This window comes from Zeimonas arvi (genome assembly GCF_008039575.1).
Classification (GTDB): domain Bacteria; phylum Pseudomonadota; class Gammaproteobacteria; order Burkholderiales; family Burkholderiaceae_E; genus Zeimonas; species Zeimonas arvi.
The window spans coordinates 112,958-169,125 of the sequence record NZ_VDUY01000001.1; the positions used below are offsets into that span (position 1 = coordinate 112,958).

A 56,168-nucleotide genomic window follows, 5' to 3' on the forward strand; every position below is an offset into this window, starting at 1 on the left:
CAGCACCTCGGACTCCACCGCGCTGCCCACGCCGTAGGACTTGCGAACGCCCTTCAGTTCGACGATGGACTCGCTCACATCCGGATCGCCTGAACGGGGTCCATCTTCGCCGCGCGGCGGGCCGGCAGCGCGGCCGAGGCAAGCCCGACCAGCATCGCGATGCCGCAGGCGCCCAGCATGATGGAGGGATCGAGATCCACGGTGAACAGCGCGCTGCCATCGGCGTTGCGATAGACCTTGGAGAAGAACTGCAGCAGGCCCGCCGACAGCAGCACGCCGAGCAGCGAGCCGATCAACCCGTAGAGCCCGCCCTGCACCAGGAAGACCGCCATGATGCGCAATGGGCTCGCCCCCATCGCGCGCAGGATGCCGATCTCGCGCTGCTTCTGCACCACCGACACCACCAGCACGCTGGCGATGCCCACCGCCACGATCACCACCACGAAACCGCGGATCAGTCCGTTGGACACGCTCTGGTTGCGCAACGCCGAGAGCAGCTGCGCGTTGGTGGTCATCCAGCTGTCGACCGAGAGTCCGGTCTGCGCGCGCAGCCGCCCGGCGATCTTTTCCGCGCCGAAGATGTCGGTCACCGCCAGGTCGATGTTCGAGATGCCGCCCGGCAGGTCGAGCAGGGTCTGCGCGAGCCGGATCGTCACGAAGACCCAGCGCCGGTTCAGGTCGCGATTGCCGATGTCGAAGAGTCCGGTGACGGTCACCAGCTCGTCGCGCCCCTCGGGCGTGAGGATGCGGATCCGGTCGCCCAGGCCCACGCCCAGGTCATTGGCCAGCTCGACACCGATCACCGCATTGGCGCCCGACACCTCGAAGGCGCCGCGCACCAGGTAGTCGTCGATCTTCACGATCCGGGCGTAGCGCTCGGGGTCCACGCCGGTCAGCGCGATTGCGCGGCTGGCCTCGCCGCGCAGCGCGAAGCCGGCGCCCGAGACCACCGGCGACACCGCCACCACGCCGGGCGTGGCCGCGGCGAGCCGAGCCACCGCCTCCCACTGGTCGACCGAGCGCAGGCGCTGCGCGCGCGGCTGCACGATCGCGGCAGTGTCCTCGGCGGGCAGCGACCGCAGCGCGACCTGGTCGGGCGGCCGGACCACGATGTGCGCCTGGCTGCCCAGCGTGCGCTCGATGATCGCGTCCTGGAGCTGCGAGATCAGGTGGGTCAGAAACACGATCACCGCCACGCCGGCGGTCACGCCGGCCAGGATCAGGATCGTCTGCGCCCTGCCCTCGCGCAGGTAGCGCAGGGCGACCAGCCACTCGAAGGGCAGGCGGGGCAGGCGAAGTCGGCGCATGGGCGGGCTCGTGCGCATCGCGCCGGGGTGTCGGCGAGCGGCCGCGCACGCTCAGCGCGTGCCCGGCGCCTCTCCCATGTTCAGCCGGGCGCGCGGCCCGGGCAGGCGCACGCGCTCGCCGGCCAGCGCGCCGGACTCAGGCGTGATCACCGGATCGCCCTCGGCCAGGCCCTCGACGATCTCGACGATGCCCACGCCGCGCAGGCCCAGCTTCACCGGCTGGCGCAGCGCCCGGCCGTCGCGCATCAGCAGCACGTGGGCGCCGGGGTTCGCGCCGGTTTCGGCGTCGCGGATCGCCCAGGCCGGCAGGACGAGCGCGCTGTCGCGCCGCGCCACCACCATCTCGACCGACACTGTCATGTCCGGCTTCAGGAACTCGGGGGGCCGGGCGACCGCGAGCCAGACCTCGACGGTGCCGCGCTGCAGGTCGACCGAGGGCGCGACCCAGGTCAGCGCGGCTTCGAAGGGCCGCCCCGGAAAGGCGTCGGCCAGCGCGGAAGCCTTCTGGCCGGGCGCGAGCCAGCGCAGGTTCTTCTCGTCCACCGTGGCCACGATCCGGGTGGCGCCGGCGCGCGCCATCGTGAGCAGCGCGCGGCCCACCTGGGCGGTGTCGCCGGGCTCGGCGGCGCGGGTCAGCACGATTCCATCGGCCGGAGCCACCAGCACCAGCGTGTCCAGACGAGCCTCGGCGCTGGCCAGGTTGGCGCGCGCCTGCGCGATCCGCGTCCGCGCCAGCTCGGCCTCGATGCCGCCCTCGCGCGCGCCTTCGGCCTGCGCCTGCGCCGACGCCAGGGCCGCGCGGGCGGTGTCGACTTGCCGCTGGGCCTCGTCGACCCGCGACTGCGACACGTAGCCCTGGGCGACCAGCTCGCGGGCGCGCTCGAGCTCGCGCCGGGCGGCCTCGAGGTTGGCGCGCGCCTGCGCGAGCTGCTGCTCGGCCACCGGCCGCTGCACCCGCTCGAGCTGGCGCTGCCGGCCCTCGGCCTCGCGCAGCGCCGCCCGCGCCGCATCGAGCGCGGCCTGCGCCTCGTCGCTGCGCAGCCGCACCAGCGGCTGGCCGGCACTCACCCGATCGCCCTCGCGCGCCAGCACTTCCTCGATCCGCGCGGCCGACTGGCTGGAGATCGTGATGCGCGCCGGCGTGTCCACCCGTCCCGTGGCGACGATGGACTGCACCACCGGCCCGCGGGTCACGGCGACCACCTCGACTTCGCGCGCGCGCTGCAGCCCCCACAGCGCCAGCCCCGCCAGGACCACGCCGAGCACCACCCACCAGGGCCAGCTGCGCCGCAGGAGCTTCAACGGCGGCGACCGAAGAACGGATACTGCGGGTCGTGGTAGCCAGGCGTGGAGGCATGCCCCGGCACCACCAGCTCGTCGACGATCGCCTCGTCCGCGTCGGTCCAGGCGTAGTCGACCGCGGCGAAGTAGTCGCGGAACTGGGCGAGCGTCTTGGGCCCCGCGATCACCGAGCTGATCGTGCGATTGGCCAGCAACCAGGCCACCGCGAACTGCAGCAGCGTGATGCCGCGGGCCTCGGCGTGCGCCTTGAGCTTCTGCGCGATGACCAGCGACTCCTCGCGCCACTCGGTCTCGAGAATGCGCTTGTCGCCGCGCGCCGCGCGCGTGCCCTCGGGGGGCGCGCTGCCCGGCTGGTACTTGCCGGTGAGCACGCCGCGCGCCACCGGGCTGTAGGGCGCCACGCCCAGTCCGTGGTGATCGCAGGCCGGCAGGACCTCGACCTCGGGCTGGCGGTTCAGCAGGTTGTAATAGGGCTGGCAGGCTGCGGGGGCCGGCATGCCGAGGTCACGCGCCAGGTGCACCAGCTCGGCGATGCGCCAGCCGCGGAAGTTCGAAACGCCCCAGTAGCGGACCTTGCCGGCGCGGATCGCGTCGTCGATCGCGCGCAGCGCCTCTTCGTCGTTCGTGCCGGGGAAGTCGCGGTGCAGGTACCAGACATCGAGGTAGTCGGTCTGCAGGCGGTCCAGGCTCGCGTCCAGCTCCTGGAGCATCCACTTGCGCGAGTAGCGGACCTGGTTCTTGCGGTCGCTCATCGCGTTGCCGACCTTGCTGGCCAGCACCCAGTCGTGCCGGTCGGCCTTCATCAGCCGGCCCAGGATGGCCTCCGAGGCACCCAGCGTGTAGACGTCGGCCGTGTCGACGAAGTTCACGCCATGCGCGCGACAGCAGTCGAGGATGGCCGCCGATTCCTTCTCGTCGGTCTGGTCGCCGAACATCATCGTGCCCAGGCACAGTTCGGAGACCTGGAGGTTGCTGCGGCCGAGTCTGCGGTATTTCATGTCGCGGGATCCGTGTTCTTGTCAGGGAGAACCGCAACATTAGCCGATCGCCGGGCGGATCGCCCGGGACCGGTCAGTCAAGCCACCTCAGGTGAGGTGCGCGCTCATCCGCTCGGAGAGCCGCTTGCGGGCCCGGTGCAGGCGCACCCAGCAGTTCGCCTCGGTGATCTCCAGCTCGCGGCAGACCTCGGCGGTATCGGCGCCCTCGAGCACCTGCATGACGAAGACGTCCTTCAGCGTGCGCGGCAAGGCCTCGATCTCGCTGTGCAGGGCCTCGCCGAGCCGGTTCCGGGCCACCTGGCGCAGCGGGTCGTGGTAGTCGTCGTCCTGCTCCCAGGCCAGCCGCTCGAGCTCGCGATCGGAGTCGTCGTCGCTGTCGGCGCCGCCGCCCAGCGACACGTAGCGCCCTTCTCGCCGGAAGGTATCCTGGATCTTGTGGTTCAGGATGCCGATCAGCCAGGTGCGCAAGGCCGACTGCCCCTGGAACGACTCACGGCTTGCGAGCGCCGCGGCCAGGGCATCCTGGACGGCGTCTTCGGCCAGATTCTCGTCGCGGATCTTCCGGCGGGCGAATCGCAGCATCGCGCCGCGGTGGTCTGCCAGTTCGATCGGGGTCGGGGGCATGTGTCTGTTCTCCTCTATGGAGCTTCGAAGTCTGCCCAGCGCCCCTTACCCCCCGATCACGGGAAGATCACGATTTGATAACGAATGCCGGCCACGGAGCGGCGCCGTGGCCGCCCCTGCCACCCGCCGTAAGCTGGCAAGCGCCCGGGATACGAAGCTCCCGGGGGTTTTGCTATGCTCGATTCGATGGAAAAGAAGATCCTGGTCGTTGAAGACCAGCGTGACATCGCCGACCTGATCGCGATGCACCTGCGCGATCTCGGCCACCGCGTGGACTGCGTCCACGACGGCCCGGGCGGCTACGACGCGGCCCGGTCGGGCCGGCACGACCTGATCGTGCTGGACGTCATGCTGCCGGGCCGCGACGGCCTGGACATCGTTCGCGCGCTGCGCATGGAGCGGGTCACCACCCCGGTGCTGATGCTGACCGCCCGTTCCACCGAGATCGATCGGGTGCTGGGCCTGGAGCTCGGAGCTGACGATTACCTGACGAAACCCTTCTCGATTCCCGAACTGCAGGCCCGGGTCAAGGCGATGCTTCGCCGAATCGAGATGCAGGCGCCGGCCGGCGCTGCGCCCGACATCGACGAACGGATCGACGTCGGCGAGCTGGTCATCGACTGCGTGAGCCGCGAGGTCCGGATCAACGGCCGGCCGGTGGCGCTGACCGCCCGCGAGTTCGACCTGCTCGCCCACTTCGCGCGCAACCCCGGGCGGGCCTTCACCCGGATGCAGCTGCTCGACGCGGTCTGGGGCACCTCCTTCGAGGGCTACGAGCACAACGTCAACACGCACATCAACCGGCTGCGCTCGAAGATCGAGATCGACCCGGCCAATCCGCGCTACGTGCTCACCGTGCGCGGCGTGGGCTACCGCTTCACCGACGAGCGCGCGCGATGAAATCGCTGCGCACCCGGGTGCTGCTGCTGATCGTGGGCTTCGGCCTGCTCATGGCCACCATGCTGGCCACGATCATGTACGCGTCGGTGCGCGAGTACTACAACGACTGGATCTACGACAAGTCGAGCAGCTTCGCCGAGCGCATCCTCGAGGCGCACCCCAACCTGTGGCGCGACTACGAGGCGGACCCGGCCTCGTTCGGCCAGCAGCTCAGGCAGTACACGCTCTACTCGCCCAACACGGGTCTGTACCTGATCGACCAGAACGGCCGGGTGCTGGCCAGCGCCGGCGAGCCGCGGCAGTTCTGGGGCGAGTTCCGGGTGGATCTCGATCCGGTGCGCGAGGCGCAGGGGGGCGATCCCCGCCAGCCGGTCCACACCACCGACCCCGACCGGCAGGGCGACGTGTGCATGGTGGCCGCCCGCCCGGTGGTGCAGGACGGCCGGACGATGGGCTGGCTCTTCGTGGTGCCGCGCCAGGCCAGCCTGGGCGAGCAGATGCCCGAGATGCTGCGCAGCTACGCGATCCGCACCACGGCCAAGGTGGCCCTGATGACGATCGCCATCGGCGTGCTGCTCACGATCGCGATGATCGCGCTGCTCACGCGGCCGCTCACCGCGCTCACCCGGGCCACCGAGCAGGTGCGCCGGGCGGGCTTCTGTGACGAGCTCTGCGAGAGCAGCTTCCCCGACCTGGATCGCGACGACGAGATCGGCCGGCTCAGCCGCACCTTCCGCGATGCCTTCGAACGGCTCAAGCTCGAGACGGAGCGGGTGCAGACCACCGACGCCCGACGCCGCGAGATGGTGGCCAGCGTGTCGCACGACCTGCGCACGCCGCTCACCGCGCTGATCGGCCAGCTGGAGACCATCCGGCTCAAGGGCGAGGCGCTGTCCGACCCCGCTCGCCGCGAGATGCTCGAGCGCGCGCTGCAAAACGCGCAGCACCTACGCCGCCTCACCGAGGCGCTGGCCGAACTGGCCCGCCTGGACAACCCCGACTTCAAGGCGCAGCCCGAACCGATCGCGATCGGCGAGCTGGCCGACGACGTGGTCCAGCGATTCGCCGCCAGCGCCCAGGGCGCCGGCGTGACGCTGTCGGTCGACTACCCCGACGGCCTGCCGCTCACGCGTGTCGACGCGGCGCTGGTCGAGCGTGCGCTCTCGAACCTGCTCGACAACGCGCTGCGGGTCACGCCGGCCGGCGGCCGGGTCACCGTCAAGGTGCGGCCGGAGAAGGCCGGGGTGCGGGTCGAGGTGGTGGACACCGGGCCCGGCGTGCTGCCGGAGGACCAGCCGAAGGTCTTCGACCGCTTCTTCCAGACCAGCCGCGCGCGCGACCAACGTGGCGCCAGCGGCCTGGGACTGGCGATCGTCAAGCGCGTGGCCGAGCTGCACGGCGGCCAGGCCGGCCTGAGAAGCGAGCCAGGCCGCGGCTCCACCTTCTTCATCGAGCTGCCCCTGTCCGCTTAGTGGAAACCCGCCCCTCGGCGCCGGCCTGGCGCCGGATCGCCCATCTGGACATGGACGCTTTCTACGCGTCGGTGGAGCTGTTGCGCCGTCCGGAGCTGCGCGGCCGCCCGGTGGCCATCGGCGGCCACGGCGACCCGAACAGCCGTGGGGTGGTCACCACCGCCACCTACGAGGCTCGTGCCTTCGGGATCCGCTCGGGCATGGCGCTGCGCCGCGCCGCCGAGCTGTGCCCGGCCTGCGTGTTCCTGCCGGTGGATTTCCCCGAGTACCGCCTCTGGTCGCGGCGATTCAAGGCCGCGATCGCCGAAGTGACCGTCCGGATCGAGGACCGCGGCATCGACGAGGTCTACATCGACTTCAGCGACCTGATCGGCGTACGGATCGACGGCGGTCTGTCGATCGCGCGCGACATCCAGCGCCGCGTCTTCGAGGCCACCGGCCTGACCTGCTCGATCGGCGTGGCGCCCAACAAGCTGCTGGCAAAGATCGCGTCGGAACTGGACAAGCCGAACGGCATCACCGTGCTCGACGAGCTCGACCTGCAGGAACGGATCTGGCCGCTGCCGGTCAAGCGGATCAACGGCATCGGTCCGAAGGCCGACGCCCGCCTCGAGGAACTGGGCATCCGCACGATCGGCCAGCTGGCGGCCGCGCCGCGCGATTTCCTGGTCGCCCGGTTCGGCAGGAGCTACGGCGCCTGGCTGCACGACGCGGCGCATGGCAACGACGACCGCGCGCTGATGCTCGAGAGCGAGCCCCGGTCCATGAGTCGCGAGACCACCTTCGAGCGCGACCTGCATCCGGCGCGCGACTTCCAGGCGCTGGCGGCGATGCTGGCGCGGCTGTGCCGCCAGGTGGCTGCCGACCTGCAGCGGCGCGGCTACGCCGGGCGCAGCGTGGGCGTGAAGGCGCGCTACGACGACTTCCGGATCGTGAGCCGCGAGCTGACGCTGGCCGAAGCGGTGGACGACGAGCGCGCGATCCGGCGGGCGGCCTTCGACTGCCTGAAGCGGGTGCCGCCCAGCCGGCGGCTGCGGCTGCTCGGGGTTCGGGTCGGCGCCCTTCAGTCTCGCGGGCCCGCGGCGACGCCGTGAACGTGACCTTCATCTGATCGCGGCCGATAATGGGTCCGACACCACCACAGGCGGCCCGACGGGGCCGTCGGGAGCCTGTGACCGGATGAGGACATCGAGCCCGCGCGCTTCGCCGGGCGCCAAGCTTCTGTGCGTTGCTCTCGCTGGCCTGCTCGTCTGCGTGGCCGCGGTCTTCTGGAGCACGCAGCAGCCCTGGCTCGGCCTGAGGCTCGTGCTCGGCTCCGGCGGCCCGGTCGTCGAGGCCGTGTCGCCGGATGGGCCGGCCGCGTCGCTGGCGCCCGGGGCGGCGCTGAGATCGGTGGGCCCGATCGCGCTCGAGGCAGACGACCTGATCGAGGAGCCCGATTTCTTCCGCTACTACGAGCGGATGCAGCGCTTCTTCGCCCGCCAGTCCGCGCTGCACCAGCAGTTGTCCGGCGCGCCCGTGGCGCTGACCGTCGCGGACGCCGGCGGGGCCACGTCGGAGGTTCTGCTCCCGCCTGCCGAGAGCAGGCCGATCGCCGACCTTCCGCCCTCCTTCTGGTTCCAGCTGGCTTGCGGACTGGCCAGCCTGCTGATCGGCGCCTGGGTGTGGGTGCTGCGACCCACCAACTGGGGGGCGCGGATGTTCGCGCTCACCGGCGCCCTGTTCCTCGTGTCGGTCGCCAGCGCCGCGGTCTACAGCAGCCGCGAGCTGGCGCTCGACGGCGGCGCCTTCCGGCTGCTGTCCGGGCTCAACCACACGGGCTCGCTGGGCTTCGGCATGGCGCTGATCGCGATGTTCCTCTGCTATCCGAAGCGCATCGTGGCGCCGCGCACGCTGCTGCTGATCCCGGCGGTGTTCGTGCCCTGGCTGGCCGCGGACCTGCTCCAGCTCGCCCCGGACCAGCACTGGGGCATCCGCGCGCCGATCCTGCTGATGGTCGTCATCGCCTTCGCCTGCGCCGCGACGCAGTGGCGGCTCACGCGCAGCGACCCGCGCGCGCGGGGCGCGCTGCGCTGGATGAGCCTTTCGGCCACGCTGGGCTGCTGGCTGTTCGTCATCACCATCGTGCTCTCCAAGCTGTTCGGCTGGTTGCCGCCGCTCGACCAGGCCTACGCCTTCGGCTTCTTCCTGATCATCTACGTCGGCACCGCGCTGGGCCTGCGCCGTTACCGACTGTTCGAGCTCGACCGGTGGGCCTTCCGCGTCCTGCTCTGGATAGGCGGCGCGCTGGCGCTGCTCGCGCTCGACGCGATGTTGGTGCTCAGCCTGCGTCTGGCGCCGGCCCCGTCGCTGGGCGTCGCCGTGCTGATCGTCGGCCTGCTCTACCTGCCCGTGCGCAACCACCTCTGGAAGCGGATGGTCGATCGCAGGCGCCTTGCCGACGACGAACTCTTCCAGGCGGTGATGCAGGTCGCGTTCACCTCGTCGCCCGACGAACGCGCGCAGGCCTGGCGAGCGCTGGTGCAACGGATGTTCGACCCGCTCGAGGTCGAGACGATCGGCCCGGGCCAGCCGGCTGGCCGCGCAAAGGCGGCTCAGGCCGACGCCGCGTCATCCGACGCGCCTGCCATCCTGAGCGATGGCCTCGCCATGCGCCTGCCGCCGGTGGCCGCGTCGCCGGCGCTGCTGGTACGCTACCCCTGGCAGGGGCGGCAGCTCTTCGGCGTCGAGCAGGCGAAGCTCGCCGGCCAGGTCGTTGCGCTGATGCGGCACGCCGACGCGAGCCGCGACGCCTACGAGCGCGGGGTCGCCGAGGAAAGGCTGCGCCTGGCGCGCGACCTGCACGACGACCTGGGCGCACGTCTGCTTGCCAGCCTGAAGCGGCCCGACCTCGAATCGACGCGTCGCACGATCCGCGAGGCGATCGCCGAGATGCGCACGGTCGTGGCCGGGCTCAGTTCCGAGAGCGAGGACCTGGGCGCCTGCATCGCCAGCCTGAGGCACGAGACCGCATCGCGGCTCGACACCTCGGGCATCGAGCTCGACTGGCCGCTCACCGACGGGGTCGACGGCCTGCGGGTGGACTACCGGATCTGCAAGAACCTGAGCTCGATGCACCGCGAACTCGTCTCGAACGTCCTCCGCCACTCGCAGGCCGACCGCCTCGCGGTGTCCATCGAACTGAAGGATGGCCGGCTGGTCAGCCGGATCCGCGACAACGGCGTCGGCGGCGTCGAAGCGCAAGGCGACGGCAGCTTCGGCCTGCGCAACCTGCGCCGCCGGATCGACGAACTGCAGGGCAGCGTGTCGGTGCGCGACGCCGCGCCCGGCACCCTCGTGGAGATCGAAGTGCCGATCGCGACCGCCGGAGGCCGGCCATGAGCAGCGCAAGCCCCCTCGCGCTCGTCGTCGAGGACCTGCCCGAAGTCCGAGACTGGCTCGCCGACGCCCTGCGCCACGCCTTCGGCGAGATCGAGGTCGGCTGCGCCGGCACGCTGGCCGAGGCACGCGAATGGCTGGGCGCGCTGGGCGAGGACACGCAGGCCGCGGCCCGGTTGCGGATGGCGCTGATCGACCTGGGCCTGCCCGATGGCTCTGGTGTCGACCTGGTCCGGGAGATCGCGGACCGGCTCCCGCAGGTGCAGACGATCGTGGCCACGATCTACGACGACGACGCACACCTGTTCCCCGCGATCGCCGCGGGCGCGCAGGGCTACCTGCTGAAGGAGCAGGAGCCCGAGGCGCTGGCCCGGCACTTGCGCCTGATCGGCGAAGGCATGCCGCCACTGTCGCCATCGATCTCGCGCAGGATGCTCGCCCACTTCCGCGAGCGGGGCGCCCTGCCCGGCGGCGAAGCGGCGGCACAGGCTGGCGCGGCGCCATTCCGCGCCAGTGGCGACCCGCCGCTCGCGCAGCAGGCAGCCGCCGGCAGCGACGCCGCGATGGAGGCCATCACGCTGAGCCCGCGCGAGACAGAGGTCCTGTCCTACATCGGACGCGGACTGCGGGTGGCCGAGGCGGCGCGGGTGCTGGGGCTCACCGAGCACACGGTGGCGGGGTACGTGAAGACGCTGTACCGGAAGCTGAACATCTCGTCGCGGGCGGAGGCGGCGCTGGAGGCAGCCAGGCGCGGGCTCGTGTGATGCGGTGCGCCGGGCGTTCGAGGTGGGGCCTACTTTCGGGCCCCGGCGCGCTGTCGCCTTCGGCGAAACGCTTGGTCGCGCGGACGCTCAGCCCCGGCCGCGGAACGCAACTCGCCCGCCTTCGGCGGGCTCAGACAGCGTTCCGCTCGCGCTTCGCGCGCCAGGTCTTCGCTGCGCTCCCGCGCCAGCGCACAGGGGCCCGAAAGTAGGCCCCACCTCGAGCGCCCTCGGGTCGCAACACTTTGGCACGGACCTGGCGCGCTCCGCGCGCCGTGCTGCGCACGGCCGGTTAGTTCAGCGCACGCGTCCCTTTAGCGCGCGTGCCCCCGCGACTGCGACGACTACCTTAACGACGGCACATCGAAGGCACCGGCCCCAACGGCCAGCCTCCACTCGTGCGGCCCCGGGGTCGGGCGAACGAAGCCAAGACAAGTTCAGCGGCGCGCCACGACCTTGCCGGCGCGGGAGGGCAGGCGGCGGTTTGCGCGGGCGTGTGCGCTGGCGCGGGAGCGCAGCGAAGACCCGGCGCGCGCAGCGCGAGCGGAACGCTGTCTGAGGACCGCCGCAGGCGGGCCGAGTTGCGTTCCGCGACGGGGCTGAGCGTCCGCGCGACCAAGCGTTTCCGCGAAGCGGACAGCGCGCCCGCCCGCGCAAACCGCCGCCTGCCCTCCCGCGCCCCGCGCCAACACGAGCGCGCCGTCTATAATTGAGGGTTTAGTTCGCCCGAACCCGGGCTCGTTCGCCCGACCCCGGGCCGCACTCCTTCACACATCATTAGGGCGCCAAATGAGCGACATCCGCAAAGTCGTGCTCGCCTACTCCGGCGGGCTGGATACCTCGGTCATCCTGAAGTGGCTTCAGGACACCTACGGCTGCGAGGTCATCACCTTCACCGCCGACATCGGCCAGGGCGAGGAGCTCGAGCCGGCGCGAGCGAAGGCGAAGATGTTCGGCGTCGAGAAGATCTACATCGAGGACCTGCGCGAAGAGTTCGTCCGCGACTTCGTGTTCCCGATGTTCCGCGCCAACACGGTCTACGAGGGCGAGTACCTGCTGGGCACCTCGATCGCGCGACCGCTGATCGCCAAGCGCCTGGTCGAGATCGCGCAGCGCGAGAAGGCCGACGCGATCTCGCACGGCGCCACCGGCAAGGGCAACGACCAGGTCCGCTTCGAGCTCGGCGCCTACGCGCTGATGCCCAACGTGAAGGTCATCGCTCCCTGGCGCGAGTGGGACCTGCTCTCGCGCGAGAAGCTGCTGGCCTATGCCGACAAGCACGGCATCCCGGTGGACTTCAAGAAGCGCAAGGGCGGCGCGCCCTTCTCGATGGACGCCAACCTGCTGCACATCTCCTACGAAGGCGGCATCCTCGAGGACCCGGCCGCCGAGCCGCCGGCCAAGGGCATGTGGCGCCTGACGGTGCCGGTCGAGAAGGCGCCGAACAAGCCCGAGGACGTCGAGCTCGAGTTCGTCCGCGGCGACCTGGTCGCGATCAACGGCCAGAAGATGAAGGCGCACGAGCTGCTCGCCGAGCTGAACCGCCTGGGCGGCAAGCACGGCGTCGGCCGTCTCGATCTGGTCGAGAACCGCTACGTCGGCATGAAGTCGCGCGGCTGCTACGAGACCCCCGGCGGCACGGTCCTGCTGCGCGCGCATCGCGCGATCGAGTCCCTCACGCTCGACCGCGAGGTCGCGCACCTGAAGGACGACCTGATGCCGCGCTACGCCAGCATGATCTACAACGGCTACTGGTGGTCGCCAGAGCGCCGCGCGCTGCAGGTGCTGATCGACCACACGCAGGAGCCGGTGAGCGGCACCGTGGTCGTGCGGCTGTACAAGGGCAACGTCATCGTCGTCTCGCGCAAGTCGGCCAATTCGCTGTTCGACATGCGGATCTCGACCTTCGAGGACGACGCGGGCGCCTACGACCAGGCCGACGCGGGCGGCTTCATCAAGCTGAATGCGCTGCGCATGCGCATCGCCGCCGGCAAGCGCGGCGCGGGCGCGTCCGCCAAGGCGCCGCGCGCCGCGGCCAAGCCGGCCGCGCGCAAGCGCGGCTGACGGGCGCGCGCCGCGACGATGCCGCTCGTCACCGTCGCCGGCGCGCACCTCGCCTTCGGCCATGTTGCCCTGCTCGATGGCGTCGATTTCTCGATCGATGCCGGCGAGCGGGTCGCGCTGATCGGCCGCAACGGCAGCGGCAAGTCTTCCCTGCTGCGCGCGATCGCCGGCGTCTCGCAGCTCGACGACGGCGAGATCGTCCGCCAGGCCGGCATCTCGGTGGCCTGGGTGCCGCAGGAACCGGCCTTCGAGCCCGGCCACTCCATCTACGAAGCGGTCGCCGGCGGCCTGGCGGCCGACGCGGCGAAGCTCGCCGAGTACCAGCGGCTCAGCGCCGCGCTGGCGCACGACGACGACACCGTGCTCGCGCGCATGTCGGCACTGCAGACCGAGCTCGACGCGGCCGATGCCTGGGCCCTGTCGCACCGGATCGACCGGGTCCTGAGCCGGCTCGGGCTCGACGGCGCGCTGGCCGTCGATGCGCTGTCGGGCGGCGTGCGCAAGCGGGTGGCGCTGGCCCGCGCGCTGGTCGCGGAGCCCGACCTGCTGCTGCTCGACGAGCCGACCAACCACCTCGACATCGAGTCGATCGCCTGGCTCGAGGACCTGCTGCTCGCGCACCCGGGCGCGGTCATGGTGATCACGCACGATCGCCGCTTCCTCGACCGCATCGCCACGCGGGTCGTCGAGCTCGATCGCGGCAAGCTTCGCTCCTACCCGGGCAACTACTCGGCCTGGCAGCAGCGCAAGGCCGACGAGCTCGCGCAGGAAGCGGTGATCGACGCGAAGTTCGACAAGTTCCTCGCGCAGGAGGAAGTCTGGATCCGCAAGGGCGTGCAGGCTCGCCGCACGCGCGACGAGGGCCGGGTGCGCAGGCTCGAGGCGCTGCGCCGCGAGCGGGCAGCGCGCCGTGATCGGCTGGGCCAGGTCACGCTCGCGCTCGACTCGGGCGAGCGCTCGGGCAAGCTGGTCGCGGAGCTGGCCGGAGTGTCCAAGGCCTGGGACGGCCGCACCGTGGTGCGCGACTTCTCCACGATCATCCAGCGCGGCGACCGGGTCGGCCTGATCGGCCCCAACGGCTCGGGCAAGACCACGCTGCTCAAGCTGATCCTGGGCGAGATCGCACCGGACTCGGGCACCGTGCGCCGCGGCACCAACCTGCAGCTCGCCTACTTCGACCAGCTGCGCGAGCGGCTCGACGACGAGGCCACGCTGGCCGACACGATCAGCCCCGGCTCCGAGTGGGTCGAGATCGAGGGCAAGCGGCTGCACGTGACCGGATACCTGGGGCGCTTCCTGTTCGCCCCGGAGCGCGCGCGCTCGCCGGTCAAGAGCCTGTCGGGCGGCGAGCGCAACCGGCTGCTGCTGGCGCGCCTGTTCGCGCGGCCGGCCAACCTGCTGGTGCTCGACGAGCCCACCAACGACCTGGACATCGAGACGCTCGAGCTGCTCGAGGAGCTGCTGGCCGACTATCCCGGCACGCTGCTCATCGTCAGCCACGACCGGGCCTTCCTCGACAACGTGGTCACGCAATCGATCGTCTCGCTCGGCGAGGGCCGCTGGCGCGAATACGCCGGCGGCTGGGCCGACGTGGAAGCGGCGCGCGGGCGCGAGGCGGCCGATGCCGCCCAGGCCGCAGCCCAGGCAGCCGCGAGCGCGGCGCGAGCCACCGGCACGGCGCGCGGCGCCGGCGCCCCGGACGGGGGCGAGGATGGACCGGCCGGCGCAGGCGCCGCCCCGCGGACCGCGCGCGCCGCCAAGCTCAGCTACCGCGAGCAGCGCGAGCTGGAGTCCCTGCCCGGCCGCATCGAGGCGCTCGAGGCCGAGCAGAAGGCGCTCGAAGCCCAGCTCGCCGATCCGGCCAGCTACCAGCGGGGCGGCGACGCGGTGCGCGCGATGCGCGAGCGCTTCGAGACCATCGAGGCCGAGCTGCTCGACGCGCTGGAGCGCTGGGAGGCGCTCGAGGCGCGGCGCTGACCAGGCCGCGCGGCGGCGCGGCGCGGCGGCCGGGTCGATTGCCACGCCCGGCTCTACAATGCCGGACATGCACGACGCCGCCCGCCTCGTCGAGGTCGATCTCGACAACCTGCTTCACCAGTCCGCCCTGCGCGTCCTGCTCGACGAGTACGCGCGCGGCCCCGAGGGCGGCAGCCAGGCGCTCGCGGCCGAGGTGCTCGCACGCCTGCCCGAGGTGCTGCAGGCCAGCCGCTGCTACGCCGGCTGGCTCGCCTTCGTCGACGACACCCCGGCGGGCTTGCTCAACGGATTCCTGGGCGTGTCGACCTTTCGCGGGCAGCCGCTGCTCAACATCCACGACATCGTCGTGTCCGCGCCGTTTCGCCGCCGCGGCATCGGCCGCGCCTTGCTCGCGGCCGCCGAGGCCGGCGCGCGCGCGCGCGGCTGCTGCAAACTCACCCTCGAGGTGCTCGAGGGCAACCGTGGCGCGATCGCCGCCTACCGCGAAGCGGGCTTCGCGCCCTACGCGCTCGACCCGGCGATGGGCCGCGCGATGTTCTTCGAGAAGAAATTCTGACCACGGAGGAAACCATCCATGCCCTCGTTCGACGTAGTCTCCGAAGCCGATGCCGTCGAGGTCCGCAACGCGATCGACCAGGCCAACAAGGAGATCTCCACCCGCTTCGACTTCAAGGGCTCCGACGCCCGCATCGAGCAGAAGGAGCGTGAGCTCACCGCCTTCGCCGACGACGAGTTCAAGCTCGGCCAGGTGCGCGAGGTGCTGCTCGGCAAGGCGGCCAAGCGCGGCGTCGACGTCCGCTTCCTGGACTTCGGCGATCCGCAGAAGATCGGCGGCGACAAGATGAAGCAGACGATCACCGTGCGCCACGGCGTGTCGTCCGAGCACGCCAAGAAGATCGTGCGTCTCATCAAGGACAGCAAGCTGAAGGTGCAGGCCAGCATCCAGGGCGACGCGGTGCGCGTCACCGGGGCAAAGCGCGACGACCTGCAGACGGCCATCGCCTTGCTGAAGAAGGACATCACCGACGTGCCGCTCGCCTTCCAGAACTTCCGCGACTAGATGCGGCGCCGACCGCCCCGCCCAGGGCCCCATCCCGTGACCGAGACGCGGCCGCGTCACATCCTGCCGGCGATCGCGGTCGCGCAGCTGGCCGGCTCCTCGCTCTGGTTCGCGACGAACGGGGTGATGGCCGACCTGCAGCGCGACTGGGGGCTGCCCGAGGTCGCGCTGGGCTGGCTCACCGCGGCGGTGCAGGCCGGCTTCGTGGCCGGCACGCTGGCCTTCGCCCTGCTCACCGTCGCCGATCGCTTCTCGCCGCGGCGAGTCTTCCTCCTCTGCGCGCTGGCCGGCGCGCTGTTCAACGCGGCCGCCCTGCTCGTGCCCGAGCGGCTGGCGCCGCTGCTGGCGATCCGCTTCGCCACCGGCTTCTTCCTGGCCGGCATCTATCCGGTGGGCATGAAGATCGCGGCGGGCTGGTACGAACGCGGGCTGGGCGGCGCACTGGGCTTCCTGGTCGGCGCACTGGTGCTCGGCACCGCCCTGCCCCATGGGCTGCGCGCGCTCGGCGCCGAGCTGCCCTGGCAGGGCGTTATCCTGGCAGTGTCGGCAATCGCCGCCGCAGGCGGCCTGCTGCTGAACGCCGCGGTGCCCGACGGCCCGCACCTGCGCCGCAGCCCGGCGATCAACCCGCGAACGCTGGCGCTGATCTGGCGCGACCCGGCGGTGCGCGCGCCGGCCTTCGGCTACTTCGGCCACATGTGGGAGCTGTACAGCTTCTGGACCCTGGTCCCCGCGATCGTCGCCACGCGGCTGGCCGGCGCCGCGGTGTCGGCCGCCGCCTTCGGGATCATCGCGGCCGGCTTCCTCGGCTGCGCGGTCGGCGGCCTGCTCGCGAACCGCCACGGCAGCGCACGCGTGGCCGCCATCCAGCTCGCGACCAGCGGCCTGTGCTGCCTGATCGCACCGGCGATGCTGCAGGCGCCGGACACGGTCTTCGTGGTCTGGCTCGCCGTCTGGGGCGTCGCGGTCGTCGGCGACTCGCCGCAGTTCAGCGCGCTGACCGCCAGCGCGGCGCCGCGCGAGCTGGTGGGCAGCGTGCTCACGCTGGTCAACAGCATCGGCTTCGCGCTGACCGCGCTGCTGATCCCGGTCTTCGCCGCGCTGGCCGCCGCCTGGCCGCTGGCCTGGGTGCTGCCCCTGCTCGCGCTCGGCCCGGTGGCGGGACTTGCGGCGATGCGCCCGCTGCTGAGATAGTCGCGCCTGCCGACCCGATCGCGCCCGCGAGGACGGCAGGCGACACCCCCGGGCGATCGACCGAAAAGGAAAACAAGATGAGCGGATCGCTGTTCCCGACCTGGCAGCTCAAGCGCGAGGGCATCGTCGCCCCCGACGAGCGCCTGCCCTGGCCCCAGACCGTCGCGCTCGGCCTGCAGCACGTGGTGGCGATGTTCGGGGCCACGGTGCTGGCGCCGCTGCTGATGGGCTTCGACCCGAACGTGGCAATCCTGATGTCGGGCATCGGCACGCTGCTCTTCTTCTTCGTGGTCGGCGGCCGGGTGCCGAGCTACCTGGGCTCGAGCTTCGCCTTCATCGGCGTGGTGATCGCGGCCACCGGCTACGCCGGCTCGGGCCCGAACGCCGGCATCGGCGTGGCGCTCGGCGGGATCATCGCCTGCGGCGCGCTCTACACGCTGATCGGCGCCATCGTGATGAGCGCCGGCACCGGATGGATCGAGCGCTTCATGCCGCCGGTGGTCACCGGGGCGGTGGTCGCGGTGATCGGCCTGAACCTCGCGCCGATCGCGGTCAAGGGCGCGAGCGCCACGCCCTTCGACGCCTGGATGGCGGTGGTCACCGTGCTGTGCGTGGGCGGCGTGGCCGTCTTCACCCGCGGCCTGCTGCAGAAGCTGCTGATCCTGGCGGGCCTGGTCCTGGCCTACCTGATCTACGCGGTGCTCACCAACGGCATGGGCCTGGGCAAGCCGGTGGACTTCTCCGGCGTGGCGGCCGCCGCGTGGTTCGGGCTGCCGAGATTCGCGGCGCCGGTGTTCGAGGCCAAGGCGATGCTGCTGATCGCGCCGGTGGCGATCGTGCTGGTGGCCGAGAACCTGGGCCACGTCAAGGCGGTGTCGGCGATGACCGGCCGCAACCTCGATCCGTACATGGGCCGCGCCTTCGTGGGCGACGGCCTGGCCACCATGCTCTCCGGGGGAGTGGGCGGCACCGGCGTGACCACCTATGCCGAGAACATCGGCGTGATGGCGGTGACCCGCGTGTACTCCACGCTGATCTTCGTGGTCGCCGCCGCGGTGGCGATCGTGCTGGGCTTCTCGCCGAAGTTCGGCGCGCTGATCGCGACCATTCCCGGGCCGGTGCTGGGCGGCGTGTCGATCGTGGTCTTCGGCCTGATCGCGGTGGCCGGCGCCAAGATCTGGGTCGACAACAAGGTCGACTTCACCGACAACCGAAACCTGATCGTGGCCGCGGTCACGCTGGTGCTCGGCGCCGGCGACTTCACCCTGAAGATCGGCGGTTTCGCGCTGGGCGGGATCGGTACCGCGACCTTCGGGGCCATCCTGCTGTATGCCTTGCTTGGAGGAAAAGGACGATGACGACTCCACCGCGTGTTGCGCTGGTGACCGGCGGCAGCCGGGGCATCGGGCGCGCGATCGTACGACGCCTGTCCGGCGACGGCGTGCGCGTGCTGAACCTGGACCTGCAGGCGCCCGGACAGCTCGAGAACGGCGAGCACTACGAGCAGCTCGACGTGGCGGACGCGCCGCGCGCCAGGGAGCGGCTCGCCACGCTGGCCCGCGAGTGGCCGGTGACCGACCTCGTCAACAATGCCGGGATCGTTCGACCCGCCACGATCGAGGATGCCAGCGAGGACGACCTCGACGCGGTCGTGGCGGTGAACCTCGCCGCCGCGATCCGCTGCGTGCAGGCGGTACTGCCCGGCATGAAGGCGCGCGGCTACGGGCGCATCGTCAACATCAGCAGCCGCGCGGCACTCGGCAAGCCGCTGCGCACCGTCTATTCGATCACCAAGGCCGGCCTGCACGGGCTGACCCGCACGCTGGCGCTGGAGATCGGCCATCACGGCATCACGGTCAACGCGATCGGCCCCGGACCGATCGCCACCGAACTGTTCGAGCGGGTCAACCCGCCCGACGCCCCGGCCACCCGGCGGATCGTCGAGTCGATCCCGGTGCGGCGGATGGGCACGCCCGACGATGTTGCCCACGGTGCCGCGATGCTGCTCGACCCGCGCTCCGGCTTCATCACCGGCCAGGTGCTCTATGTGTGCGGCGGCATGACGGTCGGACTCGGCCACGCTGCCTGAGGTCCGCGGGCTGCTCAGGCCCCGAATCGTTCGCGCACCGAGCGCTCGATCCCGGCGCCGTCCAGCCCCTCGAGCCGCAGCAATTGCGCCTGCTCGCCGTGGTCGATGAAGCGGTCGGGCAGGCCCAGCTGCAGCAGCGGAAGCACGAGGCGCCGCGCGGCCATCGCCTCGGCGACCGCGCTGCCGGCGCCGCCCATGACGACATGCTCTTCCACCGTCACGAAGGCCTCGTGCGCGGCAGCCAGCTCGCCCAGCAGGTCGGCATCGACCGGCTTCACGAAGCGCATGTTGACCACGGTGGCGTCGAGCGCCTCGCCGGCGGCCAGTGCCGGCGCGAGCATCGTGCCGAAGGCGAGGATCGCGATCCGCCGGCCCTGCCGGCGGACCTCGGCCTTGCCGAGCGGAATCTCGGTGAAGGCCTTCTCGACCGCCGCCCCGGCGCCCGCCCCGCGCGGGTAGCGCACCGCCGCCGGACCGTCGTGCCGGAACGCGCTGTAGAGCATCTGCCGGCACTCGTTCTCGTCGGACGGCGCGTAGACCACCAGGTTGGGCACGCAGCGCAGATAGGCGAAATCGTAGGCGCCCGCGTGGGTGGCGCCGTCGGCCCCCACCAGTCCGGCGCGGTCGAGCGCGAACATGACCGGCAGGTTCTGCAAGGCCACGTCGTGGATCAGCTGGTCGTAGCCGCGCTGCAGGAAGGTGCTGTAGATCGCGACCACCGGCTTGAGTCCCTCGCAGGCGATGCCGGCCGCAAAGGTCACCGCATGCTGCTCGGCGATGCCCACGTCGAAGTAGCGCCGCGGAAAGCGCTTCTCGAACTCCACCAGGCCCGAGCCCTCGCGCATGGCCGGCGTGATGGCCACCAGCCGCTCGTCGGCCTCGGCCATGTCGCAGACCCAGTCCGAGAACACTTGCGTGTAGGTGGGCCGCGAGGGCTTGGTCGACTTGACGATGCCCTGCCCCGGATCGAAACGGCCCGGGCCGTGATAGAGCACCGGGTCGGCCTCGGCCAGCTTGTAGCCCTGTCCCTTGCGGGTCACGACGTGCAGGAACTGGGGGCCGCGCAGCTCGCGCAGGTTCTGCAAGGTGGGGATCAGGCTGTCGAGATCGTGGCCGTCGATCGGGCCCACGTAGTTGAAGCCGAACTCCTCGAACAGCGTGCCCGGCACCACCATGCCCTTGGCATGCTCCTCGAGGCGCTTGGCGAGCTCGAAGAGCGGCGGCACGTTCTGCAGCACCGCGCGGCCCAGGTCGCGGGCCTTGGAGTAGAAGCGCCCCGAGAGAAGCCGGGCCAGGTAGCGGTTGAGCGCCCCCACTGGCGGCGAAATCGACATGTCGTTGTCGTTGAGGATCACGAGCAGGTCGATGTCCGGCGTGACGCCGGCGTTGTTGAGCGCCTCGAAGGCCATGCCGGCAGACATCGCGCCGTCGCCGATCACCGCCACGTGGCGGCGACGGTTCGGGCCTTCGTTCTCGCCCTTGTTGCGCGAGGCCACGGCCATGCCGAGCGCGGCCGAGATCGAGGTGGACGAATGCGCGGTGCCGAAGGCGTCGTGCTCGCTCTCGCTGCGCTTCGGGAAGCCCGAGATGCCGCCCAGCTGGCGCAGCGTGGCCATGCGCTCGCGCCGGCCGGTCAGGATCTTGTGCGGGTAGCTCTGGTGGCCCACGTCCCAGATCAGGCGGTCGCGCGGGGTGTCGAACACATAGTGCAGCGCGATCGTGAGTTCGACCGTGCCGAGATTCGACGACAGGTGGCCGCCGGTGCGCGAGACCGACTGCAGGACGAAGTCGCGCAGCTCGGCGGCGAGCTGGGGCAGCCGCGCGCGATCCATGGCGCGCAGGATGGAAGGATCGTCGACGGCGGCCAGCAGCGGCCAGGTCGTGCCGTGCGGCGCCGTCTCGCGGTTCGCGTCGGACATGTCGGTCATGAGCGCCTCAGAACGATCAGGTCGGCAAGCTCGCGCAGCCTGCGGCCAGCCTCGCCCAGCGGGGCGATCGCCGACAGCGCCGAGGCATGCAGGTCGGCGGCCATTCGCCTGGATTCGGCCAGCCCCAGCACCGACACGTAAGTCGGCTTGTTGCTGTCGGCATCCTTGCCTGCCGTCTTGCCCAGCGTGGCGGCGTCGCCCTCCACGTCGAGAATGTCGTCCACCACCTGGAAGGCCAGCCCGATCGCCTCGGCATACTGGTCGAGACGCGCGCGCGCGTCGTCGAGACGCGAATGCGTGTCGCCGGCGCCGGGGCGCGCCAAGGCCTCCGCCGGCGCGTCGCCGCACATCGCGCCCAGCCTCACCGAGGCGCGCAGCAGCGCGCCGGTCTTGCGGCGGTGCATGTCCTCGAGCGCGGCCTGGGTCATGGGCCCGCCGACCGCGGCCAGGTCGATCGCCTGGCCGCCGGCCATGCCGCGCGAACCGGCCGCGGCGGCCAGTTCGGCCACCATCCGGGCAGCCCCCGGGCGGTCGACGCCGGCCAGCACCTCGAAGGCCATCGCCTGCAGCGCGTCGCCGACCAGCATCGCCAGCGCCTCGCCCCAGACCACGTGCACCGTGGGGCGGCCCCGCCTGAGGATGTCGTCGTCCATGCAGGGCAGGTCGTCGTGGACCAGCGAGTAGGCGTGGATCAACTCGACCGCGCAGCCCGCCGCGACCAGCGCCGCCTGCGGCGCGCCGACCGCCTCGCCGGCCGCCAGGACCAGCAGCGGGCGGATCCGCTTGCCGCCGCCCAGCACCGCGTAACGCATCGCATCGTGCAGGGGCACCGGGTGCGCGTCCGCCGCGGGCAACGCGGTCTCGAGCGCGCGCTCGATGCAGGCGGCATGGCCGCTCATCCAGTCCGGGAAGGACATCGCTGAAGGCGCGCGAGGCGCCGCGGCGGCGCCGGCCTCGTCGGAAACCTCGCTCACGCTTCTTCGTCCTGACGGGCGTCAAAGGGCCTGAGGACGTCGGCTTCCAGAATACGAACCTGCTGCTCGACCTCCGCAAGCGCCTTGCGGGCAGTCCCCACGAGTTCCGCACCGCGACGGTAAGCCGCGAGCGACTGCTCGAGACTCAGGGATCCGCCTTCCATCTGCTGGACGATGCCCTCGAGCTCGCTCAACGCGGATTCGAAGCGATCTGGCGTGGCGGATGCATCGGGCAAGGCATCCGGGTTGCCGCCGGCAGCGTCGGCGGCGGTGCGTCCCGCATCGGGACTGTTGGAACGGGCCATCGGGGGACGATCCTGCGCGCGATTCGGCAAAGGCTTGATTTTACCCGGGTTCCCCAAACGGGGTATCCTTTCGCCTTTTGTCGGCCGTGGCCGGATCCCGTCTCCGGGTCCTGCGTCCAGCCTGCGGCCGGGCTTGGTTCCGTCCTTCGACTTTTTGAACTGGAGGGTCAGGATGTCGGATCTGGGTCGTCGTGAGTACCTCACCCCCTCGCGCACGCAGCTTCCCGTTTCTGCCTATTTCGACGAGGCGCTGTTCCAGCGCGAGATCGAAACGCTCTTCCGTAAGGGCCCCGGCTACATCGGCCACTCGCTGATGGTGCCCGAGGCCGGCGACTATCATGCGCTCGAGGCCGAACGCGGCGGGCGTGTGCTCGTTCGCAGCGAATCCGGAATCGAGCTGCTGTCCAACGTCTGCCGCCATCGCCAGGCGATCATGCTCAAGGGCCGCGGCAACACCGGCAACATCGTCTGCCCGCTGCACCGCTGGACCTACGACCTGAAGGGGGAGCTGCTCGGCGCGCCGCACTTCGAGGAGCAGCCCTGCCTGAACCTCGGCCGCACGCCCCTGCAGAACTGGCAGGGCCTGCTGTTCGAGGGCCCGCGCGACGTCGCGAAGGACCTGGCCAGGCTGGGCGTTCGCCAGGAGTTCGACTTCTCGGGCTACATGCTCGACCACGTCGAGGTCCACGATTGCGCCTACAACTGGAAGACCTTCATCGAGGTCTACCTTGAGGACTACCACGTGGCGCCCTTCCACCCGGGGCTGGGCCACTTCGTGACCTGCGAGGACCTGCGCTGGGAGTTCGGCGACTGGTACTCGGTGCAGACCGTCGGCATCGCCGACGCGCTGAAGCGGCCCGGATCGCCCGCCTACAAGCGCTGGCACGAGCAGTTGCTGAAGTTCAATCGCGGCGAGATGCCGAAGCACGGCGCGATCTGGATGACCTACTTCCCGAACGTGATGGTCGAGTGGTATCCACACGTGCTGGTCGTGTCCACGCTGATCCCGCGCGGCGTGCAGCACACGACCAACATCGTGGAGTTCTACTATCCGGAAGAGATCGTCCTGTTCGAGCGCGAATTCGTCGAAGCCGAACGCGCGGCCTACATGGAGACCGCGGTCGAGGACGACGAGATCGCGCTTCGCATGGACGCAGGCCGCCGGGCGCTGTTCGATCGCGGCGAGAACCAGGCCGGCCCCTACCAGAGCCCGATGGAAGACGGCATGCAGCACTTCCACGAGTTCCTGCGCCGACAGCTCGGGGCGGTCGGTGACTGACAGGCAGCGCTGATGCAGGCGCTCTGGATGATCGCGGGGGCGCTCGCCTTCACCCTGATGGGGGCGGTGATCAAGCTGCTCGCGGCGTCTTCCTTCGGCGCCTTCGAGCTGGTCTTCTGGCGCGGCGTGGTCGGCATCGGCCTGATGGCCGCCTTCCTTCGCTGGCACCGGATTTCGCCGGCCAGCGGCCGGTTCGGGATGCACGCTTCGCGTTCGGTCGTCGGCACGCTGGCGATGTTCTGCTGGTTCTACACGCTGGGCCCGCTGTCGATGGGCACCGCGTTCACGCTGAACTACACCTCGCCGATCTTCATCGCGCTGGCGGTGGCTGCCGCCGCCCGGTGGCGAGGCGACCGCCAGCCCTCGCGCGGGCGGCTCCACTTCGCGATGGCGGCCAGCTTCGCCGGCGTGCTGCTGATCCTGCGCCCGTCCATCGGGCAGGGACAGGAGCTCGCGTTCGCGATCGGCCTGCTCGGCGCCCTGCTCACCGCGGCCGCCTACCTGCAGGTGCGCGCGCTGGGCCGGGCCGGCGAGCCCGAGTGGCGAACCGCGTTCTGGTTCTCGGTGGTCAACTGCCTGCTGGCGGCGCTCGCCGCCACCGCCTTCGGCGGCTGGAGCCCGGTGTCGCTCGCCGACCTGCCGGCCCTGCTCGCGATCGGCGTGCTGGCGGCCATCGGCCAGCTGTGCATGACCCGCGCGTTCGGACGCGGTCGCACCCTGCTCGCCGCGAACCTGCAGTACAGCGGTGTGGTCTTCGCCACGATGGCCGGCTGGATCCTGTTCGGCGAGTCGCACGACCTGCCGGAACTGGCCGGCATCGCGCTGATCGTGGCCAGCGGCGTCGGCGCCTCGCTGGCGCCGCAGACGGCTGCCCGCCCCGCCTCCCCTTCGATCGAACCCCTGGCCAGGTCGCCACGATGATCCACACCACGCTGATCGACGCCGAAACCCTCGCCACCGTCCTCGACGACTGCGTGATCGTCGACTGCCGGCACGACCTGATGGACCCGACGGCGGGCCCGCGCGGTTACGCCGAGGGCCACATCCCCCGCGCCTGGTTCATGCACCAGGACACTGATCTGGCCGGACCGAAGAACGGCCGCAACGGCCGCCACCCGCTGCCCGACAGGGCGGTGATGCGCCGCCGGCTCGAGGCCATCGGCCTGTCCGACGCGAAGCAACTGGTCGTGTACGACGTGCAGGGCGGCATGTTCGCGGTGCGCCTGTGGTGGCTCGCACGCTGGCTGGGTCACCGCGCGGTCGCGGTGCTCGACGGCGGCCTGCCCGCCTGGGCCAATGCCGGTTTTCCGGTCACCCGCGCGGCGCCCCAGCCACCGGCCGCCCCCGGCAAGCTGAGCGAGCGCCCCTCGCTGGCCGGCGCGGTCGACGCCGCCGCGGTCCTCGCCAACCTGGACACGCGCGAGCGCCTGCTGGTGGACGCGCGCTCGCCGGAGCGCTACCGCGGCGAGACCGAGCCCCTCGATCCGGTGGCCGGGCACATTCCTGGCGCGATCAACCGGCCCTTCCAGCAGAACCTGAGGCCGGATGGCCGCTTCAAGCCGGCCGAGGTGCTGCGCCAGGAATTCGCGGCGCTGCTGGGCGAGCGCTCGCCGCGGCAGGTGGTCCACCAATGCGGATCGGGCGTGACCGGCTGTCACAACCTGCTCGCCATGGAACTCGCCGGACTGGCCGGCTCGTCCCTCTACCCCGGCTCGTGGAGCGAATGGTGCGCCGACCCGGCGCGGCCGATGGCCACCGGATCCGAGCCCTGAGCGGCCCGCAGCCGTGGCAGGCGGCACGCCGAGGCTGATCGTCTTCGCCGGCCACGCGGGCACCGGCAAGACCACGCTCGCCCGCATGGCCGTGCCGCGTCTGCACGCGATGACCGGCGAGAGCTTCTGCGTGCTCGACAAGGACACCGTCTACGGCGCATTCAGCTCGAAGGTCATGGGCCTGCTGACCGGCGATCCCGACGACCGCGACAGCCCGACCTACCTCGAGCACCTGCGCGACCAGGAGTACTCGGGCCTGCTCGACATCGCCCGCGAGAATCTGGAGCTCGGGGTCAACGTGGTGCTGGTGGGGCCCTTCTCGCGCGAAGTGAAGAGCCGCCGGATGTTCGATGCCGCCGCGCTCGGCACGCCAGCCGGCAGCCCGATCCGCGTGGTCTGGGTGGCGCTCGAGGAGGCCGAGGCGAAGCGCAGGATCGTGGCCCGCGGCGACCACCGCGACCGGTACAAGCTCGAGCACTGGGACGAATATCGGGTGCGGCGCTTCGATCCGGATCCGGCCGAGTACCCGGCGCTGATCCGTTACGACAACACGGTGCGCTCGGCGGAGCGCTTCGAGGCGCTGCTGGCGCGGCTGTGCTGACGCTTCGCGGTCACTCCCTCGTCTTTTCGGGTATGCCCGACCCGGCCGGGGCATCGGCATGAGCCGGGACCGGTGCTGCGCCCCTCGCCTGCGGCGAGGGGTTCCGGCGTCTACCTCGTCGCCGGCGGCTCGGGCGCAACTCGCGAGCCCTGCGGGCTCGCTCGGACAGCGCCCTCGCTGATCGCCGGCTCCTTCGGTAGCCCGCCGCTTGCACAAGGTCCCGGCTCATGCCGATGCCCCCGCCGGGCCTGGATGTTGCGATGTGCGCGAAGGTGTTCGCGCGACGCGACCGGCGCATCGCAAGGCCCGCGCTCCACGGCCCTCGCACTGACGCTCGCGTCGACGCAGGCTCGCGCAGCCACGCCGACGACCGCGATCGAGCCGCCAAGCGAGCCAGCTCCGCTTCCGCGTCAGCCAACGGCGGAGCGAAGCGAACGCCCCCGCTCGCGCAGGGCGAAGACCTCCAGGGTCGGCGGTGCGGCGGCCGGATGCCGGACTTTGGGCAAGCCGCGGGCTGCCGTAGTAGCCGGCGATCAGCGAGGGCGCTGTCCGAGCGGGCCCTCCGGGCCCGCGAGTTGCGCCCGAGCCGCCGGCGACAAGGCAGACGCGGGAACCCCCCGCCGCAGGCGGGGGGCGCAGCCCTCGTCCGGCATCCGGCCGCCGCGCCGCCGACCCGGGCGATACGAACCTGCCCCGAGCCGGGGAACGGTCAGCTGAGCGGAACCTCGAAGCCGCGCGCCACGCCAGGCCGCGCCATCATCGCCTCGTACCAGCGCTTCACGTTCGGGAAGTCCGCCAGGTCGACCTTGTGGCGCTCATGGCGCCACACCCAGCCGACGATCGCGAAATCGGCGATCGAGAGTTCGTCGGCGAACCAGTCGCGGCCGCCGAGGCGACGGTCCATCACGCCGTAGAGCCGGCGGGTCTCCTTCATGTAGCGGTCGAGCCCGTAGCGCCGGTCTTCCTCGCTCTGCAAGCCCAGGAAATGATGGACCTGACCCGGCATCGGACCGAAGCCGCCCATCTGGAACATCAGCCACTCGTAGACCGGAATGCGGGCACCGAGGTCCCTGGGCAGGAACTTGCCGGTCTTCTCGGCCAGATAGAGCAGGATCGCGCCGGACTCGAACACGCTGACCGGCTTGCCGCCGGGGCCATCGGGATCGACGATCGCCGGGATCTTGTTGTTCGGGCTGATCTTCAGGAACTCCGGCGCGAACTGCGCGCCCTTCGTGATGTCGATCGGGGTCACGTGGTAGGGAAGGCCCATCTCTTCCAGCGCCACGCTGATCTTGCGGCCGTTCGGGGTGTTCCAGGTGTAGAGCTCGATCGTCATGCGGGTCTCCGTGGGTTCTTTGGTCGAGTGGAGGAGCATCGGATGGGGATGCCTGATGTTACACTGTCGCATCTTGCTCACCGCGATGGACAGCGCTTCGGCGCGCCGGCAATCGGCCCGCCGTCCCGCGGCGCGCACCTGACCGCATCCCCGGGGTTTCCTTCGTGACTCTCGCAATGATCGTCGCCGCCACGCTGCTGGGCGGCGCCGCGAGCGTGTTCGCTGCCGCCGCGCTGTCGCTCACCGTCCTCGCCGGCCTGGTCCGGCAGCTGGTGAGTCTCTCCGCCGGCTTGCTGCTGGCCACCTCGATCCTCCACGTGATCCCCGAAGCCTTCGAATCCGGCGCCGACCTGCACGCGCTGGCGTGGACGCTGCTGATCGGGGTGATCGCCTTCTTCCTGCTCGAGAAGCTCGAGGTGCTGCGCCACAGCCATCACCACGAGGGCGACGGGCATGCCCACCACGACGGCCACGACCGCGAGGAAGCCGGGCCCGGCGGCGCGATGATCCTGGTCGGCGACTCGATCCACAACTTCGCCGACGGCGTGCTGATCGCGGCGGCCTTCATGGTCGACCTCAAGCTGGGCTGGCTCACCACGCTGGCCATCGCGGCTCACGAGATACCGCAGGAGATCGGCGACTTCATCGTGCTTCTGAACGCCGGCTACACGCGCAAGCGCGCGCTGCTGTTCAACGTCCTGAGCGGGCTCGCCGCCGTGATCGGCGGCGTGGCCGGCTATTTCGTGCTGGCCGAGTCGGCCGCGCTGCTGCCCTACGTGCTGGTGCTGGCCGCGGCCAGCTTCATCTACGTGGCCCTGGCCGACCTGGTGCCGGACCTGCACAGGCACTCGCGGCATCGCGGCGAATGGAAGGTGCAGTTCGCGCTGATGATGGTGGGCGTGGCGATCGTGGCGCTGCTCACGACGCAGCTGCACGTGCACTGATCGCGTTCCGCCCGGCGCGCGTACCCATTGCGCGGCCTGACCCGATGCAGAACGTCAGGTCGAGGGCGGCGAGCGGAACGGTTCCGACGCCGGACCTCGTGGCAAGCCGCGGGCTGACGAAGGAACCGGCGATCAGGGAGGGCGCTGTCCGAGCGGGCCACTCGGGCCCGCGAGTTGCGCCCGACCCGCCGGTGACGAGGCAGACGCGGGAACCCCTCGCCGCAGGCGAGGGGCGCCGCCACTGTCCGGCGTCGGAGCCGTTCCACTCGCCGCCCGGGCGCATGCCCCGACCGAGGGCCAGGCCGCGCACCGGGTGAGCGCGCTCAGTGCGCCTGCTCCCAATTGGCGCCGGCGCCGACTTCGACTTCCAGCGGCACGTCGAGCCTGGCCACGCCGGTCATCAGGCCCGGCAGCTTCTCGCGCACTGCGTCCAGCTCGCCTTCGGGCACCTCCAGCACCAGTTCGTCGTGCACCTGCATGATCAGCTTGCTCCGCATGCGCTCGCGGTCGAGCCAGCCCTGCACGGCGATCATGGCCATCTTGATCAGGTCGGCGGCGGTGCCCTGCATCGGCGCGTTGATCGCGGCGCGTTCGGCGCCGGCGCGGCGCGGGCCGTTGGGGCTGTTGATCTCTGCCAGCCACAGGCGGCGGCCGAACACGGTTTCCACGTAGCCCTGCTCGTGTGCAAGCGCCCGAGTGCGGTCCATGTACTCGCGCACGCCGGGGTAGCGGGCGAAGTAGCGGTCGATCCAGTTCTTCGCGGCTTCGCGCTCGATGCCCAGGTTCTGCGCCAGGCCGAAGGCGCTCATGCCGTAGATCAGGCCGAAGTTGATCACCTTGGCGTAGCGGCGCTGCTCGGCGCTGACGTCGGCCGGCGCCGCGCCGAAGACCTCGGACGCGGTGGCGCGGTGCACGTCCATGCCCTCGGCGAAGGCGCGGCGCAGGCTCGGGTCGGCCGAGATGTGCGCCATGATCCGCAACTCGATCTGCGAATAGTCGGCCGACACGATCTTCGCGCCCGGCGGCGCGACGAAGGCCTCGCGGATGCGCCGCCCTTCCGCGGTGCGCACCGGGATGTTCTGCAGGTTCGGGTCGCTGGACGCGAGCCGGCCGGTCACCGCCACCGCCTGCGAGTAGCTGGTGTGCACGCGCCCGGTCTTCGGGTCGACCATCTGCGGCAGCTTGTCGGTGTAGGTGCTCTTGAGCTTGGCGAGCCCCCGGAAGTCGAGCAGCAGCCGCGGCAGCGGATAGTCCTCGGCGAGCTTGGCGAGCACTTCCTCGTCGGTGGAGGGCGCGCCGCTGGCCGTCTTCTTGACCACCGGCAGCTTCAGGTTGCCGAACAGGATCTCGCCGAGCTGCTTGGGCGAATTCAGGTTGAAGGGCTGCCCGGCGACCTCGTAGGCCTGCTTCTCGAGCGCCATCAGCTTGCGGCCCAGCTCGTCGGACTGCCGCGCCAGCGCCCCCGTGTCGACCAGCACGCCGTTGCGCTCCACGCGCTGCAGGATCACCGACACCGGGACCTCGATGTCGCGGTAGATCTCGAGCAGGCGATCGTCCTCGGCGATGCGCGGATACAGCGCGCGGTGCAGGTGCATCGTCACGTCGGCGTCTTCGGCCGCGTACTCCGTGGCGCGCTCCACCGCCACCTGCTCGAAGCCGATGCGGCTCGCGCCCTTGCCGGTCACCTCGTCGTAGCGGATCGTGCGACGGTGCAGGTGGCGCTCGGCCAACGAGTCCATGTCGTGCGAGCGGTGGGCCTCGAGCACGTAGCTCTGCAGCAGCGTGTCGTGCGCGATGCCGGCGAGCTTCACGCCGAAGTTCTCCAGCACGTGGGCATCGTACTTCAGGTTCTGGCCGACCTTGTGATGCTTCGGGCTTTCCAGCCAGGGCCGCAGCCTGGCCAGCACGTGGCCGCGATCGAGCTGGTCGGGCGCGCCGGCGTACGTGTGCGCGACCGGAACGTAGCAGGCCTCCCAGGGTTCGACCGACAGCGACAGGCCGACGAGCTCGGCGCGCATCGGGTCGAGGGAGGTGGTCTCGGTGTCGAAGGCCACGAGTTCCGCCTTCTCGATGCGGGCGATCCAGCGATCGAGCTGCGCGTCGGTGAGCACGGTCTCGTAGACCGGTTGGCGCGCCTGGGCGCCGGCCGATCCTGCGTCGGACGCGGTGCCGTCGGCGCCATTGCCGGCCGCGCCGGCGTTGTCGCTGTCCCGCGCCGCGCTCGCCGCGGGCGACACGGTGTCGGCCGCGCCGCGCGCGCCCACCACGCGGGCGCGCGGCCTGGGCGACTCGCCCTCGAGCTCGCGCAGCCAGGTGCGAAACCCGCAACGCGTGTAGAGCTCGCGCAGGGTCTCGTCGTCGTCGTCGCCCAGCTGCAGCGCCGCGTCGACGCCGAGCTCGCCGGGCAGCGCGCAATCGGTCTTCACGGTGACCAGCTTGCGCGCGGTGGGCAGCCAGTCGAGCGACTTTCGCAGGTTGTCGCCTACCACGCCCTTGATCTCGTCGGCATGCGCCACGACTTCATCGAGCGAGCCGTACTGCTCGAGCCACTTGACCGCGGTCTTGGGGCCGCACTTGGGCACGCCCGGCACGTTGTCCACCGTGTCGCCGACCAGCGCGAGCCAGTCCACGATCCGCTCGGGCGGCACCCCGAACTTCTCGATCACCGCCTCGCGGTCCAGCGGCTTCGGCGGCCCGTTGTCGCGGGTCATCGTGTCGACCAGCACGACCTTGTCGTCGACCAGCTGCGCGAGGTCCTTGTCGCCGGTGGCGACCACGGTCTTCATGCCCCGCTCGCTGGCTTGCCGGGCGAGCGTGCCGATCACGTCGTCGGCCTCGATGCCCTCGATCATGACCAGCGGCCAGCCGAGCGCCCGCACGAGCTCGTGGATCACCGGGATCTGCTTGCGCAGGTCGTCGGGCATCGCCTTGCGGGTGGCCTTGTATTCGGGATACCAGTCGTCGCGGAAGGTGGGGCCCGGCGCGTCGAAGACCACTGCCCCCATCCGGGCGCCGCCGCTCAATTTGCCGTCGTTGCGCAGACGCCGTAGCATCGCGACCATGCCGTAGACGGCGCCCGTCGGCTCGCCTTCGCCGTTCCGCAGGTCCGGCAGCGCATGAAACGCGCGATACAGAAAACTCGAGCCGTCGACCAGCAGAAGCGTTTCTTCAGACATGTCCAGCAGCAAGCAGGTGCCGCAGTTGCGCGCGATATCGGACCAGGAGCGCTCGACGTCGCTCAAGGCGCGCGAGTCCTGGCACATCCTGGGAATTATCTCAGAGTTCATCGAGGCCACCGAGCGCCTGGCCGCCACGCGCCCCGCCGTCTCGGTCTTCGGCAGCGCGCGGATCAAACCCGGCCATCGCTGGTACGAGTTCACCGTCGAGCTGTCGCGACAGCTCTCCGATGCCGGCTTCGCGGTGATCTCCGGGGGCGGACCCGGCATCATGGAGGCCGCCAACCGCGGCGCCTTCGCCGGCCGCTCGGCCTCGATCGGGCTGAACATCCAGCTGCCGCACGAGCAGCTCAGCAACGATTACCAGGACATCTCGCTGGGCTTTCGCCACTTCTTCGCGCGCAAGGTCGCCTTCGCGAAGTACGCGACCGCCTATGTCGCGGTGCCGGGCGGCTTCGGCACGCTGGACGAAACGCTGGAGGTGCTCACGCTGATCCAGACCCGGATGGGCCGCAGGATCCCGGTGATCCTGGTCGACTCCGGCTTCTGGAAGGGCCTGCTCGACTGGATCCGCGAGCAACTGCTCGGCAACGGCCTGATCTCGCCCGAGGACCTCGAGCTGATCCAGGTCATCGACGACCCGACCCAGGCGGTCGAGGCGATCTTCGACTTCTACCAGTCGCGCGGCTTCGTGCCCACCGCCGACGAAAGCGAAAGCCTGCTCTACCTCTGACATGGCCGTCTTCACGACCGTTTCGCGCGACGAACTCGCGCGCTGGCTGCAATCGTTCGATCTCGGCGAGCTGCTCGGCTACGAGGGCATCGCCTCCGGTATCGAGAACACGAACTACTTCGTCGACCTGGCCCGCGGCCGCTTCGTGCTGACGCTGTTCGAGCGGCTCTCTCCCCAGGAGCTGCCGTTCTACCTGGAGCTGATGAAGCACCTCGCCTCGCACGGCATCGCTTGCCCCGACCCGGTGGCCGATCGCGAAGGCCGCTTGCTGTCGACCCTGCACGCCAAGCCGGCGGCGCTGGTCACCCGGCTGGCCGGCCGCGCCCGGATGGATCCCGGGCCCGCGCACTGCGCGCTGGTCGGCGAAGCGCTGGCCCGGATGCACCTGGCCGCCGTCGACTACCCCGGCACGCTGCCGAACCTGCGCGGCCTGCCCTGGTGGGTCGAGACCACGCCCAAGGTGCTGCCCTTCCTTTCCACGGACCAGTCCGCGCTGCTGCGCGACGAACTCGCGACCCAGCAGCGCTTTGCCGACGGCCGGGTCTGCGCCGCGCTGCCGCGCACCGCGGTGCACGCCGACCTGTTCCGGGACAACGTGCTGTTCGACCAGGCCGCCGACGGTTCGCCAAGGCTGGGCGGCGTCATCGACTTCTATTTCGCCGGCGTCGACAGCTGGGTCTTCGACCTGGCGGTCACGGTCAACGACTGGTGCATCGTCGATGCCGACGGTCGCTTCGACGACGCGAAACTGGCCGCGCTGCTCGGCGCCTATCGCGCGGTGCGCCGGCCGAGCGAGGCCGAGGCCGAGGCCTGGCCGACCATGCTGCGCGCGGCCGCGCTGCGCTTCTGGCTGTCGCGGCTGTTCGACCTGCACTTGCCGCGGCCGGCCGAAATGGTCACCCCGAAGGATCCGGCCGAGTTCGAGCGTATATTGTCGGCGCGCCGCGACTCGGCGAGCGCCCCCTTGTGCTGAGCCGGCCGGCCGACCGGCCCCGAAACCCTTCCTGACTCGATGCAGATCAATCCGCTTCGCGCCGCCACCGGCTGGCGCTGGGTTCGAGACGGCTTTTCGCTGTTGCGCAGGCAGCCGATCGCGCTGCTGGCGATCACCTTCCTGAACCTGATGCTGCTCTCGCTCTCGGTGGTGATCCCGCTGGTGGGCGCGGTGAGCCCGCTGGTGCTCACGCCGGCGCTGATGGTGGGCCTGATGCATGCGGTGCGCTCGGCCGAGGCCGGCCGGATGCCCTCGCCCGGCCTGCTCTTCGCGGGCTTTCGCGACGCCGGCGGCACCGCCTGGCGCCCTTTGCTGGTCCTGGGCGGCTTCAACGCCGCGGCCACGCTGGCCGCGCTGGCGCTGGCCGCGCTGGCCGACGGCGGCACGCTGATGCGGCTCGCGACCGGCCAGGCGGGCGCCGACGAGATGGGCGCCGACGACAGCTCGATGCTCTACGCGGCCATCGTGTTCGTGCTGGTCTACACGCCGATCCAGATGGCCATGTGGTACGCGCCCCTCTTCGCGGCCTGGCACAAGGTGCCGCCGGCCAAGGCGCTGTTCTTCAGCTTCTTCGCGGTCTGGCGCAACAAGTGGGCTTTCCTGGTGTTCGGCGCCGGCTGGTTCGCGGTGGCCTTCCTGGCCTCGCTGGCGGTTCGTCTGCTCGACTCGCTGCTCGGCGACAGTCCGGTCCTGCTGTCGATGCTGCTCTCGCCGTTGTCGCTGGTGCTGATCACCGCGGTGTACTGCTCTTTCTGGGCAAGCTACCGCGACGCGGTGGTCGACGCTCAGACCCCGCCCGGCTGACTTCCCGCGGTGCGCCGCCTCAGCCGACCGGCTCGAGCCTGGCGACGGACAGTGCCAGCCACTTGATGCCCTGGCGCCCGAAATTGATCTGCACCCGGGCGTCCTCGCCGCTGCCCTCGATGCCCACGATGACGCCCTCGCCGAAGCGGGCGTGCGCCACGTTCTGGCCCACCCGCCAGGGCACGCCGCGGTCGAAGCGCAGCGCCGCGCGCTGCTCGGCCTGGGACAGGCGCCCGTTGTCGCCGGTGTCGCGGCCGGAGTGACCGAACTCGCGCCACTCGCCGCGGCGCGCGCCGCCGCTCGCGTGCTGCGCGCCGCTCTCCCAGCGCGGGCTCCAGGCTTCGCGCGGCGCGCCGAAGCCGCGCGCCGTGCCGCCGACCCGCGGCGTGAGCCACTTGAGCGAGCCTTCCGGCAGCTCGTCGAAGAAGCGCGAGCGCAGGTTGTAGCGGGTCTGCCCGTGCAGCATGCGGGTCTGCGAGAAGGACAGGTACAGGCGCTGCCGGGCGCGCGTGATCGCCACGTACATCAGGCGGCGCTCTTCCTCGAGCCCCTCCGGCTCGGTGGCCGAGTTCTCGTGCGGGAACAGGCCCTCTTCCAGGCCGGTGATGAAGACCGCATCGAACTCCAGCCCCTTGGCCGAATGCACGGTCATCAGCTGCACCGCGTCGGCGCCCTCGCCTGCCTGGTTCTCGCCGGCCTCGAGCGAGGCGTGGCCCAGGAAGGCAGCCAGCGGCGTGAGGCGCACCGCCGACACCCCGGGGGCGAGCACCTCGATGCCGTCGGCCGGGTCGATCGGCGCCACGGGCTGCGCGTCACCGGCCCCCGCCATCGGCGCGTCGGCGACGGCCACGCCCTCGCGCGCCGGCACGTCCTGCGAGATACCTTCCTCCGCCAGAAAGGCTGCCGCCGCGTTGACCAGCTCGCGCAGGTTCTCGATGCGCTCCTGGCCTTCCTTCTCGGTTTCGAAGTGGGCCACGAGCCCGCTGCGCTCGATCAGGTGCTCGACCAGATCGGTGAGCGGCATCCGGCGGGTTTCGTCGCGCAGGCGGGCGACCAGACCGGTGAAGGCGGCCAGCTTGGTGGCGGCCGCCCCGCTCAGGCCGCCCACCGCCGCGAACAGGCTGATGCCGCGCGCCCGTGCGGCGTCTTGCAGTTGCTCGAGGGTCCGCGCACCGATCCCGCGCGCCGGGAAGTTCACCACGCGCAGGAAGGCGCCGTCGTCGTCGGGATTCTCGAGCAGCCGCAGATAGGCCAGCGCGTGCTTGATCTCGGCGCGCTCGAAGAAGCGCAGCCCGCCGTAGACCCGATAGGGCATGCCGGCCGAGAACAGCGCGTGCTCGATCACGCGGGACTGCGCGTTGGAGCGGTACAGCACTGCCACGTCGTTGCGCAGGTGTCCTTCCGCGACCAGGCTCCGGATCTCCTCGACCAGCCACTGCGATTCCTGGCCGTCGGTCATGGCCTCGTAGACGCGGACCGGCTCGCCCTCGCCGGACTCGGTCCAGAGGTTCTTGCCCAGGCGCTTGGCGTTGTTGGCGATCAGCGCGTTGGCGCAGCCCAGGATGTGGCCGTGCGAGCGGTAGTTCTGCTCGAGCTTGATCAGGTTCTGTACCCGGTACTCGCGCTCGAAGGCCGCCATGTTGCCCACGTTGGCCCCGCGGAACGCGTAGATGCTCTGGTCGTCGTCGCCGACCGCGAACACGGCCGCGCTGCCACGCTCGGGCCCGCCCGCCAGCAGGCCGATCCATTTGTACTGCAGGACGTTGGTGTCCTGGAACTCGTCGATGAGGATGTGGCGGAAACGATGCTGGTAGTGCTCGCGCAGCAGCTGGTTGCGCTGGAGCAGCTCGTAGCTGCGCAGCAGCAGCTCGGCGAAGTCGACGACGCCTTCGCGCTGGCACTGGTCGTCGTAGGCGGCATACAGCTCGACCATCCGCCGGTTGTAGTCGTCCCAGACCTCGACCTGGCCGGCGCGCAGCCCCTGCTCCTTGCAGTGGTTGACGAAGTGCTGCAGGTTGCGCGGCGGGTACTTCTCGTCGTCGACCCCGAGCGTCTTGAGCAGGCGCTTGATCGCCGCGAGCTGGTCCTGCGAATCGAGGATCTGGAAGGTCTGCGGCAGCGCGGCGTCGCGGTGGTGCGCGCGCAGCATCCGGTTGCACAGCCCGTGGAAGGTGCCGATCCACATGCCGCGCGTATTGATCGGCAGCATGGCGGTGAGCCGCGTGAGCATCTCCTTGGCGGCCTTGTTCGTGAAGGTGACCGCGAGGATGCCCTGGGGGCTGGCCTGGCCGGTGGAGATCAGCCAGGCGATCCTGGTGGTGAGCACCCGGGTCTTGCCGCTGCCGGCCCCGGCGAGGATCAGCGCGTGCTGCGGCGGCAGCGTGACCGCCGCGAGCTGCTGTTCGTTCAGGTTCGCGAGTAGCGTGGACATCGGCGCGCCCGGCCCGGACAGGCCAAAACTGTGATTTTACACAGTGCCGCGCCGAGTGTCCGGCGCAACCCGATCAACGGCGAGCGCCGGTCTTGCGCGAGCGCTGCGACCAGACCGGCTGGCGCGGCGTCAGGCTGCCGTGGCGGATCTCGACGCAGCGGTTAGCCCAGTTGGCCTGCTCGTCGGCCACGTCCGCGATCGGCGCGTTGGCACCGTGGCTGACCCGGACGATCCGGTGGCTCTGCACGCCGAACTTCTCGAGCAGCGCCGCCACCGCCTGGGTGCGGTCCATGCTCAGCGCCACCGCCTCTTCCGGGTCTTCCACCGGATTGGCGTGGCCGGACACGATCAGGGTGCCCCCGGGGCCGGTGTTGAAGCGCTCGGCGTGGTCGCGGATCAGATCGACATAGTTGTCGCGAATGTCGGTCGAATCGCCATCGAAGAAGATCCGGGTGGGCTCGGCCTGACGGGCCTGTGCTGCCGCGGCGTCGACGCCGGGGGTGGTTTCGGGCGACTGACTTGGATTCAACTGCATGCTGCGAACTCTCCCCTGCTTGAAGGTCCGATTTTAGCAAATCGTTTTGCGGCAATATTTCTGACCCGATCGCAAAGGTTTAAGCTGCCGGAACATCAGGCCCCGACCATGACCTCGCTGCTGCTGAACATCGCCCACGCGCTCGACCACCTGGTCCTCCTGATCTTCGCTACGGCGGTCGGCGCGATCGCGGCCGACTTCGGCGTGGGGCGCTGGGAAGACCTGATGCCCTACACCGCGGGCGCCTTCGTCATGTTCGGGCTCGGATCGGTGCCTTCCGGCAGGCTGGGCGACCTCTGGGGTCGCCGCTCCATGATGCTGGTCTTCTTCTTCGGGATCGGCGCCGCCGCACTGCTGGTGGCCGCCACCCGGAATCCCTGGCAGCTGGCTGCCGCGCTGGCCCTGATGGGCGCCTTCGCGTCGATCTACCACCCGGTGGGCATCCCGATGCTGGTCCAGGGCGCCCGACGACCGGGCCACACGATCGGCGTCAACGGACTCGCCGGCAACCTGGGCATCGCCGCCGCCGCGATCTCCACCGGCCTGCTGGTCCAGTTCGCCGGCTGGCGCGCCGCCTTCGTCGCGCCGGGGATCCTCGCGATCGCCTGCGGCCTGCTCTTCATGAAGGTGGCGCCGGCCGAGACCGAATCCCCGGCGAAGCGGGCCGGCAAGCAGCTCGACATCGCGCCCTCCGACCGCAGGCGGGCCTTCCTGGTGATGACGCTGACCGCAGTCACCGGCGGGCTGATCTTCAACTTCACCACCAACGGCAACGGCGAGTTGCTGAAGTCGCGGCTGCCGCTCCTGCTCGAGCAGCCGGCCCTGGTGGGTGCGCTGCTGGCCGGCGTCTACGGCATCGCCTCGCTCGCGCAGGTGGTGGTGGGCAAGCTGATCGACCGCGTGCCGATGAAAACCCTGATGATCGCCATCATGGCCATGCAGCCGCTGCTCTTCGGCGCGGCCTCGCTCGCCGAGGGCTGGGTCTTCTACACGCTGATGATCGTCTTCATGATCTTCGTGTTCGGGGCAATCCCCTTCACCGACGCGATGATCGTTCGTTACGTCGACGACCGGATGCGCTCGCGCGTCACCGGCATGCGTCTGGCGGTGTCCTTCGGCGTCAGCTCGATCGCGGTCTGGCTGCTGGGCCCGCTGGTCAAGGCCTCGGGCTTCACGACACTGCTGGTCCTGCTCGCGGCGATCTCGGCGGTGGCCACCTTGTTCGCCAGCATGCTGCCGGCACAACCTGCGCCCGTGGAGGGCAGACCATGACGAACCCGCTTTTCGACCTGAGCGGCCGTCGCGCGCTGGTCACCGGCTCGAGCCGCGGCATCGGCCTGGCGCTGGCCGCTGCCCTGGGCCAGGCCGGCGCCGCGGTGGTGCTCAACGGCCGCGACTCGGCCACCCTCGCCAGCGCCCGCGAGCAGCTCGCCGCGCATGGCATCGCGGCCTCGCGGGCAGCCTTCGACGTGACCGACGAGGCGGCGGTGAACGCCGAGGTGGCCCGGATCGAGCGCGACGAGGGTCCGATCGACATCCTGGTGAACAACACCGGCATCCAGATCCGCGCGCCGCTCGACCAGTTCGACACGGCGGACTGGCGGCGCATCGTCGACACCAACCTGACCAGCGTCTTCCTGGTCAGCAAGGCCGTCGTGCAGGGCATGATCGCCCGCCGGCGCGGCAAGATCGTCAACATCCTGTCGGTCAACGCCGAGGCGGCGCGCGCCTCCATCGCGCCCTACTCGGCGACCAAGGGCGCGCTGAGGATGCTCACCAAGGGCATGTGCGTGGACTGGGCGCGGCATGGCATCCAGGTCAATGGCCTGGCACCGGGCTACTTCGACACCGAGCTCACCCGCCCGCTGGTGGCCGACCCCGAGTTCAGCGCGTGGATCTCGAAGCGGGTGCCGGCCGGCCGCTGGGGACAGGTCGAGGAGCTGGGCGGCGCGGCGGTCTTCCTGGCCTCGCGCGCCTCGGACTTCGTCAACGGACACGTCCTGTTCGTCGACGGCGGCATGACCGCGAGCCTCTGACGCATCGCGATGACCATGCCCGCGGTGGCTGCCGCCGAGCACGCGCGGCGGGATTCGATCGCCCTGGCCGCATCGCTGGTGCTGATCCTGGTCTGGGGCGTCAACTTCGTGGTCCAGAAGGCGGTCTTCGAGGTGCTCCCCCCGACCGGCTTCCTGTTCGCGCGCTACCTGATCATGCCGGCCTGCGCGCTCGCCATCCTGTTGCACGCCTACGGTCCGAGCTTTCCCCGGATGCCGGCGTCCGACCTGTGGGCCCTGGCCCGGCTCGGCTTCGTGGGCCATGCGCTGCACGTAGGCATGGTCACCTACGGAATCGACTGGTCGACGCCCTTCTCGAGCTCGGTGATCCTGGCCTGCGGGCCGATCTTCACGCTGCTGATCCTGCGCTGGGTCGGCCTCGAGCAGCTGACTCGCGCACAGATCGCCGGCGTGACGATCGCGCTGGCCGGCGTGCTGGTCTTCCTGTCGGACAAGTTGCTGGTGGGGCGCCTGCAGGCCACCGGCGGCGACCTGGTCCTGCTGGTGGCGGCGGCCTTCTTTTCGCTCTACACCGTGCGGGCCAAGCCGCTGATCCAGCGGCACGGGGGCATCACCGTGATGGGCTACGCCACCTTGTTCGGCAGCGCGCCGATCGTGCTGCTGTCCGCGCCGGTAGGCCTGTCGATCGACTGGACCGGCCTGCCGATGCTGACCTGGTTCGGCCTGCTCTGGGCGGTGATCATCTCTGCCTTCATCGGCTGGCTGGTCTGGGGATGGGTCAACGCGGTCCGCGGCGTGGCCCGCACCGCGCCGCTGATGTACCTGATGCCGGCGGTGGCCGGGCTCGCGGCCTGGCTGCTCACCGACGAGCGCTTCACGCTGATCAAGATCGCGGGCGCGGCGATCACGCTGGCCGGGGTGGCGGTGGCTCAGTTCACCGGACGCGATCGGGCCTGAATCAGATGTCGGCCAGCGGCGTGAGCGCGGCCTCGGGCTCGATGTCGCGCATGCCGGACAGCACTTCGGACAGCAGCTCGTTGAGCGCTGCAAGCCGCGCCGGCTCGAGGCGGGCCAGCGCGTCGGGCAGCAGGCCGCTCAGCGGCCTGGGTGCCCGCGCGATCACGGTGCGGCCGGCATCGGTGGGGTACAGCTGCACGATCCGGTGATCGATCCGGTCGCGCTCGCGTCGGATGAAGGCCTGGCGCGACAGCTGCTCGACCAGGTTGCTCGCGGTGGATTGATGCACCGCCATCGCCTGGGCGAGGTCCTTGACCCGGATGCCCGGAGACGCCACGACGACCGAAAGCGCCCAGAGCTGCGAGCCCGACACGCCGCAGCGCCGCTCCACCTCGTGGAAATGCTGGCGAACCGAGCGGAAGATGACCCTGAAGCTCTTCAGGGCCTGGACGGCCTCGGCCCGCGGTGCGGCCGGCGGGGCCGACGACCCGATCGTCGCAAGCGCCCGCCCATCATTCGGTGCAGCCGGCAGGAGGTTCGGGTCGGTGGAGGCAGTCGTCATCGGATCCTCGGGTCGGGCGACCGTTTGGGCGGAATGCATTCAACGCGCATGCGGAACTCCGGTTGACCCGACCGGATACACTTGCGCCCTCGATCCGCCGACCCCTCCCGCACGATGAAAGACGGCCACATCCTCACCCTCTCCTGTCCGGACCGTCCGGGCATCGTCCACGCCGTTTCGGGCTTCCTCCTCGAACAGGGCGGCAACATCCTGGAAGCAGGCCAGTTCGATGACCCCGACACGGGTCTGTTCTTCATGCGCGTGCACTTCGCCGCACCGAAGGCGGACTTCGCGTCGGCTTTCGGCCCGGTGGCCGAGCGCTTCGGCATGCGATTCCGCTTCGCCGACGCGGCCCGCCCCATGCCGACGCTGATCCTGGTCTCGAAGCTGGGCCACTGCCTGAACGATCTGCTGTTCCGCTGGCGCTCCGGGCTGCTGCCGATCGACATCCGCGCGATCGTGTCGAACCATCGCGATTTCTACCAGCTGGCGGCGTCCTACGACATTCCCTTCCACCACGTGCCGGTCACTGCCGCGACGAAGGCCCATGCCGAGGCGCGCCTGCTGGAGATCGCCGACTGCGAGGGCGTCGAGCTGGTGGTGCTGGCCCGCTACATGCAGATCCTGTCGGCCGAACTGTGCGGCAAGCTCGAGGGCCGCGCGATCAACATCCACCATTCCTTCCTGCCCAGCTTCAAGGGCGCTCGCCCCTACCAGCAGGCCCATGATCGCGGCGTGAAGCTGATCGGCGCGACCGCCCACTACGTGACCACCGACCTCGACGAGGGCCCGATCATCGAGCAGGACGTGGCCCGCGTGGATCACGCGATGGACGTGCCGACGCTGACCGCGATCGGGCGCGATGTGGAGAACGTGGTGCTGGCCCGGGCGCTGAAATGGCATGCCGAGCGCCGGATCGTCCTGAACGGCTCGAAGACGGTGGTGTTCCGCTAGCCGCCCAAGGACAGCGCCGGCGACCACGGCCCGGCGCGCGCCGCCTTCATGGCTTGCATGTAGGATTCACCGGCGGGTCGGGATTCGCGTCGGGCCCGCCTCGAACGACCGGAGGACGACATGAACGCGAGAGACTCCGCCACCGCTGCCAGACCCGCCGGCGCCCAGGCTGGCGCGCTCGACTACCAGTCGGGCTTCGGCAACGAGTTCGCCACCGAGGCGCTGCCCGGCGCGCTCCCGGTCGGCCGGAATTCCCCGCAGCGCTGCCCCTACGGTCTGTACGCCGAGCAGATTTCCGGCACCGCCTTCACCGCGCCGCGCGGCGCCAACCGACGCAGCTGGCTGTACCGCATGCGTCCGGCCGCGGTGCACCGCCCCTTCGCGCGGATCGACGACGGCCTGCTGAGCAACGACTTCGGCGCGCTGCCGACCTCGCCCAACCAGCTGCGCTGGGACCCGCTGGCGCTGCCCGCAGCCGGCGAGTCGGTGGACTTCGCGAGCGGCCTGGCCACGATGGGCGGCAACGGCGACCCGGCCGCCATGTCCGGCTGCGCCATTCACGTCTACCGAGCCAACGCCTCGATGCGCGAGCGCTTCTTCTGCGACGCCGACGGCGAGCTGCTGCTCGTGCCGCAGCTCGGCCGGCTGCGCCTGGTCACCGAGCTGGGCCGGCTCGAGGTCGAGCCGCAGGAGATCGCGGTGATCCCCCGCGGCATCCGGTTCCGCGTCGAGCTGCCCGACCTGAAGTCGGAAGGCGGCACGCTGGATGCCGCGCGCGGCTACGTCTGCGAGAACTTCGGCGCGCCGTTTCGCCTGCCCGACCTGGGGCCGATCGGCGCCAACGGCCTGGCCAACCCGCGCGACTTCCTCGCGCCGGTGGCCTGGTACGAGGAGCGCGAAGGCGACTTCGAGCTGGTGGCCAAGTTCCTCGGCCACCTGTGGGCCGCCCCGATCGGGCACTCGCCGATCGACGTGGTCGCCTGGCACGGCAACCACGTGCCGTACAAGTACGACCTGCGCCGCTTCAACGCGATCGGGTCGATCAGCTACGACCACCCGGATCCGTCGATCTTCCTGGTGCTGCAGTCGGTGTCCGACACGCCGGGCGTGGACGCGATCGACTTCGTGATCTTCCCGCCGCGCATCCTCGCCATGGAGGACACCTTCCGGCCGCCCTGGTTCCACCGCAACGTGGCCAGCGAGTTCATGGGGCTGGTGCACGGCGCCTACGACGCCAGGCAGGGCGGCTTCGTGCCGGGCGGCGCGAGCCTGCACAACTGCATGAGCGGCCACGGGCCCGACGCGGAGACCTTCGCCAAGGCCAGCGTGGCGGACACCTGCCAGCCGCACTACATCCGCGACACGATGGCCTTCATGTTCGAGACGCGCCTGCCGATCCGGCCCACGCGCTTCGCGCTGGAGGCGCCCGAATTGCAGCGCGACTACTTCACCTGCTGGCAGGGACTCGCCAAGCACTTCAACGGACAGCCATGATCAACGAAACCCACGACGCCGGCCTGCGCAGCTGGGTCGCCTCGGCCAACACGCCCGGCACCGACTTCCCGGTCCAGAACCTGCCCTTCGCGGTCTTCCGCCGTCGCGGCAGCGCCGAGGCCTGGCGAGGCGGCGTCGCGATTGGCGACCAGGTCCTCGACCTGGCCGCCGCGCACGCGACTGGCGCCTTTGCCGGCGAAGCCGCGGTCGCCGCCGCGCACGCCTCGGCCGCCACGTTCAACGGCCTGATGGCGCTCGGCCCCCGCTACGGGTCGGCGCTGCGCCTGGCGTTGTCGCGTGCGCTGCGCGAGGGCGCCGCCCAGGCCGGCTCGCTGGCCGCCTGCCTGGTGCCGCAGCGCGAGGCCGAGTACACCGTGCCCGCCCGGATCGGCGACTACACCGACTTCTACGCCTCGGTGCACCACGCGACCAACATCGGCCGGCTGTTCCGCCCCGACAATCCGCTGATGCCGAACTTCAAGTGGATCCCGATCGGCTATCACGGCCGCGTGTCCTCGATCGGGGTGAGCGGCCAGCGCTTCCGCCGACCCAAGGGCCAGATCATGCCGCCCGGCGAGAGCGCCCCGCTGTTCTCCGCCTGCCGGCGCCTCGACTACGAGCTCGAGGTCGGGATCTGGGTGGGGCAAGGCAACGCGCTGGGCGAACCGATCCCGATCGACCGGGTCGACGAGCACGTGTTCGGACTGTGCCTGCTCAACGACTGGTCGGCGCGCGACATCCAGGCCTGGGAGTACCAGCCGCTCGGCCCCTTCCTGGCCAAGAACTTCGCCACCACGATCTCGCCCTGGATCGTCACGCTCGAGGCGCTCGCGCCGTACCGGACCGCCTGGAGCCGCCCGGCCGAGGACCCGCAGCCACTCGCCTACCTGGACGGCGAAGGCGTCCGCAAGCACGGCGCGATCGACTTGCAGCTCGAGGCCTGGATCGAGAGCGCGAAGATGCGCGCCGACGGCAGCGGCGCGTGCCGGCTGTCGCACACCAGCCTGCGCCACTCGTACTGGACCGTGGGCCAGATGGTGGCCCACCACTCGGTCGGCGGCTGCAACCTGCAGCCCGGCGACCTGCTCGGCACCGGCACCCAGTCCGGGCCCTCGCTCGACGAGGCCGGCGCGCTGATCGAGCTGTCGGCCGGCGGCAAGAACCCGGTCTCGCTGCCCAACGGCGAGAACCGTACCTTCCTGGAAGACGGCGACGCGGTGATCCTGCGCGGCTGGTGCGAGCGGAAGGGGTTTGCGAGGATCGGGTTCGGGGAGTGCCGCGGCGAGGTGCTCCCGGCCAGCGGGGACTGACGCCGCTCGCGGCTCGGCCCGCGTTCGGACTTCGCGGCGGCGTGCTCTCGGCGGGCCGGGCGTCGCGGCGCTCGCCCGGCTGGCGGGGCTTGGCTTTTCCCGGACAGACGGCTTCGCCCCTCGCCTGCGGCGAGGGGTTCCGGCGCCTTCCTCGTCAGCGGCGGCTCGGGCGCAACTCGCGAGCCCTGCGGGCTCGCTCGGACAGCGCCCTCGCTGATCGCCGCTTCCTTCGGAAGCCCGCCGCTTGCCGAATGTCCGGGAAAAGCCAAGCCCCGCCAGCCGGCCTGGGATGCGGTGACGTGCGCAGCCGTGACGAGCGCGACGACACCGGGCGGGCCGAACACGGGCCGAGCCGCGAGCGCCGGCATCCCGCTGTCCTCACGCAGCCATGAAGAAACGGCGGCGAGCGAGGCGAGCGCCCTCGCGCTCACGCATGACTCGACATCCAGGTCCGGCGGAGGCTCGGCTTCGCGCGGGACAGTGTGCAAGCCGAGCGCCACGGAAAGAAATCTCGCGGGCCCCGCTCATCCGCGCGAAGCGCGCATGAGGCGGGTGCGAGATTTCGACGTGGGCGAGGGAAGCCCCGCCAACGGCGGGGCCGCAGCACCCTGTCCCGCGCGAAGCCGAGCCTCCGCCGGACCGGGCGTACGAAAAGAGCGAGAGCGCGCCGGCGATCAGCCGAGCGAGCGCTCAGGTGTCGAGCGTCTGGCTCATCGCCTCGGCCGCCGACTGCATCTCCGGCAGCAGCTGCACGGCCTCGTCCATCGGCAGCCGCGACACCGGCGCGTGCACCGACACCGCGGCCACCACGCGGCCGTCGCCGTCGTGCACCGGGACCGCCATCGCGAAGATGCCGGGCAGGTACTCCTCGCACTCGGTCGAGTAACCGCGTTCGCGGATCAGCTCGAATTCCTCGAACAGACGCCCCGGCTCGGTCAGCGTGCGCGGGGTGTTGCGCACCAGGGGGAGCTGCCGCACCAGGCGTTCGCGGCTGCGCCGGGGCATGTGCGCCATGAACAGCTTGCCACTGGCCGACGAGTGAATCGGCACGGTGGTTCCCGCGGTGATCGTGATCTTCAACGGCCAGGAAGTCTCGACCCGGTCCAGGCAGAGCACCGTGCTGCCGTTGGCGATCGTCAGGTTGCACGTCTCGCCGACCTGCTCGACCAGCTCTTCCAGGATCGCGCGGCGCGCCGAGCGCGCGGGCGAGGTCAGCAGCACTTCGCCCGCCAGCTGGTTCATGCGCGGACCGCAGTGATAGCGCTTGCTGCCTGGCTCGCGACCGACCAGCCCGGCGTGCTCGAGCGTGGAGAGGATCCTGAACACCGTCGGCTTGGGCAGGTCCACCGCCTTGCAGATCTCGGCGAGCTGCGGCGGGGCATGGCAGGCGGCGATCGCCTCGAGAACCCGCATCGCCCTCAGGATGGCGGAGCCGGCCGGAACCGGTTCGCCGGGGCCCGCGCCGGGCCCGGAAGCGATCGATCCTGCCGGGGCCTCCTGCCCTTCGTCCGCCTGGTAGTCGCTGGTGAAATCGCTCATTTCGGAAACTATTCGCGCCGTTCGTTTCGTTTTTTCCGGATTCTGGCAAGTGTACCTGCAATCCGGAAGGAACCCGAGTGCGAGCGGCCGCCGTGTAAACTTGATCGTTTGACCTTCCGGCCCCCTCCGAGCCCCCGTCCCGAGCCCTTCAGCGCCATGCAAGAGAAATACGACGCCCGCGCGGTCGAAGCCGCCGCGCAGTCCGAATGGCAGGCCACCGACGCCTACCGCGCGATCGAGAACGATCCGCGTTTCCCGAAAGGCAAGTTCTACGCCTGCTCGATGCTGCCCTACCCCTCGGGCAAGCTGCACATGGGGCACGTGCGCAACTACACGATCAACGACGTCATGTACCGGCATCTGCGGATGAACGGCTACAACGTGCTGATGCCCATGGGCTGGGACGCCTTCGGCCTGCCCGCCGAGAACGCCGCGATGAAGAACCGCGTGGCGCCGGCGAAGTGGACCTGGGACAACATCGCCTACATGAAGAAGCAGATGCAGGCGATGGGGCTGGCGATCGACTGGTCGCGCGAGGTCGCCACCTGCTCGCCCGACTACTACAAGTGGAACCAGTGGCTGTTCCTGAAGATGCTCGAGCACGGCATCGCCTACCTGAAGACCGGCACGGTGAACTGGGACCCGGTCGACCAGACGGTGCTGGCCAACGAGCAGGTGATCGACGGGCGCGGCTGGCGCTCGGGCGCGCTGGTCGAGAAGCGCGAGATCCCGATGTACTACCTCGGCATCACCCGCTATGCCGACGAGCTGATCTCGGAGCTCGAGGGCCTGGGCTGGCCCGAGCGGGTCAAGCTGATGCAGGAGAACTGGATCGGCCGTTCCACCGGCGTGCGCTTCGCCTTCACCCACGACATCCGTGATGCGCAGGGCAATCTGGTCGACGACGGCCGCATGTACGTCTTCACCACCCGGGCCGACACGATCATGGGCGTGACCTTCGTGGCGGTGGCGCCCGAGCACCCGATCGCCGAGGTCGCGGCCGCCGCCGACCCCGATCTCGCCGCTTTCGTCGAGACGTGCCGCAAGGGCGGCGCGACCGAAGCCGAGATCGCCACCCGCGAGAAGGACGGGCGGCCGACCGGCCTCACCGTCACCCATCCGCTGACCGGCGAACCGGTCGAGGTCTGGATCGGCAACTACGTGCTGATGAGCTACGGCGACGGCGCGGTCATGGGCGTGCCGGCGCACGACGAGCGCGACTTCGCCTTCGCGAAGAAACTCGGCCTGCCGATCCGGCAGGTCGTGGCGCGCGCGGGCAAGCCGGCCGGCGAGGACTTCTCCACCGACGCCTGGCAGGAGTGGTACGCCCTGAAGGAAGGCGTGGCCTGCGTGAACTCGGGCCGGTACGACGGTCTGCCCTACGAGGCCGCGGTCGACGCGATCGCCGCCGACCTGGCCGCGAAGGGCCTGGGCGAGAAGCGCGTGCAGTACCGGCTGCGCGACTGGGGCGTCTCCCGGCAACGCTACTGGGGCACGCCGATCCCGATCATCCACTGCGATGACTGCGGCGCAGTGCCGGTGCCCTGCGAAGACCTGCCGGTGGTGCTGCCCGAGGACCTGATCCCGGACGGCAGCGGCAATCCGCTGGCGAAGAACGAAGCCTTCCTGAAGTGCCAGTGCCCGAAATGCGGCAAACCCGCGCGGCGCGAGACCGACACGATGGACACCTTCGTCGACTCGTCCTGGTACTACATGCGCTATTGCTCGCCCCACAACGCCGATGCGATGGTCGACGCGCGCAACGACTACTGGATGCCGATGGACCAGTACATCGGCGGCATCGAGCATGCGGTGCTCCACCTGCTCTACGCGCGCTTCTGGACCAAGGTGATGCGCGACATCCAGGGCGACTTCCCGGGCGACGCCTCGCGCGGCCTGGTGAAGTTCGACGAGCCCTTCACCAACCTGCTCTGCCAGGGCATGGTCCTCAACCACATCTTCTTTCGCAAGGGCGAGAAGGGCGGCATCGAGTACTTCTGGCCCGACGACATCGAGTGGGTCCACGACGACACCGGCAAGCCGGTCTCGTGCGTCTCGAAGACCGACGGCCAGCCGGTCGAGTACGGCGGCATCGGCACGATGTCCAAGAGCAAGAACAACGGTGTCGACCCGCAGTCGCTGATCGACCAGTACGGCGCCGACACCGCGCGGCTCTTCGTGATGTTCGCCTCGCCGCCCGAGCAGACGCTCGAGTGGTCGGGCGCCGGCGTCGACGGCGCCCAGCGCTTCCTGCGCCGCCTGTGGGGCTGCGCGCACGCGCGCCACGAGGCGGTTCGCGGCGCCGGCCCGGTCGACGCGGCCGCGCTCGACGACATGCAGAAGGCCTTGCGCCGCGAGATCCACACGATCCTCAGGCAGGCCGACTACGACTACCAGCGCAAGCAGTACAACACCGTGGTCTCGGCCACGATGAAGATGCTGAATGCGATCGACGGCGCCGACATCGCCGCCACGGCGGCCGGGGCGGCGGTGTTGCGCGAATCGCTGTCCATCCTGATCCGGGTGCTCTACCCCGTCGTGCCGCACGTCACCCAGGCGCTTTGGCAGCAGCTCGGCCTCGCCGACACGCACGGCCCGCTGCTCGACGCCCCCTGGCCGCAGGTCGACGAGGCCGCGCTGGTGCAGGACGAGATCGAGCTGGTGCTGCAGATCAACGGCAAGGTGCGCGGCTCGGTCAGGATTTCGGCGCAGGCCGACCGCGCGGCGATCGAGGCCGCCGCGATGGCCACCGAGGCCTGGACCCGCCACGCCGCAGGCCGCTCGCCGAAGAAGGCCATCGTCGTGCCGGGCCGGCTGGTCAACCTGGTCGTCTGAACATGCGCCGGCGACTGTTCGCGGCCGGCCTTCTGGGCGCCGCCTCGCTGCTCGCCGGCTGCGGGTTTCGGCTGCGCCGTTCCGCAGCCCTGCCCTTCCGCACGCTCTACACCGGTTTCGCGCCCACCTCGGCGATCGGCGCCGAGTTCCGGCGGCTGGTGCGGGTGGCCGAGGACACCGAGCTGGTCGACGACCCGAAGAAGGCCGAGGCGCGGCTCGAGGTGCTTCGCGAGCAGCGCGAGCGCGAAGTCGTCGCCTTCTCGACCACCGGCCGGCCGCGCGAGTACCAGCTGCGCCTGCGCTTCGGCTTCCGGGTGGTGGACGCGCAGTCGCGCGAGCTGCTGCCCCCCACCGAACTGGTGCTGTCGCGCGACATCACGTCGACCGACATCGAGGTCGTGGCCAAGCAGCAGGAAGAGGAGCTGCTCTTCCGCGACATGCAGTCGGACCTCGTCCAGCAGCTGCTGCGCCGGCTCGCCGCGATTCCGCGGCCGTGAGCCAGGTGCGCCCCGAGGGACTGGCCGCCGCGCTGGAGCGCGGGCTGCCCGCGATCGCCTGGATCCACGGCGACGAGCACTTGCTCGCGCTCGAGGCCGCCGACGCGGTGCGGGCCGCCGCCCGAGCCGCCGGCGCCACTGAGCGCATCGTCTTCGAGGGCGGACGCGGCTTCCGGCCAGAAGCTCTCGCGGCCGAGGCCGGCGCGCTGTCCCTGTTCGGCGAGGGCAAGCTGCTCGAGCTGCGGCTCGCGGCCAAGCCGGGCAGGGAGATCGGCCAGTTGCTCGCCGACCTCGCCGCCCGGCTGCCCGACGAAGTCAGGCTGCTGGTGCAGAGCCCGCGGCTGGACCGCGCGGTCACCGACAGCGCCTGGTTCGCCGCGGTGGATCGTCACGCGATCGTGGTGCCGGTCTACCCGGTCGCCCGCCAGCAACTGCCGCAGTGGATCGGCGCGCGGCTCGCTCGCCAGCGCCAGCGCGCCGACCCCGACACGCTGGCGTTCATCGCCGAGCGGGTCGAAGGCAACCTGCTGGCCGCCCACCAGGAGATCCGCAAGCTCGCGCTGCTCTTCCCGGAAGGTCCCTTGCCGGCCGAGGAGACCCGTGCCGCCGTGCTCAACGTGGCCCGCTACGGGGCCTTCGACCTGGTCGAGCCGATGCTGGGCGGCGATGCCGCCCGCACCCTGCGCACGCTGGAAGGCCTGCGCGCCGAAGGCGAGGCCGGGCCGCTGATCCTGTGGAGCGTGGCCGACGCGCTGCGCACGCTGCTCAGGCTGCACGAGGCCCTCGCCGCCGGCCGGCCGATCGCCGGCGAACTGCGCGCCGCCCGCGTGTTCGGTCCGCGCGAGCAGCTGTTCCAGGGCGCCCTGCGCAGGCTGGACGCCGAGACGGTGCGCGACACGCTGCAGCAGGCGGCGCTGACCGATAAAATGATGAAGGGTCTGGCGGCGGGCGACGCGTGGCGCGCGCTCGAGACGCTGGCCCTCGCGATCGCCGGCGCCCGCCCGCCGGCCAGGAAACACCGTGGACATTGACGCCCGCCCCATCGACATCGACGCCTACGTGGCCGACCTGGGCCGCCGCGCCCGCCGCGCCTCGCGCGCCATGGCGCGCGCCGGTACCGCCGCCAAGAACCGCGCCCTCGAGGCGACCGCCGCCGCCATCCGCGCCGCCGCTCCCGAGCTGAAGGCCGCGAACGCCAGGGACCTCGAGGCCGCGCGCGCCGCCGGCCACGACGCGGCCTTCGTGGACCGGCTCGCGCTGACCGACGCGGTCATCGCCGGCATGGCCGACGGCCTGGCCCAGATCGTCGCCCTGCCCGACCCGGTGGGCGAGATGAGCAAGCTGCGCTACCGCCCCACCGGCATACAGGTGGGCCAGATGCGGGTGCCGCTCGGCGTGATCGGCATCGTGTACGAGTCGCGCCCGAACGTGACCATCGACGCGGCCGGCCTGTGCATCAAGTCGGGCAATGCCACGATCCTGCGCGGCGGCTCCGAGGCCATCCACAGCAACCGGGCGCTGGCCGAACTGATCCGCCGCGGCCTGGCCGAGGCCGGCCTGCCCGAAGACGCGGTGCAGCTGATCGCCGTCACCGACCGCGCCGCGGTCGGCGCGCTGATCACCCGTCCGGAGTACGTCGACGTGATCGTGCCGCGCGGCGGAAAGTCGCTGATCGAGCGCATCGCCCGCGAGGCCAAGGTGCCCACGATCAAGCACCTCGACGGCATCTGTCACGTCTACATCGACGACGCCGCCGATCCCGACAAGGCCATCCGGATCGCCGACAACGCCAAGACCCAGCGCTACTCGCCCTGCAACACCATGGAGACGCTGCTGGTCGCCGAGGGCATCGCCGGTCGGATCCTGCCGCCGCTCGGCCGGATCTACGCCGACAAGGGCGTCGAGCTGCGCGGCGACACGCGCTCGCGCGAGCTCCTGGCGGCCGCCGGCATCGCCTGCCGCGAGGCCACCGAGGAAGACTGGCGCACCGAGTACCTGGCGCCGATCCTCGCCATCCGGGTGGTGGCGGGGCTCGACGCCGCGATCGAGCACATCGCCACTTACGGCTCGCAGCACACCGACGCGATCGTCACCGAGCACCACGGCCGCGCCATGCGCTTCCTGCGCGAGGTGGACTCGGCCTCGGTCATGATCAACGCGTCGACCCGCTTCGCCGACGGCTTCGAGTACGGGCTGGGAGCCGAGATCGGCATCTCCACCGACAAGCTGCACGCGCGCGGCCCGGTCGGCCTCGAGGGCCTTACCTCGCTGAAGTACGTCGTCTTCGGCGACGGCCAGGTGCGGGGCTGATCGCCTTGGGTTCCGGCTACCTCTGGGTCAAGGCCTTCCACATCGTCTTCATGACGAGCTGGTTCGCCGGCCTGTTCTACCTGCCGCGCATATTCGTGAACCTGGCCATGGTCGACGGGCCCGGCGCCGAACGCGACCGGCTCCTGCTGATGGCCGGCAAACTCTGGCGATTCATGCAGCCGCTGATGCTGCTGGCCATCGCGCTGGGGCTCTGGCTCTGGCTGGGCTACGGCGTGGGGGTCGGCGCAGGCTGGATGCACGCCAAGCTCGCGATCGTGGCCCTGCTGCTCGGCTATCACCATGCCTGCGGCCGCCTGCTCGAGCGCCTGGCCGCGGGCGCCGACACCCGCTCGCACGTCTGGTACCGCTGGTTCAACGAGGTGCCGGTGCTGGCGCTGCTGGCCGTGGTCGTGCTGGTCGTCGTCAAGCCTTTCTAGGAGAAGAAGATGAAGACGATCCGCTACTACATGGCGCCGCAGTCCCCCTGGACCTGGCTGGGCCACGATCGCCTGATCGCGATCGCGAAACGCCACGGCGCCGAGATCGACCTGCGGCCCGCCGACCTCAACCGCGTGTTTCCGGTGTCGGGCGGCCTGCCACTGGCCAAGCGCGCGCCGCAGCGCCAGGCGTACAGACTGGTCGAGCTCGCACGCTGGTCGAAGTTCCTCGGCGTGCCGCTGAACCTGCATCCGAAGTTCTTCCCGGTACCCGGCGATGACGCTTCCAGGCTCATCGTTTCCGCTCGCGAAGTCGCCGGGAACGACGCCGGCCTGAACCTTGCCGGCGCGCTGCTGCGCGCGGTCTGGGTGGAGGAGCGCGACATCGCCGACGCCGGCACGCTGCGCGCGATCGCCGCCGAATGCGGGCTCGACGCCGGCGCACTCGACGCCGCCCGCGATGCCGCCGCCGCGATCTACGAGCGCAACACGCAGGACGCGATCGAGGCCAAGGTCTTCGGCGCGCCCTGGTACGAGTATCGCGGCGAGCCCTTCTGGGGCCAGGACCGGCTCGATTTCCTCGACCGCGCGCTGGCCACCGCCTGACCCGCGGCCCCGTGACCTGGAACCTGTTCTCCCCCTGTCCGCGAGGCCTGGAGCCGGCGCTCGCCGCCGAGCTCACCGGGCTCGGCGCGACCACCAGCCGGCCGGTGGCCGGTGGCGTGGTCTTCAACGGCGATCGTCGCGTCGCGTATCTCGCCAACCTGCGCTCGCGCCTGGCGAGCCGGGTGCTGCGCGAGGTCGGCCGGCGCCGCTACCGCGGCCCGGAGGACCTGTACAAGCTCGCCGCCGGCATCGAATGGGAGCGCCATTTCGACGGCCGGCACACGCTGCGGGTCGACACCAGCGCGACCCGCTCGCCGCTGCGCAGCCTCAATTTCGCGACCCTGCGCATCAAGGACGCGATCGTCGACCGGTTGCGCGAACGCACCGGCGATCGGCCGTCGATCGACACCCGGGCGCCCGACGCGCGGGTCTGGCTCTTCCTGGAGCCGCAGGAAGCCACCCTCTACCTCGACCTGTCGGGCGAGCCGCTGTTCAAGCGCGGCTGGCGCTCGGGGCGCGACGACGGCGGCGACGCACCGCTCAAGGAGAATCTCGCCGCCGGCCTGCTGGTGCTCGCCGGATGGACTCCGGAACAGGCTCTGGCCGATCCGTTCTGCGGCTCGGGCACCATCGCGATCGAGGCCGCCTGCGTCGCCTGCGACATCGCACCCGGCCTCTCGCGCGACTTCGGCTTCGAGCGCCTGCTCGACCACGACGCCGTGCTGTGGGCGCAACTGCGCGGCGAGGCGGTGCGGCAGGCCCAGGCCGGCATCGCGCGCGCCACGGCCCTGCGGATCGCCGCCTCGGACATCGACCCCGAGGCCATCGCCCGCGCCCGCCGAAACCAGGAGCGCGCCGGCCTGCCCGAAGGGACGATCCGCTGGCAGGTCGCCGACGTCGCGAGCCTGCGCCCGCCCTTCGCGCAGCCCGGGCTGGTCGTGAGCAACCCGCCCTATGGCGAGCGGCTCGAGGCCGGGCCTGCGCCGGGCGCCCACGACGCGGCGATGCGCGCCGTGGGCGCGTCGCTGCGCAGCGACTGGGCCGGCTGGCGGATCTGGATGCTGAGCGCCGACCCTGCGCTGCCTCGGCAGATCGGGATGAAGGAGAACCGCCGCACGCCGCTCTTCAACGGCGCGCTCGAATGCCGCTTCTTCAGGTTCGACGTGTTCGCGCCAGGCGAGCGGCCCGAAAGGCCCAGGCCGCCAGGCAAGCCCAGCCCGCAATGAAGGCCACGCCGCCCAGCGGCGTGATCGCGCCCAGCGCGCGGACGCCGGTCAGGACCAGCGCGTAGAGGCTGCCCGAGAACACCAGGATCCCCGCCACGAAGAGCCAGCCCGCCGCGCTCGCGAGCCGCCCGGGCGCGACGGCGATCGCCCACGCCACCGCCAGCAGGCCCAGCGCGTGGTACATCTGGTAGCGCGCGCCGGTCTCGAACACCGCGAGCATCGCCGGATCGACCCGCGCGCGCAGGCCGTGCGCGCCGAAGGCGCCGGCCGCCACCGCGATCATCGCGAACAGCGCGCCCAGCGCGAAGAAGCGCAGTGCCGAGGGGCTGGGATCCGTCACGACGCCCCCGCTCACCACTGGTAGCCCAGCCCGAGCAGCCAGGTCGAGTCGGTCGAGCGCCGGCCGGGCGACGGTTCGCGCTCCCAGTCGACGTTGAGCTGCAGCGAAGCGGTCAGGCCCTCGCGCACCGGCAGGCGGATGCCGCTGCGGCTTCGCATCGTCATCTTTCCGGTGTCTTCCAGATTCCAGTAGCCTTGCTGGTCGTGGAAGAGCTCGGCGCTTGCGAAGTCGAGCCGGTGCTTGAAGTCCACGCCCCAGCCAGCCGCGGGATAGGCCTCGTCGGGCGCGGCGATCCGGTCCTCGCTGACCGCGTCGGCGCCGGCGCGCAGCGAGAGCTGCGTGCGCTCGCTGTCGAGCAACTGCCAGCCGTAACCTGCGCCGACCGCACTGCGCAAGGACAGGTCCTTGAAGCGATCGCGTTCGAGCGAGCCGCGCAGGTACCAGAAACGAGTCTCCTCGACGAAGCGGTCGCGCTTGCCGCTCGCCAGCCAGTGATCGGCGGTGGTCTGCCCGCCGTCGCTCTCGCGCCGCAGCTTCAGCCCCAGGTCGTAGCGCCAGTCCCGCGCGCGAGCCGCGAAATCGGCCTCGGCCCAGATCCGCTCGCTGTCGCTGTTGCCCTCGGACCAGCCGGTCGACAGCATGACCCGCCCCTTGTAGGCGACGCCGTCCTCAGTCTCGTGCGGCTTGGGCCGCAGAAGCGCCACCCGCGACATCGGCACCTGCTTCGGACCGTCGCCTTCGTCGATGGTCACGACACCGGGCGCCTCGGCAAGCCCGAAGGTGGCGCGATTCGGCTCGCCGCCCCACTGGCGCGACCAGCGGACGGGGCGGTCGGTAGCGAAGCTCGCCACTTCGGCCCGGTCGATCGAGACCTCGCCGCCCCACTGGGTGGCGAGCGTCAGCTTGTCGGGCGACAGATGCTTGATCGTGCCGGACAGGCGATCGCCGTTGCGCAGCACCACCGTATCGGCCAGGGCGAGGCCCGAGGCGCCGGCGAGCAGCAAGGCAGCCAGCATCCGCGTGCCGCCGGACGCCCGGGCCGCGGGGCACGGACGCGCCACCGTCGGATTCGCGGTCATTCGGGTTTCTCCGGTTGGAAAGGCCCCCTTATAGGCGATCGACCGGGACGACGCAAATCGGCAGACGGCCGGCACGTCGAAGAGGCTGACATCTGCTTCGAATCGGGCTATAATTGTTTTTATTCGAAGCCGATTTTCTCGGATCTAACGTCGATTCGGCAGTCGTGCACACGCCGTGCATCTGTCGGTTCGGGCGGCAACCAGGCTGCGTCCGGATCCGTCGTGCTCCCGGGTCGCGCGCCCGGGTTCCCGCCACGAATCGGACTTCATCCCGCCGCCGCGCCGGTTCCGCCCCGAACCAGCCCCTGTCAGCCAGCCCGGCCGACAATGCCGCGCGGCACGCCTGTCCGGCTCGTCCCGGCCCTCAAACCAGACGACAAGCGTCGCTCGCTGGCGCCTGTCCCACTCGTCCGGAGAAATCACATGGCGAAAGAAGAACTGATCGAAATGCAAGGCGTCGTCGAAGAGGTGCTGCCCGACACCCGCTACCGTGTCCGGCTCGACAACGGCCACGCGCTGTCCGCCTACGCGGCCGGCAAGATGAAGAAGCACCGCATCCGGGTGCTGGCAGGCGACCGCGTCACGCTCGAACTCTCGCCCTACGACCTGACCAAGGGTCGCATCCGCTTCCGCCACAAGTAAGCGACGGCGAGGCCCCCGGCGGCATCGAGCGGCGGCGATGGCCGCCGTCGGCGCCCCGCGGATCAGACGATCCCGAGGTGCTCGATGCCCGCGTTCAGGTCGCGCTCGGTGCGCTTGCTGTTCAGCTTGATGTTCAGCCGCAGGTCGTTGACCGAATCGGCATTGCGCAGCGCATCCTCGTAGGTGATCCGTCCGGACTCGAACAGGTCGAACAGTGCCTGGTCGAAGGTCTGCATCCCGAGTTCGCGGCTCTTCTTCATGATCTCCTTGATCTGCCCGACTTCGCCCTTGAAGATCAGGTCGGCGATCAGCGGCGAGTTCAGCAGGATCTCCACCGCGGGCACCCTGCCCTTGCCCGAGGCCATCGGAATCAGGCGCTGCGAGACGATCGCGCGCAGGTTGAGTGACAGATCCATCAAGAGCTGAA

The 56,168-nt window shown here is 70.7% G+C and carries 51 protein-coding genes (2 of these 51 running past the window's edge); 34 read left to right on the forward strand and 17 right to left on the reverse strand.

The window, feature by feature from the left end:
• From FHP08_RS00515 to FHP08_RS00535, 5 genes are all read right to left on the reverse strand, one after another.
• Positions 1–78 carry the beginning of an ABC transporter ATP-binding protein gene (locus tag FHP08_RS00515; RefSeq protein WP_147702359.1) on the reverse strand. Its footprint begins 663 nt before the window's first position, so only the first 78 of its 741 coding nucleotides appear in the window; it begins with the start codon at positions 76–78; its stop codon lies beyond the left edge, outside the window.
• Positions 75–1,307 (reverse strand): ABC transporter permease, encoded by a 1,233-nt coding sequence (locus FHP08_RS00520; RefSeq protein ID WP_147702360.1) that lies wholly within the window; start codon positions 1,305–1,307, stop codon positions 75–77. The genes FHP08_RS00515 and FHP08_RS00520 overlap by 4 nt, the downstream gene beginning before the upstream one ends.
• Positions 1,308–1,358: 51 nt before the next feature.
• Positions 1,359–2,609 (reverse strand): efflux RND transporter periplasmic adaptor subunit, encoded by a 1,251-nt coding sequence (locus FHP08_RS00525; protein WP_225878977.1) that lies wholly within the window; start codon positions 2,607–2,609, stop codon positions 1,359–1,361.
• A complete protein-coding gene (locus tag FHP08_RS00530) occupies positions 2,606–3,607 on the reverse strand; it encodes an aldo/keto reductase (protein ID WP_147702361.1) in 1,002 nt (333 codons plus the stop codon). Before FHP08_RS00530 ends, FHP08_RS00525 begins: the two co-directional genes overlap by 4 nt.
• Positions 3,608–3,694: 87 nt before the next feature.
• Complete coding sequence (locus FHP08_RS00535; protein WP_147702362.1) at positions 3,695–4,231, reverse strand: sigma-70 family RNA polymerase sigma factor; 537 nt, start codon at positions 4,229–4,231, stop codon at positions 3,695–3,697.
• A gap of 186 nt (positions 4,232–4,417) precedes the next feature.
• On the opposite strand from FHP08_RS00535, the gene FHP08_RS00540 reads away from it, so the two are divergent.
• From FHP08_RS00540 to FHP08_RS00595, 12 genes are all read left to right on the forward strand, one after another.
• Positions 4,418–5,131: a response regulator transcription factor gene (locus tag FHP08_RS00540; protein ID WP_147702363.1), complete on the forward strand. Its 714-nt coding sequence runs from the start codon at positions 4,418–4,420 to the stop codon at positions 5,129–5,131.
• Complete coding sequence (locus tag FHP08_RS00545; protein WP_147702364.1) at positions 5,128–6,603, forward strand: sensor histidine kinase; 1,476 nt, start codon at positions 5,128–5,130, stop codon at positions 6,601–6,603. Before FHP08_RS00540 ends, FHP08_RS00545 begins: the two co-directional genes overlap by 4 nt.
• Entirely contained in the window at positions 6,603–7,697 is a 1,095-nt protein-coding gene (dinB, locus tag FHP08_RS00550; protein WP_225878978.1) for a DNA polymerase IV, read from the forward strand. Before FHP08_RS00545 ends, dinB begins: the two co-directional genes overlap by 1 nt.
• 85 nt (positions 7,698–7,782) lie before the next feature.
• On the forward strand, positions 7,783–9,984 hold the full coding sequence (locus FHP08_RS00555; RefSeq protein ID WP_147702366.1) for a sensor histidine kinase: 2,202 nt from the start codon (positions 7,783–7,785) through the stop codon (positions 9,982–9,984).
• On the forward strand, positions 9,981–10,745 hold the full coding sequence (locus FHP08_RS00560) for a response regulator transcription factor (RefSeq protein WP_147702367.1): 765 nt from the start codon (positions 9,981–9,983) through the stop codon (positions 10,743–10,745). The genes FHP08_RS00555 and FHP08_RS00560 overlap by 4 nt, the downstream gene beginning before the upstream one ends.
• A gap of 786 nt (positions 10,746–11,531) precedes the next feature.
• Entirely contained in the window at positions 11,532–12,806 is a 1,275-nt protein-coding gene (locus tag FHP08_RS00565; protein WP_147702368.1) for an argininosuccinate synthase, read from the forward strand.
• Positions 12,807–12,824: 18 nt separating this feature from the next.
• Positions 12,825–14,783 (forward strand): ATP-binding cassette domain-containing protein, encoded by a 1,959-nt coding sequence (locus FHP08_RS00570; protein ID WP_147702369.1) that lies wholly within the window; start codon positions 12,825–12,827, stop codon positions 14,781–14,783.
• A 67-nt stretch (positions 14,784–14,850) separates the two neighbouring features.
• Positions 14,851–15,339 (forward strand): GNAT family N-acetyltransferase, encoded by a 489-nt coding sequence (locus tag FHP08_RS00575; RefSeq protein WP_225878979.1) that lies wholly within the window; start codon positions 14,851–14,853, stop codon positions 15,337–15,339.
• A gap of 18 nt (positions 15,340–15,357) precedes the next feature.
• Complete coding sequence (locus FHP08_RS00580; protein ID WP_147702371.1) at positions 15,358–15,843, forward strand: YajQ family cyclic di-GMP-binding protein; 486 nt, start codon at positions 15,358–15,360, stop codon at positions 15,841–15,843.
• A gap of 36 nt (positions 15,844–15,879) precedes the next feature.
• Positions 15,880–17,037, forward strand: a complete 1,158-nt coding sequence (locus FHP08_RS00585) for an MFS transporter (protein ID WP_222707787.1) — start codon at positions 15,880–15,882, stop codon at positions 17,035–17,037.
• 77 nt (positions 17,038–17,114) lie between these two features.
• Positions 17,115–18,395 carry a solute carrier family 23 protein gene (locus FHP08_RS00590; RefSeq protein WP_147702373.1) on the forward strand — a complete coding sequence of 427 codons (1,281 nt, stop codon included), beginning with the start codon at positions 17,115–17,117 and terminating at the stop codon, positions 18,393–18,395.
• Entirely contained in the window at positions 18,392–19,126 is a 735-nt protein-coding gene (locus tag FHP08_RS00595) for an SDR family NAD(P)-dependent oxidoreductase (RefSeq protein WP_147702374.1), read from the forward strand. Before FHP08_RS00590 ends, FHP08_RS00595 begins: the two co-directional genes overlap by 4 nt.
• 14 nt (positions 19,127–19,140) lie before the next feature.
• On the opposite strand, the gene dxs is transcribed toward FHP08_RS00595, so the two are convergent.
• Genes dxs through FHP08_RS00610 form a run of 3 tightly spaced genes read right to left on the reverse strand, consistent with a single transcriptional unit; the run spans position 19,141 to position 22,333 of the window.
• A complete protein-coding gene (dxs, locus tag FHP08_RS00600) occupies positions 19,141–21,054 on the reverse strand; it encodes a 1-deoxy-D-xylulose-5-phosphate synthase (protein WP_407703951.1) in 1,914 nt (637 codons plus the stop codon).
• Entirely contained in the window at positions 21,051–21,971 is a 921-nt protein-coding gene (locus tag FHP08_RS00605; protein ID WP_147703079.1) for a polyprenyl synthetase family protein, read from the reverse strand. The genes dxs and FHP08_RS00605 overlap by 4 nt, the downstream gene beginning before the upstream one ends.
• A gap of 53 nt (positions 21,972–22,024) precedes the next feature.
• Positions 22,025–22,333 (reverse strand): exodeoxyribonuclease VII small subunit, encoded by a 309-nt coding sequence (locus tag FHP08_RS00610; RefSeq protein ID WP_147702375.1) that lies wholly within the window; start codon positions 22,331–22,333, stop codon positions 22,025–22,027.
• A 172-nt stretch (positions 22,334–22,505) separates the two neighbouring features.
• On the opposite strand from FHP08_RS00610, the gene FHP08_RS00615 reads away from it, so the two are divergent.
• The 4 genes from FHP08_RS00615 to FHP08_RS00630 are packed head-to-tail and all read left to right on the forward strand — an operon-like array spanning position 22,506 to position 25,985.
• Positions 22,506–23,612: an aromatic ring-hydroxylating oxygenase subunit alpha gene (locus tag FHP08_RS00615; RefSeq protein WP_147702376.1), complete on the forward strand. Its 1,107-nt coding sequence runs from the start codon at positions 22,506–22,508 to the stop codon at positions 23,610–23,612.
• Between the two features lie 12 nt (positions 23,613–23,624).
• Complete coding sequence (locus tag FHP08_RS00620) at positions 23,625–24,533, forward strand: DMT family transporter (protein WP_147702377.1); 909 nt, start codon at positions 23,625–23,627, stop codon at positions 24,531–24,533.
• Positions 24,530–25,384: a sulfurtransferase gene (locus FHP08_RS00625; RefSeq protein ID WP_147702378.1), complete on the forward strand. Its 855-nt coding sequence runs from the start codon at positions 24,530–24,532 to the stop codon at positions 25,382–25,384. The genes FHP08_RS00620 and FHP08_RS00625 overlap by 4 nt, the downstream gene beginning before the upstream one ends.
• A 13-nt stretch (positions 25,385–25,397) precedes the next feature.
• The gene (locus FHP08_RS00630; protein ID WP_147702379.1) at positions 25,398–25,985 is read left to right on the forward strand and encodes an AAA family ATPase; all 588 of its coding nucleotides are present in this window, start codon (positions 25,398–25,400) and stop codon (positions 25,983–25,985) included.
• 709 nt (positions 25,986–26,694) lie between these two features.
• Here the strand turns inward: FHP08_RS00630 and FHP08_RS00640 are convergent.
• The gene (locus FHP08_RS00640) at positions 26,695–27,321 is read right to left on the reverse strand and encodes a glutathione S-transferase family protein (protein WP_147702381.1); all 627 of its coding nucleotides are present in this window, start codon (positions 27,319–27,321) and stop codon (positions 26,695–26,697) included.
• Between the two features lie 176 nt (positions 27,322–27,497).
• Here FHP08_RS00640 and FHP08_RS00645 point away from each other — a divergent pair, with 176 nt between their 5' ends.
• Positions 27,498–28,265: a ZIP family metal transporter gene (locus tag FHP08_RS00645; protein ID WP_147703080.1), complete on the forward strand. Its 768-nt coding sequence runs from the start codon at positions 27,498–27,500 to the stop codon at positions 28,263–28,265.
• A 323-nt stretch (positions 28,266–28,588) separates the two neighbouring features.
• On the opposite strand, the gene polA is transcribed toward FHP08_RS00645, so the two are convergent.
• The gene (gene polA / locus FHP08_RS00650) at positions 28,589–31,441 is read right to left on the reverse strand and encodes a DNA polymerase I (RefSeq protein ID WP_147702382.1); all 2,853 of its coding nucleotides are present in this window, start codon (positions 31,439–31,441) and stop codon (positions 28,589–28,591) included.
• On the opposite strand from polA, the gene FHP08_RS00655 reads away from it, so the two are divergent.
• The 3 genes from FHP08_RS00655 to FHP08_RS00665 are packed head-to-tail and all read left to right on the forward strand — an operon-like array spanning position 31,440 to position 33,972.
• Positions 31,440–32,174, forward strand: coding sequence for an LOG family protein (locus tag FHP08_RS00655; protein WP_147702383.1), 735 nt, complete (start codon positions 31,440–31,442; stop codon positions 32,172–32,174). The genes polA and FHP08_RS00655 overlap by 2 nt on opposite strands.
• 1 nt (position 32,175) lies before the next feature.
• Positions 32,176–33,147: a homoserine kinase gene (locus FHP08_RS00660; protein ID WP_147702384.1), complete on the forward strand. Its 972-nt coding sequence runs from the start codon at positions 32,176–32,178 to the stop codon at positions 33,145–33,147.
• A 39-nt stretch (positions 33,148–33,186) separates the two neighbouring features.
• Entirely contained in the window at positions 33,187–33,972 is a 786-nt protein-coding gene (locus FHP08_RS00665) for a BPSS1780 family membrane protein (protein WP_147702385.1), read from the forward strand.
• Positions 33,973–33,991: 19 nt separating this feature from the next.
• On the opposite strand, the gene FHP08_RS00670 is transcribed toward FHP08_RS00665, so the two are convergent.
• Both FHP08_RS00670 and FHP08_RS00675 read right to left on the reverse strand, forming a co-directional pair.
• Complete coding sequence (locus FHP08_RS00670) at positions 33,992–36,403, reverse strand: UvrD-helicase domain-containing protein (protein ID WP_147702386.1); 2,412 nt, start codon at positions 36,401–36,403, stop codon at positions 33,992–33,994.
• A gap of 73 nt (positions 36,404–36,476) precedes the next feature.
• The gene (locus FHP08_RS00675) at positions 36,477–36,938 is read right to left on the reverse strand and encodes an OmpA family protein (RefSeq protein ID WP_147702387.1); all 462 of its coding nucleotides are present in this window, start codon (positions 36,936–36,938) and stop codon (positions 36,477–36,479) included.
• Positions 36,939–37,046: 108 nt separating this feature from the next.
• Here FHP08_RS00675 and FHP08_RS00680 point away from each other — a divergent pair, with 108 nt between their 5' ends.
• From FHP08_RS00680 to FHP08_RS00690, 3 genes are read left to right on the forward strand one after another with little or no spacing between them, the layout of a single operon-like run.
• Complete coding sequence (locus FHP08_RS00680) at positions 37,047–38,210, forward strand: MFS transporter (protein WP_147702388.1); 1,164 nt, start codon at positions 37,047–37,049, stop codon at positions 38,208–38,210.
• Positions 38,207–38,974, forward strand: coding sequence for an SDR family oxidoreductase (locus FHP08_RS00685; protein ID WP_147702389.1), 768 nt, complete (start codon positions 38,207–38,209; stop codon positions 38,972–38,974). The genes FHP08_RS00680 and FHP08_RS00685 overlap by 4 nt, the downstream gene beginning before the upstream one ends.
• A gap of 9 nt (positions 38,975–38,983) precedes the next feature.
• Complete coding sequence (locus tag FHP08_RS00690; RefSeq protein ID WP_225878980.1) at positions 38,984–39,910, forward strand: DMT family transporter; 927 nt, start codon at positions 38,984–38,986, stop codon at positions 39,908–39,910.
• Position 39,911: 1 nt separating this feature from the next.
• Here FHP08_RS00690 and FHP08_RS00695 read toward each other — a convergent pair whose 3' ends face one another.
• The gene (locus FHP08_RS00695; RefSeq protein WP_187272110.1) at positions 39,912–40,472 is read right to left on the reverse strand and encodes a MarR family winged helix-turn-helix transcriptional regulator; all 561 of its coding nucleotides are present in this window, start codon (positions 40,470–40,472) and stop codon (positions 39,912–39,914) included.
• A gap of 114 nt (positions 40,473–40,586) precedes the next feature.
• Between FHP08_RS00695 and purU the strand changes: the two genes are divergently transcribed.
• The 3 genes from purU to fahA all read left to right on the forward strand — a co-directional run bounded on the left by purU (position 40,587) and on the right by fahA (position 44,230).
• Positions 40,587–41,426, forward strand: coding sequence for a formyltetrahydrofolate deformylase (gene purU / locus FHP08_RS00700; RefSeq protein WP_147702391.1), 840 nt, complete (start codon positions 40,587–40,589; stop codon positions 41,424–41,426).
• Between the two features lie 120 nt (positions 41,427–41,546).
• The gene (gene hmgA, locus FHP08_RS00705) at positions 41,547–42,920 is read left to right on the forward strand and encodes a homogentisate 1,2-dioxygenase (protein ID WP_147702392.1); all 1,374 of its coding nucleotides are present in this window, start codon (positions 41,547–41,549) and stop codon (positions 42,918–42,920) included.
• Positions 42,917–44,230 (forward strand): fumarylacetoacetase, encoded by a 1,314-nt coding sequence (gene fahA, locus FHP08_RS00710; RefSeq protein ID WP_147702393.1) that lies wholly within the window; start codon positions 42,917–42,919, stop codon positions 44,228–44,230. Before hmgA ends, fahA begins: the two co-directional genes overlap by 4 nt.
• Positions 44,231–44,920: 690 nt before the next feature.
• Here fahA and FHP08_RS00715 read toward each other — a convergent pair.
• The gene (locus FHP08_RS00715; RefSeq protein WP_147702394.1) at positions 44,921–45,769 is read right to left on the reverse strand and encodes an IclR family transcriptional regulator; all 849 of its coding nucleotides are present in this window, start codon (positions 45,767–45,769) and stop codon (positions 44,921–44,923) included.
• Between the two features lie 156 nt (positions 45,770–45,925).
• On the opposite strand from FHP08_RS00715, the gene leuS reads away from it, so the two are divergent.
• Genes leuS through FHP08_RS00750 form a run of 7 tightly spaced genes read left to right on the forward strand, consistent with a single transcriptional unit; the run spans position 45,926 to position 53,680 of the window.
• Positions 45,926–48,604, forward strand: coding sequence for a leucine--tRNA ligase (leuS, locus tag FHP08_RS00720; protein ID WP_147702395.1), 2,679 nt, complete (start codon positions 45,926–45,928; stop codon positions 48,602–48,604).
• A gap of 2 nt (positions 48,605–48,606) precedes the next feature.
• Positions 48,607–49,101 (forward strand): LPS-assembly lipoprotein LptE, encoded by a 495-nt coding sequence (locus FHP08_RS00725; protein WP_147702396.1) that lies wholly within the window; start codon positions 48,607–48,609, stop codon positions 49,099–49,101.
• Entirely contained in the window at positions 49,098–50,132 is a 1,035-nt protein-coding gene (holA, locus tag FHP08_RS00730) for a DNA polymerase III subunit delta (RefSeq protein ID WP_147702397.1), read from the forward strand. The genes FHP08_RS00725 and holA overlap by 4 nt, the downstream gene beginning before the upstream one ends.
• A gap of 10 nt (positions 50,133–50,142) precedes the next feature.
• Positions 50,143–51,411: a glutamate-5-semialdehyde dehydrogenase gene (locus FHP08_RS00735; protein WP_147703082.1), complete on the forward strand. Its 1,269-nt coding sequence runs from the start codon at positions 50,143–50,145 to the stop codon at positions 51,409–51,411.
• Positions 51,412–51,416: 5 nt separating this feature from the next.
• On the forward strand, positions 51,417–51,848 hold the full coding sequence (locus tag FHP08_RS00740) for a CopD family protein (protein ID WP_147702398.1): 432 nt from the start codon (positions 51,417–51,419) through the stop codon (positions 51,846–51,848).
• Positions 51,849–51,857: 9 nt separating this feature from the next.
• Positions 51,858–52,454: a 2-hydroxychromene-2-carboxylate isomerase gene (locus FHP08_RS00745; RefSeq protein ID WP_147702399.1), complete on the forward strand. Its 597-nt coding sequence runs from the start codon at positions 51,858–51,860 to the stop codon at positions 52,452–52,454.
• An 11-nt stretch (positions 52,455–52,465) separates the two neighbouring features.
• Entirely contained in the window at positions 52,466–53,680 is a 1,215-nt protein-coding gene (locus tag FHP08_RS00750) for a THUMP domain-containing class I SAM-dependent RNA methyltransferase (protein WP_147702400.1), read from the forward strand.
• On the opposite strand, the gene FHP08_RS00755 is transcribed toward FHP08_RS00750, so the two are convergent.
• Positions 53,607–53,963, reverse strand: a complete 357-nt coding sequence (locus FHP08_RS00755) for a DUF423 domain-containing protein (protein WP_147703083.1) — start codon at positions 53,961–53,963, stop codon at positions 53,607–53,609. The two genes, FHP08_RS00750 and FHP08_RS00755, sit on opposite strands and share 74 nt — an antisense overlap.
• A gap of 68 nt (positions 53,964–54,031) precedes the next feature.
• Positions 54,032–55,099 carry a DUF481 domain-containing protein gene (locus FHP08_RS00760; protein WP_147702401.1) on the reverse strand — a complete coding sequence of 356 codons (1,068 nt, stop codon included), beginning with the start codon at positions 55,097–55,099 and terminating at the stop codon, positions 54,032–54,034.
• Between the two features lie 423 nt (positions 55,100–55,522).
• On the opposite strand from FHP08_RS00760, the gene infA reads away from it, so the two are divergent.
• Entirely contained in the window at positions 55,523–55,741 is a 219-nt protein-coding gene (infA, locus tag FHP08_RS00765; protein ID WP_147702402.1) for a translation initiation factor IF-1, read from the forward strand.
• Between the two features lie 62 nt (positions 55,742–55,803).
• Here infA and FHP08_RS00770 read toward each other — a convergent pair whose 3' ends face one another.
• On the reverse strand, positions 55,804–56,168 hold the 3' end of the coding sequence (locus FHP08_RS00770; protein WP_147702403.1) for a PilT/PilU family type 4a pilus ATPase. It continues 769 nt past the right edge of the window; only the last 365 of its 1,134 coding nucleotides appear in the window; the start codon falls outside the window, past its right edge; it ends in the stop codon at positions 55,804–55,806.

Coding starts and splice junctions, on each gene's coding strand:
- FHP08_RS00680 (WP_147702388.1), top strand. CDS start 37,047: ATGACCTCGCTGCTGCTGAACATCGCCCACGCGCTCGACCACCTGGTC.
- FHP08_RS00570 (WP_147702369.1), top strand. CDS start 12,825: ATGCCGCTCGTCACCGTCGCCGGCGCGCACCTCGCCTTCGGCCATGTT.
- FHP08_RS00615 (WP_147702376.1), top strand. CDS start 22,506: ATGTCGGATCTGGGTCGTCGTGAGTACCTCACCCCCTCGCGCACGCAG.
- FHP08_RS00590 (WP_147702373.1), top strand. CDS start 17,115: ATGAGCGGATCGCTGTTCCCGACCTGGCAGCTCAAGCGCGAGGGCATC.
- FHP08_RS00575 (WP_225878979.1), top strand. CDS start 14,851: ATGCACGACGCCGCCCGCCTCGTCGAGGTCGATCTCGACAACCTGCTT.
- FHP08_RS00620 (WP_147702377.1), top strand. CDS start 23,625: ATGCAGGCGCTCTGGATGATCGCGGGGGCGCTCGCCTTCACCCTGATG.
- dxs (WP_407703951.1), bottom strand. CDS start 21,054: ATGACCGACATGTCCGACGCGAACCGCGAGACGGCGCCGCACGGCACG.
- FHP08_RS00535 (WP_147702362.1), bottom strand. CDS start 4,231: ATGCCCCCGACCCCGATCGAACTGGCAGACCACCGCGGCGCGATGCTG.
- polA (WP_147702382.1), bottom strand. CDS start 31,441: ATGTCTGAAGAAACGCTTCTGCTGGTCGACGGCTCGAGTTTTCTGTAT.
- FHP08_RS00690 (WP_225878980.1), top strand. CDS start 38,984: ATGACCATGCCCGCGGTGGCTGCCGCCGAGCACGCGCGGCGGGATTCG.
- leuS (WP_147702395.1), top strand. CDS start 45,926: ATGCAAGAGAAATACGACGCCCGCGCGGTCGAAGCCGCCGCGCAGTCC.
- fahA (WP_147702393.1), top strand. CDS start 42,917: ATGATCAACGAAACCCACGACGCCGGCCTGCGCAGCTGGGTCGCCTCG.
- FHP08_RS00565 (WP_147702368.1), top strand. CDS start 11,532: ATGAGCGACATCCGCAAAGTCGTGCTCGCCTACTCCGGCGGGCTGGAT.
- FHP08_RS00715 (WP_147702394.1), bottom strand. CDS start 45,769: ATGAGCGATTTCACCAGCGACTACCAGGCGGACGAAGGGCAGGAGGCC.
- FHP08_RS00645 (WP_147703080.1), top strand. CDS start 27,498: ATGATCGTCGCCGCCACGCTGCTGGGCGGCGCCGCGAGCGTGTTCGCT.
- FHP08_RS00725 (WP_147702396.1), top strand. CDS start 48,607: ATGCGCCGGCGACTGTTCGCGGCCGGCCTTCTGGGCGCCGCCTCGCTG.
- FHP08_RS00670 (WP_147702386.1), bottom strand. CDS start 36,403: ATGTCCACGCTACTCGCGAACCTGAACGAACAGCAGCTCGCGGCGGTC.
- FHP08_RS00660 (WP_147702384.1), top strand. CDS start 32,176: ATGGCCGTCTTCACGACCGTTTCGCGCGACGAACTCGCGCGCTGGCTG.
- FHP08_RS00580 (WP_147702371.1), top strand. CDS start 15,358: ATGCCCTCGTTCGACGTAGTCTCCGAAGCCGATGCCGTCGAGGTCCGC.
- FHP08_RS00610 (WP_147702375.1), bottom strand. CDS start 22,333: ATGGCCCGTTCCAACAGTCCCGATGCGGGACGCACCGCCGCCGACGCT.
- FHP08_RS00745 (WP_147702399.1), top strand. CDS start 51,858: ATGAAGACGATCCGCTACTACATGGCGCCGCAGTCCCCCTGGACCTGG.
- FHP08_RS00540 (WP_147702363.1), top strand. CDS start 4,418: ATGGAAAAGAAGATCCTGGTCGTTGAAGACCAGCGTGACATCGCCGAC.
- FHP08_RS00560 (WP_147702367.1), top strand. CDS start 9,981: ATGAGCAGCGCAAGCCCCCTCGCGCTCGTCGTCGAGGACCTGCCCGAA.
- FHP08_RS00555 (WP_147702366.1), top strand. CDS start 7,783: ATGAGGACATCGAGCCCGCGCGCTTCGCCGGGCGCCAAGCTTCTGTGC.
- FHP08_RS00760 (WP_147702401.1), bottom strand. CDS start 55,099: ATGACCGCGAATCCGACGGTGGCGCGTCCGTGCCCCGCGGCCCGGGCG.
- FHP08_RS00595 (WP_147702374.1), top strand. CDS start 18,392: ATGACGACTCCACCGCGTGTTGCGCTGGTGACCGGCGGCAGCCGGGGC.
- purU (WP_147702391.1), top strand. CDS start 40,587: ATGAAAGACGGCCACATCCTCACCCTCTCCTGTCCGGACCGTCCGGGC.
- FHP08_RS00665 (WP_147702385.1), top strand. CDS start 33,187: ATGCAGATCAATCCGCTTCGCGCCGCCACCGGCTGGCGCTGGGTTCGA.
- FHP08_RS00655 (WP_147702383.1), top strand. CDS start 31,440: ATGTCCAGCAGCAAGCAGGTGCCGCAGTTGCGCGCGATATCGGACCAG.
- FHP08_RS00545 (WP_147702364.1), top strand. CDS start 5,128: ATGAAATCGCTGCGCACCCGGGTGCTGCTGCTGATCGTGGGCTTCGGC.
- FHP08_RS00675 (WP_147702387.1), bottom strand. CDS start 36,938: ATGCAGTTGAATCCAAGTCAGTCGCCCGAAACCACCCCCGGCGTCGAC.
- FHP08_RS00605 (WP_147703079.1), bottom strand. CDS start 21,971: ATGTCCTTCCCGGACTGGATGAGCGGCCATGCCGCCTGCATCGAGCGC.
- FHP08_RS00695 (WP_187272110.1), bottom strand. CDS start 40,472: ATGACGACTGCCTCCACCGACCCGAACCTCCTGCCGGCTGCACCGAAT.
- FHP08_RS00755 (WP_147703083.1), bottom strand. CDS start 53,963: ATGATCGCGGTGGCGGCCGGCGCCTTCGGCGCGCACGGCCTGCGCGCG.
- FHP08_RS00685 (WP_147702389.1), top strand. CDS start 38,207: ATGACGAACCCGCTTTTCGACCTGAGCGGCCGTCGCGCGCTGGTCACC.
- infA (WP_147702402.1), top strand. CDS start 55,523: ATGGCGAAAGAAGAACTGATCGAAATGCAAGGCGTCGTCGAAGAGGTG.
- FHP08_RS00640 (WP_147702381.1), bottom strand. CDS start 27,321: ATGACGATCGAGCTCTACACCTGGAACACCCCGAACGGCCGCAAGATC.
- hmgA (WP_147702392.1), top strand. CDS start 41,547: ATGAACGCGAGAGACTCCGCCACCGCTGCCAGACCCGCCGGCGCCCAG.
- FHP08_RS00625 (WP_147702378.1), top strand. CDS start 24,530: ATGATCCACACCACGCTGATCGACGCCGAAACCCTCGCCACCGTCCTC.
- FHP08_RS00520 (WP_147702360.1), bottom strand. CDS start 1,307: ATGCGCCGACTTCGCCTGCCCCGCCTGCCCTTCGAGTGGCTGGTCGCC.
- FHP08_RS00530 (WP_147702361.1), bottom strand. CDS start 3,607: ATGAAATACCGCAGACTCGGCCGCAGCAACCTCCAGGTCTCCGAACTG.